Annotated in this window: 41 protein-coding genes, 5 tRNA genes and 3 pseudogenes (1 of these 49 running past the window's edge); 33 read left to right on the plus strand and 16 right to left on the minus strand. The window is 36.0% G+C overall.

The window, feature by feature from the left end:
* The 8 genes from MT390_RS04380 to dnaQ form a co-directional block, all read right to left on the minus strand.
* The coding region (locus MT390_RS04380) for a helix-turn-helix domain-containing protein (RefSeq protein WP_499439812.1) at window positions 1-443 on the minus strand (443 nt) is incomplete at its 3' end.
* A 412-nt stretch (window positions 444-855) separates the two neighbouring features.
* A tRNA-Asp gene (locus tag MT390_RS04385) sits at window positions 856-932 on the minus strand.
* A 162-nt stretch (window positions 933-1,094) separates the two neighbouring features.
* Window positions 1,095-1,171: transfer RNA gene (locus MT390_RS04390), tRNA-Asp, on the minus strand.
* 74 nt (window positions 1,172-1,245) lie between these two features.
* A tRNA-Asp gene (locus MT390_RS04395) sits at window positions 1,246-1,322 on the minus strand.
* Window positions 1,323-1,382: 60 nt separating this feature from the next.
* Window positions 1,383-1,459: transfer RNA gene (locus tag MT390_RS04400), tRNA-Asp, on the minus strand.
* 86 nt (window positions 1,460-1,545) lie between these two features.
* A tRNA-Asp gene (locus MT390_RS04405) sits at window positions 1,546-1,622 on the minus strand.
* Between the two features lie 165 nt (window positions 1,623-1,787).
* Window positions 1,788-3,053, minus strand: coding sequence for a hypothetical protein (locus MT390_RS04410; protein WP_499439813.1), 1,266 nt, complete (start codon window positions 3,051-3,053; stop codon window positions 1,788-1,790).
* Window positions 3,044-3,760 (minus strand): DNA polymerase III subunit epsilon, encoded by a 717-nt coding sequence (gene dnaQ / locus MT390_RS04415; RefSeq protein WP_028867337.1) that lies wholly within the window; start codon window positions 3,758-3,760, stop codon window positions 3,044-3,046. Before dnaQ ends, MT390_RS04410 begins: the two co-directional genes overlap by 10 nt.
* Before the next feature lie 76 nt (window positions 3,761-3,836).
* Here dnaQ and rnhA point away from each other — a divergent pair, with 76 nt between their 5' ends.
* A complete protein-coding gene (gene rnhA, locus MT390_RS04420; protein ID WP_499440067.1) occupies window positions 3,837-4,301 on the plus strand; it encodes a ribonuclease HI in 465 nt (154 codons plus the stop codon).
* A 48-nt stretch (window positions 4,302-4,349) separates the two neighbouring features.
* Here the strand turns inward: rnhA and MT390_RS04425 are convergent, their stop codons facing one another.
* Window positions 4,350-5,081: a methyltransferase domain-containing protein gene (locus MT390_RS04425; RefSeq protein WP_499439815.1), complete on the minus strand. Its 732-nt coding sequence runs from the start codon at window positions 5,079-5,081 to the stop codon at window positions 4,350-4,352.
* A 37-nt stretch (window positions 5,082-5,118) separates the two neighbouring features.
* Here MT390_RS04425 and gloB point away from each other — a divergent pair, with 37 nt between their 5' ends.
* On the plus strand, window positions 5,119-5,886 hold the full coding sequence (gene gloB / locus MT390_RS04430) for a hydroxyacylglutathione hydrolase (protein WP_499439817.1): 768 nt from the start codon (window positions 5,119-5,121) through the stop codon (window positions 5,884-5,886).
* A 91-nt stretch (window positions 5,887-5,977) separates the two neighbouring features.
* Entirely contained in the window at window positions 5,978-7,582 is a 1,605-nt protein-coding gene (locus tag MT390_RS04435; RefSeq protein WP_499439819.1) for a LysM peptidoglycan-binding domain-containing protein, read from the plus strand.
* A 214-nt stretch (window positions 7,583-7,796) separates the two neighbouring features.
* Here the strand turns inward: MT390_RS04435 and MT390_RS04440 are convergent, their stop codons facing one another.
* Complete coding sequence (locus MT390_RS04440; RefSeq protein WP_499439820.1) at window positions 7,797-9,095, minus strand: methyl-accepting chemotaxis protein; 1,299 nt, start codon at window positions 9,093-9,095, stop codon at window positions 7,797-7,799.
* A 574-nt stretch (window positions 9,096-9,669) separates the two neighbouring features.
* Between MT390_RS04440 and prsK the strand changes: the two genes are divergently transcribed.
* The 7 genes from prsK to MT390_RS04475 all read left to right on the plus strand — a co-directional run bounded on the left by prsK (window position 9,670) and on the right by MT390_RS04475 (window position 20,056).
* Complete coding sequence (gene prsK / locus MT390_RS04445; protein WP_499439822.1) at window positions 9,670-11,709, plus strand: XrtA/PEP-CTERM system histidine kinase PrsK; 2,040 nt, start codon at window positions 9,670-9,672, stop codon at window positions 11,707-11,709.
* 118 nt (window positions 11,710-11,827) lie between these two features.
* Window positions 11,828-12,436 carry an XrtA/PEP-CTERM system exopolysaccharide export protein gene (locus MT390_RS04450; protein ID WP_028867344.1) on the plus strand — a complete coding sequence of 203 codons (609 nt, stop codon included), beginning with the start codon at window positions 11,828-11,830 and terminating at the stop codon, window positions 12,434-12,436.
* 2 nt (window positions 12,437-12,438) lie between these two features.
* The gene (locus tag MT390_RS04455; RefSeq protein ID WP_028867345.1) at window positions 12,439-13,983 is read left to right on the plus strand and encodes an XrtA system polysaccharide chain length determinant; all 1,545 of its coding nucleotides are present in this window, start codon (window positions 12,439-12,441) and stop codon (window positions 13,981-13,983) included.
* 1 nt (window position 13,984) lies between these two features.
* The gene (locus MT390_RS04460) at window positions 13,985-14,737 is read left to right on the plus strand and encodes an AAA family ATPase (RefSeq protein ID WP_028867346.1); all 753 of its coding nucleotides are present in this window, start codon (window positions 13,985-13,987) and stop codon (window positions 14,735-14,737) included.
* Between the two features lie 14 nt (window positions 14,738-14,751).
* On the plus strand, window positions 14,752-16,029 hold the full coding sequence (locus MT390_RS04465; RefSeq protein WP_499439824.1) for a hypothetical protein: 1,278 nt from the start codon (window positions 14,752-14,754) through the stop codon (window positions 16,027-16,029).
* 9 nt (window positions 16,030-16,038) lie between these two features.
* Window positions 16,039-17,391 carry a PEP-CTERM-box response regulator transcription factor gene (gene prsR / locus MT390_RS04470; RefSeq protein WP_499439826.1) on the plus strand — a complete coding sequence of 451 codons (1,353 nt, stop codon included), beginning with the start codon at window positions 16,039-16,041 and terminating at the stop codon, window positions 17,389-17,391.
* A gap of 40 nt (window positions 17,392-17,431) precedes the next feature.
* Complete coding sequence (locus tag MT390_RS04475; RefSeq protein ID WP_499439828.1) at window positions 17,432-20,056, plus strand: tetratricopeptide repeat protein; 2,625 nt, start codon at window positions 17,432-17,434, stop codon at window positions 20,054-20,056.
* 110 nt (window positions 20,057-20,166) lie between these two features.
* Here the strand turns inward: MT390_RS04475 and MT390_RS04480 are convergent, their stop codons facing one another.
* Window positions 20,167-21,177, minus strand: coding sequence for a hypothetical protein (locus MT390_RS04480; protein WP_499439830.1), 1,011 nt, complete (start codon window positions 21,175-21,177; stop codon window positions 20,167-20,169).
* Window positions 21,178-21,553: 376 nt separating this feature from the next.
* Between MT390_RS04480 and MT390_RS04485 the strand changes: the two genes are divergently transcribed.
* From MT390_RS04485 to tnpA, 10 genes and pseudogenes are all read left to right on the plus strand, one after another.
* Window positions 21,554-22,351 (plus strand): WecB/TagA/CpsF family glycosyltransferase, encoded by a 798-nt coding sequence (locus MT390_RS04485; protein ID WP_499439831.1) that lies wholly within the window; start codon window positions 21,554-21,556, stop codon window positions 22,349-22,351.
* A 12-nt stretch (window positions 22,352-22,363) separates the two neighbouring features.
* Window positions 22,364-23,347, plus strand: a complete 984-nt coding sequence (locus MT390_RS04490; RefSeq protein WP_499439833.1) for a sulfotransferase — start codon at window positions 22,364-22,366, stop codon at window positions 23,345-23,347.
* 6 nt (window positions 23,348-23,353) lie between these two features.
* A complete protein-coding gene (locus MT390_RS04495; protein WP_499439835.1) occupies window positions 23,354-24,907 on the plus strand; it encodes a lipopolysaccharide biosynthesis protein in 1,554 nt (517 codons plus the stop codon).
* A 40-nt stretch (window positions 24,908-24,947) separates the two neighbouring features.
* A complete protein-coding gene (locus MT390_RS04500; protein ID WP_499439837.1) occupies window positions 24,948-26,162 on the plus strand; it encodes a hypothetical protein in 1,215 nt (404 codons plus the stop codon).
* A gap of 9 nt (window positions 26,163-26,171) precedes the next feature.
* Window positions 26,172-27,416 (plus strand): glycosyltransferase family 4 protein, encoded by a 1,245-nt coding sequence (locus tag MT390_RS04505; RefSeq protein WP_499439838.1) that lies wholly within the window; start codon window positions 26,172-26,174, stop codon window positions 27,414-27,416.
* Between the two features lie 19 nt (window positions 27,417-27,435).
* Window positions 27,436-28,872 (plus strand): O-antigen ligase family protein, encoded by a 1,437-nt coding sequence (locus MT390_RS04510; protein WP_499439840.1) that lies wholly within the window; start codon window positions 27,436-27,438, stop codon window positions 28,870-28,872.
* A 46-nt stretch (window positions 28,873-28,918) separates the two neighbouring features.
* A complete protein-coding gene (locus MT390_RS04515; RefSeq protein ID WP_499439841.1) occupies window positions 28,919-30,178 on the plus strand; it encodes a glycosyltransferase family 4 protein in 1,260 nt (419 codons plus the stop codon).
* Window positions 30,179-30,195: 17 nt separating this feature from the next.
* Window positions 30,196-31,311: a CapA family protein gene (locus tag MT390_RS04520; protein WP_499439843.1), complete on the plus strand. Its 1,116-nt coding sequence runs from the start codon at window positions 30,196-30,198 to the stop codon at window positions 31,309-31,311.
* A 138-nt stretch (window positions 31,312-31,449) separates the two neighbouring features.
* Complete coding sequence (locus MT390_RS04525) at window positions 31,450-32,856, plus strand: phenylacetate--CoA ligase family protein (RefSeq protein ID WP_499439845.1); 1,407 nt, start codon at window positions 31,450-31,452, stop codon at window positions 32,854-32,856.
* A gap of 134 nt (window positions 32,857-32,990) precedes the next feature.
* Window positions 32,991-33,418 (plus strand): annotated as a pseudogene (tnpA, locus tag MT390_RS04530) (IS200/IS605 family transposase).
* Window positions 33,419-33,638: 220 nt separating this feature from the next.
* Here tnpA and MT390_RS04535 read toward each other — a convergent pair.
* From MT390_RS04535 to MT390_RS04545, 3 genes and pseudogenes are all read right to left on the minus strand, one after another.
* Window positions 33,639-35,390, minus strand: a complete 1,752-nt coding sequence (locus MT390_RS04535; RefSeq protein ID WP_499439847.1) for a glycoside hydrolase family protein — start codon at window positions 35,388-35,390, stop codon at window positions 33,639-33,641.
* Between the two features lie 698 nt (window positions 35,391-36,088).
* Window positions 36,089-36,511 (minus strand): annotated as a pseudogene (locus tag MT390_RS04540) (IS1595 family transposase); the annotation flags it as partial.
* 59 nt (window positions 36,512-36,570) lie between these two features.
* A pseudogene (locus tag MT390_RS04545) lies at window positions 36,571-37,566 on the minus strand (IS4 family transposase); the annotation flags it as partial.
* A 307-nt stretch (window positions 37,567-37,873) separates the two neighbouring features.
* Here MT390_RS04545 and MT390_RS04550 point away from each other — a divergent pair.
* From MT390_RS04550 to MT390_RS04580, 7 genes are all read left to right on the plus strand, one after another.
* On the plus strand, window positions 37,874-39,667 hold the full coding sequence (locus MT390_RS04550; RefSeq protein ID WP_499439849.1) for an acyltransferase family protein: 1,794 nt from the start codon (window positions 37,874-37,876) through the stop codon (window positions 39,665-39,667).
* A 180-nt stretch (window positions 39,668-39,847) separates the two neighbouring features.
* Complete coding sequence (locus MT390_RS04555; protein ID WP_499439851.1) at window positions 39,848-40,999, plus strand: glycosyltransferase family 4 protein; 1,152 nt, start codon at window positions 39,848-39,850, stop codon at window positions 40,997-40,999.
* A gap of 156 nt (window positions 41,000-41,155) precedes the next feature.
* Entirely contained in the window at window positions 41,156-42,082 is a 927-nt protein-coding gene (locus MT390_RS04560; protein WP_499439853.1) for a polysaccharide deacetylase family protein, read from the plus strand.
* Between the two features lie 61 nt (window positions 42,083-42,143).
* Window positions 42,144-43,265, plus strand: a complete 1,122-nt coding sequence (locus MT390_RS04565; protein ID WP_499439855.1) for a glycosyltransferase family 4 protein — start codon at window positions 42,144-42,146, stop codon at window positions 43,263-43,265.
* Window positions 43,266-43,273: 8 nt separating this feature from the next.
* The gene (locus tag MT390_RS04570) at window positions 43,274-44,416 is read left to right on the plus strand and encodes a glycosyltransferase family 4 protein (protein ID WP_499439857.1); all 1,143 of its coding nucleotides are present in this window, start codon (window positions 43,274-43,276) and stop codon (window positions 44,414-44,416) included.
* Window positions 44,417-44,445: 29 nt separating this feature from the next.
* Window positions 44,446-45,924 (plus strand): exosortase C-terminal domain/associated protein EpsI, encoded by a 1,479-nt coding sequence (locus MT390_RS04575; RefSeq protein WP_499439859.1) that lies wholly within the window; start codon window positions 44,446-44,448, stop codon window positions 45,922-45,924.
* 108 nt (window positions 45,925-46,032) lie between these two features.
* Complete coding sequence (locus MT390_RS04580) at window positions 46,033-48,003, plus strand: alginate lyase family protein (protein ID WP_499439861.1); 1,971 nt, start codon at window positions 46,033-46,035, stop codon at window positions 48,001-48,003.
* A 92-nt stretch (window positions 48,004-48,095) separates the two neighbouring features.
* Here MT390_RS04580 and MT390_RS04585 read toward each other — a convergent pair whose 3' ends face one another.
* Window positions 48,096-49,208: a GNAT family N-acetyltransferase gene (locus MT390_RS04585; protein WP_499439863.1), complete on the minus strand. Its 1,113-nt coding sequence runs from the start codon at window positions 49,206-49,208 to the stop codon at window positions 48,096-48,098.
* Between the two features lie 195 nt (window positions 49,209-49,403).
* Between MT390_RS04585 and MT390_RS04590 the strand changes: the two genes are divergently transcribed.
* Complete coding sequence (locus tag MT390_RS04590) at window positions 49,404-50,471, plus strand: 3-deoxy-7-phosphoheptulonate synthase (RefSeq protein ID WP_299659983.1); 1,068 nt, start codon at window positions 49,404-49,406, stop codon at window positions 50,469-50,471.
* Window positions 50,472-50,481: 10 nt separating this feature from the next.
* Window positions 50,482-51,612 (plus strand): bifunctional chorismate mutase/prephenate dehydrogenase, encoded by a 1,131-nt coding sequence (gene tyrA, locus MT390_RS04595; RefSeq protein WP_499439865.1) that lies wholly within the window; start codon window positions 50,482-50,484, stop codon window positions 51,610-51,612.
* A gap of 314 nt (window positions 51,613-51,926) precedes the next feature.
* On the opposite strand, the gene hpf is transcribed toward tyrA, so the two are convergent.
* Entirely contained in the window at window positions 51,927-52,337 is a 411-nt protein-coding gene (gene hpf, locus MT390_RS04600) for a ribosome hibernation-promoting factor, HPF/YfiA family (RefSeq protein WP_028867371.1), read from the minus strand.
* Between the two features lie 322 nt (window positions 52,338-52,659).
* Between hpf and MT390_RS04605 the strand changes: the two genes are divergently transcribed.
* The 4 genes in view from MT390_RS04605 to MT390_RS04620 are tightly spaced (each overlapping or abutting the next) and all read left to right on the plus strand, a layout consistent with a single transcriptional unit that may run on beyond the window.
* Complete coding sequence (locus MT390_RS04605) at window positions 52,660-54,474, plus strand: extracellular solute-binding protein (protein ID WP_499439866.1); 1,815 nt, start codon at window positions 52,660-52,662, stop codon at window positions 54,472-54,474.
* The gene (locus tag MT390_RS04610) at window positions 54,474-55,553 is read left to right on the plus strand and encodes a microcin C ABC transporter permease YejB (RefSeq protein WP_028867373.1); all 1,080 of its coding nucleotides are present in this window, start codon (window positions 54,474-54,476) and stop codon (window positions 55,551-55,553) included. Before MT390_RS04605 ends, MT390_RS04610 begins: the two co-directional genes overlap by 1 nt.
* Entirely contained in the window at window positions 55,553-56,602 is a 1,050-nt protein-coding gene (locus MT390_RS04615) for an ABC transporter permease (RefSeq protein ID WP_037070784.1), read from the plus strand. Before MT390_RS04610 ends, MT390_RS04615 begins: the two co-directional genes overlap by 1 nt.
* On the plus strand, window positions 56,599-57,671 hold the 5' portion of the coding sequence (locus tag MT390_RS04620) for an ABC transporter ATP-binding protein (RefSeq protein ID WP_499439868.1). It continues 520 nt past the right edge of the window; only the first 1,073 of its 1,593 coding nucleotides appear in the window; the start codon lies at window positions 56,599-56,601; its stop codon lies off the right edge, out of view. The genes MT390_RS04615 and MT390_RS04620 overlap by 4 nt, the downstream gene beginning before the upstream one ends.

Below are 57,671 nucleotides of genomic sequence, written 5' to 3' on the forward strand. Positions count from 1 at the left end.
GCTTCTTGGGCAGCCAAATCTTGCTTTGGGTGCTTCGAACGAGAAGTTATCCAAACGATACCTAGCTCTTTCATTAAACGGTAAATATTTCTTACACAGTAATTTACATTAAAGGTTTCTTGGATATATTTTTGAATGTCTTTACCCATTAAACGACCTCCCTGCGCTTTGACAGCATGACTTATTACGTATTCTTTTAATTGAGCTTTTTGCTCATTACTTAAACGAGAAGGCTGACCAGTAGCTTGCTTTAATGCTAACGCATCAAATCCACCCGATAGATATTTTGTTATCCATTCGTTAACTAATCGACGACTTACATTCAATATCTTAGCAATGGATGTTCTAGAGTGACCATCATGGAACTTTTGCACAGCCAAATAGCGCAGTTTAAGGCTAGCATTATTTGTGTATGGAATTTTTATTTTAGAAATATTATTCATATGATAATCGAGCAATTAATGGTGAATGAATAATACCACATTAGATCACCAATTAAATTCCTTTGGTATTATACACTGTTGGCGGAGTGGATGGAATTTGAATACGTGAACTCTGGCGAGACAGGTCGCGTGCTCTAATAAAGAGTTAACCAACTGAACTACTGCAGATGAGAGTATATGAATATTTTTAGTGAAATTTGATAGATTTTTTAGGAAGTAACTTTTATACACTGTTGGCGGAGTGGACGAGATTTGAATACGTGAACCCTGACGAGATAGGCCGCGTGCTCTAATAAAGAGTCAACCAACTGAGCTATTACTCATTAGAGTAATAATAGTTTAATTTTCTATGGGATTTTTTGTTTAAGAATTAATTATTAGAATTTATCTGGAAATAACTTTTATACACTGTTGGCGGAGTGGACGGGACTCGAACCCGCGACCCCCGGCGTGACAGGCCGGTATTCTAACCAACTGAACTACCACTCCTCCGAGTGTATAACAGTTTTGTCTCTTTACGGTGTTAACCGCCGGCGTGACAGGCCGCTTATATTAGACAAGAGTCTAACCAACTGAACTAGCACTCTTCCGAGTGTATAACAGTTTTACCACTTTATTTTAAATCGTTGTGATCTCGATTAAACACACTGTTGGCGGAGTGGACGGGACTCGAACCCGCGACCCCCGGCGTGACAGGCCGGTATTCTAACCAACTGAACTACCACTCCACGAGTGTGTTACAGTTATTTCTTTATAAATTAATACTGGTGAAATAAACCATTTAGCTTTCATATAATACTGTTGGCGGAGTGGACGGGACTCGAACCCGCGACCCCCGGCGTGACAGGCCGGTATTCTAACCAACTGAACTACCACTCCACTGGAGTATTACAGTTCAAGCTTTTGATAATTATCTATTACATTTGCAAGCAAATGAGTTGGCGGAGTGGACGGGACTCGAACCCGCGACCCCCGGCGTGACAGGCCGGTATTCTAACCAACTGAACTACCACTCCACGTGACAATCATCAGTTCAACTTTAGATTTTGCTAGATAGTATTGCCAACCTTAAATTTATAAAACTGAATTTATAAAAAAATGTTGGCGGAGTGGACGGGACTCGAACCCGCGACCCCCGGCGTGACAGGCCGGTATTCTAACCAACTGAACTACCACTCCAGCAAAATCAACGTTACATAATATGCAACTCCGTTGAGGCGCAGATAATACGGAGTTGCAGGTACTGAGTCAATAACGAAAAACAAAAAAAACATAATATTTACAAGGTAATTGGTCTAAGTGCTTATTTTATGTTCATAGCGTTTGTTTTTTAGCTTATTTATTTTATTTTTTAGTCGGTTTAGGTTCATCAATGATCAATTCATCTAATGATAATCCATTATCTGCAGCTAGCTTTTTTTGTTTTCTTTTGAGAAAAAACATCACTGCGAGCACTGCTATTACAATTAACAACGCAAATGAGGCTATTAATATCCATAGGTATTGGAATGGTTGCTCTGTTGCTTCACCCGTCGCTTCTGCTCCTGAAATAGTTGCAGTGGCCTCTGAAGTGATCGGTAATAGTGAACTTACCTCTGGGATTTCAGGTGCTGGCGCTATTAATTCAAAGCTTTGATCAGGCAGTTTAAAGTTAATTTCACGACCATCTACCGTGGTTGCAAATACTTTTCCAGCGTAAGTGTAATTACCGTAAGCGAGTGGCAAATCAACGACAAGTGTATTACTTGCTTCTTTTTGGTCTGAGAAGTTTACGATAGATTGTTGTGTTTGTGGATTATCAACACTACTGATCATGGCATCGATGGTAATTGAGCTAGGGACTATTTCAGATTCATCTGCAATTAACGTTAATTGTGCGCTACTCGCATTCTCTGCGGCTGGTTGTATTGTGTAGGTTAATGGTTGCGGAAAGACAACAATGTCTTTGTTCACGTTACGAATAAAAATATTATTTTTAGTCTTAATATTCAGCAAATACCGACCAGGATCTAAGTCCATGAAAAAATCAGTCGTTAGCTCTCCGTCAAAAGGGAATGAATCATAATATTGGCCATCGTCTCTATATAATGAGACTACTTTTTTCAGATCGCTAACAATAGAAACTGTTAACTTTGCATATTTCAAATAATCTTTGTTAGTCATTATCTGCCCATCTTTAATCAAAGATACATGGGATGTCAGATATTCACTATTGTAAATTTTAAGCGGTAATTTATTGATCTTCAATGTAATAGGATTTAATAGCTGAATTCTATTATTCCCATTTAGCATTGCAATAGCTTGCCATGGACCGGGCATCGGGTTTTGAATGGTTATAATATCTTGGCTGTTATTATGGAACCAGGCAACACTTTCTTCAGGGTGGCGGCGAGCAAATAATTTACTGCCATCGGGTTGTACCAACACTGTCTTTTGCGGGCGTTTAGGGTGATTTAAGATAATTGTTACTTGTTCAGTATTAGGGTCAATTCTAAAGCGGTTATCAAGTAGTGGAATGTCATTGGGCGCATAGATCGTATGTGCAAAAGAGCTGACAACAGCCAGCATTAATAATGTAAATACAATCCAACTTTTATTGATTACCGCCACAAGCAGCTCCCTGATTTTTCTACTAAATCCAAACGTGATTCATGCGCTTTTAACTCTTCTTGGTTCGCATGAATAATAGATAAAGGTGATAAATTTTGACGTAAACGTCGACCAGTATCATTTTTACCTGACTCATTATTGGCTAAATTTAAGTCTTTTTGACCACCTGACATTAGTAGATAAACATCTGCTAATATTTCCGCATCTAATAAAGCGCCATGTAATACTCGGTGCTTATTATCAATACCATAACGGTCACATAAAATATCAAGATTATTCCGTTTACCGGGAAACATCTTTTTAGCCATCTCTAATGTATCGGTAACTGTGGCTATTTCTTCAGTAGGTTGTGTCTTTTTATTTAAAAAACGGAATTCTTGATCCATAAAGCCAACATCAAAGGGCGCATTATGGATAACTAAGTCTGCACCTTTAATAAAATCAATGAACCCATCTGCGATTTCCGCAAAGCGAGGTTTATCATATAAAAACTCATCGGTAATTCCATGGACGGCCATCGCTTCCGGATCAATTAACATATCCGGTTGTATATAAACGTGGTAGTGGCGACCGGTTAAGCGACGATTAATAACCTCAACACAACCAATTTCAATAATACGATGCCCTACATAAATGAGACCATCTTTGTTCATACCTGTGGTTTCAGTATCCAGTACAACTTGGCGGGTGAGTTTACTTGTGTTCATAGACATCTCTATTTATAGTTGCTGCGTGTTTAAGCTGAATGTTAGCTTACTAGTCTAACAAATTTATGTGATGGTAATAATGAAAAAAATCCAACTTTATACAGATGGCTCATGTCTTGGTAACCCTGGTCCGGGTGGTTATGGTGCTATTTTAGTTTTTAATGAGCACCGCCGTGAACTCTCTGAAGGTTATGCGAGAACCACTAATAATCGAATGGAGATGCTGGCCTGTGTGAAAGGGTTAGAGAGTTTGACTGAAGTTTGTGAGGTGGATGTAACAACAGATAGCCAATATGTTCGTCAAGGCATTACACAATGGATACATAATTGGAAAAAACGTGGTTGGAAAACAGCAGCTAAAGCGCCAGTAAAAAATGTAGATTTATGGAAAGCGTTAGATGCTGCTCAAGAGAAACACACGGTAAGGTGGCATTGGGTTAAAGGGCATTCAGGACATCCTGAAAATGAACGTTGTGACGATTTAGCGCGAGAAGCCGCAGAGGCTAAACCAACTCAAAAAGATGAAGGTTATGTAGAATAGTATTCACTGCAACTGCGAATAATATTGTTAATCGCGCAAAAGAACTGTTTAGGTGTTTTTTGAGTGAGATTGTTTAGTAGTAACTGGTTGATTATTAATAATTCGTCGTTTAAATTCAAACCCTAATTTGATCGGCGTCATTGGTGTGGTTTGTTTTTTCGCAACCATGAAATAAACGCTACAGAAAAAAGGTAAATAACGACGTCCAAAGTTTCCTAAATGAGTCATGATAGGACCTTTGGGCTGTGCTAATAAACAATCAAAGTACTGTTTTTCTTTTATTTCAAACCCTAAAACATGTAACCAATCGATAACTCGATTAGGTGAAAAGAGGCGCGCGGTATGTTGATCATTAGGTGTTAATAATGTTCGACACCCAAAAAAGCTGTAGGGGTTATAACCACTGATTATCAAGGTACCATCGAGTGTTAAGATGCGATCGATTTCTCTTAATAATTGATGCGGATCGCTAGAAAAATCTAATTCGTGCACTAAAATGCACAGGTCGATGGTGGCGTTTTGAAAAGGTAAATGTTGTAAATCGCTTTGTAAACCAATATCTTCTCCATCCTCTGCGCAATTTATTTGATGGCGAATAGGGCAATTATCGGTTTTTAATTGCGTACTTAGATGCCCTAGTTTTAATAAGTGATAACCAAAGCAATGTGAGATGGCATCCTTAACAAGGTCTTGAGTTTGTGCCTGCAGACGTTGCCCGTTACTTAACTGTAACCAGTCCGTAATTGGAGTTAAGATACGTGATGTTTTTGCTGTTTTCATGTGCCTCCACTCCTAAACTTTAAAGTTGAGAAAAATTATGTTTAGCGTTTTAACTATTGCTGCATTTAATGATAACTATATTTGGCTTATTAAAGATAGTCAAAGCCAGCGCTGTGTTGTGGTCGATCCCGGAGATGCAGCGCCTGTTCTTGAAATTTTAGCTGCACAAGAGTTAGTCATTGAAGCAATTATTATTACTCATCATCACCATGACCATATTGGCGGTGTGAAAGATTTATTATCAGACAACCCTAATATTAAAGTGTTTGCTAAGCAACCTCTGTTTGATCAAGTTAATTTAGTAGGTGAAGATGCTGATGTGAGTTTTTTTGATGACAGGCTAACCTTTAAAGTATGGCAAGTGCCTGGACACACCTTGGATCATATTGTTTATTTTAATGATCAAATGTTATTTTGCGGTGATACTTTATTTTCAGCTGGCTGTGGGCGAGTATTTGAAGGCTCACATCAACAAATGTACAGCGCATTATCACGTTTAAGTACGTTGAATGATGAGACTAAAGTATATTGTGCTCATGAATATACGCAGAATAATCTTATTTTTGCTCTGCAGGTTGACCCAACCAACAATGATTTGCTCGCTTATATTAAACAAGTAAGTAAATTACGTCAGCAGGGACTGCCTTCTATTCCAACTACGATCAAGTGTGAGAAAGCGATTAATCCTTTTTTACGTACTTCCGATACTGCATTAGTTAATAATCTACAAAACTTACTTGCAAAACCTATTGAGGCTGGATTGCCATGCTTTGCAGCATTACGTATTTACAAAGATAACTTTTGATCGTTTATTAGATTCTAATATTGGCTCAATTTAAAAGTAGGTACGGCTGCATTTGTACCTATCTGGTTTACTTTTTATCAATGGCTCGACTATGAAACTATTTTTTCCTTTATTTTTTATTTTATTATTGAGCGCTTGTCAAAGTACTTCCTTTCAAACCGCCAATTTCCCAGAAGAAACCATCTTCAATCAAGAACGAAATGAATTGGAAGAGCAAGATGATGAAGAAGGATTAACTAATCTTGTTGAAATTGAAAGCAGCCAAGTAATAGAGGGGCTATCAAAAAAGCATTATGATAATTTGTGGCTTAAATTAGCGGAAGGTTTTGATTTTGAAGTGCCTGATAACTCTCGAATAGCAATACAGCGTGATTATTATCTTCGCCACCCTAAATATTTACAACAAGTTTCAAAGCGTGCTGAGCCATTTTTATGGTTGATCGTCGAACAAATTGAAGCCAATAATTTACCATTCGAATTGGCTTTGTTGCCGGTTGTTGAAAGTACTTTTGACCCCTATGCATACTCCTATGCTGGCGCTTCTGGTTTGTGGCAATTTATGCCAATTTCCGGGGCGCGTTTTGGTTTACGTCAGGATTGGTGGTATGACGGACGCCGTGATGTATATGCTTCGACGCGTGGTGCTTTGCGATATATGCAAATTTTACATCGTTATTTAGGTAATGATTGGTTGTATGCTTTTGCGGCTTATAATTCTGGTGAAGGCAGAGTGGAGCGTGCTATTTCCAAAAACAGAAAAGCAGGCATGCCGGTTGATTATTGGAATTTAGATTTACCTAAGGAAACAGAAAAATATGTGCCTAAATTTTTGGCCTTAGTAGATATTCTCAGAAACCATGAAAAATACGATATCGACCTACCTTTTATTCCTAATAAACAGGCATTAACTTATGTTGATATTGGATCACAAATCGACCTTTCCTATGCTGCTGAATTAGCCGAATTAAGTCTTGCAGAGGTTCAACTGTTAAATCCTGCATTCAATCACTGGGCGACCTCACCTGATGGGCCTCATAAATTACTATTGCCAAGTGTTGTGGCAAAAGAGTTTTCTAATAAACTGGCCAAAGTTGATAAAAATAAGCGTATTCGGTGGGATCGTTACCGCGTTAAATCCGGTGATAGCCTGAGTATGATTGCGCAAAGGAATAAAACAACAACGAGTGTATTAAAACAAATCAATGATTTAAACAGCTCTTTTATCAAAATTGGACAACCTCTTTTAATCCCTATCGCTAGTGCTTCGCAACAACAATATTTATCTTTACAGGCAAAACGTTTACAAGATCAAGAATCTAGTCAACAGCTCACTAAGAAAAAAGTGACTCATAAAGTCATTGAAGGAGATACGCTTTGGGATATCAGCCGTCGATATAAAGTAACCTCTCAGCAAATAGCTAAGTGGAATGGTTTAAAAGTGAAACAAACACTCCGTTTGGGGCAAACGTTAAAGATTTGGAAAGCATCTTCTGTTAATACTTTTGCTAATACTAAAAAAATTACGCGCCATGTTACCTATCATGTACGGACAGGTGATTCTCTAGGCGGGATTGCTAATAAATTCAATGTTAAAACTGCTGATTTGGTACGTTGGAATAATATTAAAAATAGCAGAATGATTAAGCCTGGGCAGAAAATAAAAGTGTATGTTGATGTGAAAAAGTCGGATACCTAATTATTTACAGGGTAATTATCAAGTCTACAATCGCTTGTCATCTTCAGTGCTCGTATTACATTTTAATCGTTGCTGTTTGATATCTTATGGGTAACTACATAGCTACTTAAGTAATTAGTACCTAACATTTAACAAATAAGAACCTGCAAGCCATAAGACGAGCAGGATTTAGGTATGAGTAGAAGATTAAAAGGGGTGGTTGTAAAACAAACAATTAAACTTTGCTCAACCCGTCAACCGCTTTAGATACCTTTTGCGCTCCGGATTGAACATCATGCATTATTGCTTCCATTGCACTTATTTGAGCTCGATTTTTTTCAACAAACTCTGAAACCGAATGAATACCATCTTGGACATTTTTAGTGACGTCTTGATTATTCGCCACAACATCTGATATTTCTTTCGTTGACTCTGTTGTTCTAGACGCAAGCTGCCTGACCTCATCGGCAACCACTGCAAAACCACGGCCTTGTTCTCCTGCTCGTGCTGCTTCTATAGCCGCATTTAATGCTAATAAGTTAGTTTGATCTGCAATACTTTTGATTGTTGATACAATTGCTTGAATGTTATCCGATTGCTCACTTAGTAGGTTAATCTGCTGAGTGGCTTTATCGGTGAGTTCGGAAATATCTGCTGAGGTTTTGACTGACGATATTAGCATTGTTGATGCTTTCTCAATCATGTCCATAGTCGCTAACGAGGTGTCATGGGCGATGGTTGACGCTTCTCTTACTGATGCTTCACGCTCAATGTTATGTGTTATATCACTCGCGAATTTGATGACCTTAATTACGTGATTATTATCATCGAGAATAGGATTGTAAGTTGCTTCTAACCATAGGTCGTTACCGTAAGCGTCTTTTCTTAAAAACTGCCCACTTTTGAAGTTATTTTGTTGTAAATCTTCCCAAAAAGTAGGGTTTTCTTTGTAAAATGAGTCTTCACAAAATAGGCGGTGATGTTTGCCTTGAATACTTTTTAGATCATAACGAACTGCAGATAAAAAATTGTTATTAGCAGTAATAATATGCCCTTCAGGTGTAAATTCTATAATCGCTTGTGATTTATCAAGAGCATTAAATACCGCTTCTTTAGCTAATGAAGCTATTTTCTTTTCAGTAACATCTGCTGCAATTTTCATTACTTTAGTGACTTTTCCATCTTCTGTAATAGGAAAGTAAGTCGCTTCTAACCAGATTATATTGCCACTTTTATGCTTACGCATGAAAGTGCCTTTATTAGAGTGACCTTGTCGAAGTGACTGCCAAAATGAGGCATATTGTTCAGATTTGATATATTGAGAAAGGCACATAACAGAGTGATGCTCGCCAACAATTTCTTCTTTTTGGTATCCAGTTACATTTAAAAATAAAGGGTTAGCATCAATAATTTGGCCATCAGGAGTGAATTCGATGGTTGCTACGCTGTGCTTTATTGAATCTACAATAGAGTTAGCTGTTTTAAGCATCAATTTATGATCGCTTAACTCATTTTTTATATGCTTATTAAACATTTATTTCCATCCTATGGCTTTATCTGAGTATGATTAAACTATTGATGCACTATTGATGCACTATTGATGCACTATTGATGCACTATTGATATTAGAGACATTATTGATTATTAAGTGTTATCTGAAGAACTGTAAAAGTAGTCTAAAAAATGAATTAAACAAGATGTTATGTTTAGTATTAGATATGTTTGATATTTTAAAAAATTATATTTGTATTTCAATAGCATGAGAAACTTTGTATTAGTGAATAGCTAGCATTCTTAACGAAGAAGTAAGCAAAAGTCTGCTATGTTCCATTTATTTTAAAACTAGCTTGAGTATATTTAAAAAATAATTAGGTGATTGATAATTAGAGTTACTTCAGGTTGTAATAGGATCTTAATCGCCTGAAATGCTCGTTAGGATATTATATCTTTAGACAGTAGATTATGGATGTCTTTGATATACGTATAAGCAAGGTTTGCTTTCCATTTACCATAAAAGCTATAATTGATTTATTTCAACAATTTAAGACCTATTTTTGATTTAATAGATTTTATTTTACGCATATTTATCAGGGCCAGAGAAGATATAGATGGAACTAAATCTTGTTGTAAGCGATATACATTGGTTGAATAGTAGCGTTGAAATTGCGCTGGCAGTCATTATTTTATTTAAAGTCAAATTGTTAAGAGTGAAACTCAGTCTCTTCGCTTGCGCTGTTGTTTCTGTGATTTGGCATGGCGCAGTTCCTGATACTATTTCTGCAGGTTCCCTATCTTGGGGGTTTTTCTTAATTGAGTCTTTACGATACCTTGCTTGGGTGATTGTATTACTTTATTTATTGATGTTAGCGAGGGGAACAAAACTCCCTAATATATGGGCATATGGCTTGTATGGCACATTGTTAATCACCTTAACGCTGTTCATTTATAACATTAATAATACTGCGCTCTTTCCTTCACCTATTTTAGCGCTTTACTTTAAAATAATGCTGAGTTTATTCGGCTTTGTGGTTTGTGAGCAATTGATTAGAAGCGATCATTCTAGTCGAATGACAAAATTAGTTGCGTTAGTTGCATTTATTATTTTTTCCTACGATATAGTAGTGTTTTCACTGCTGTTACTCGATAGCGACCTTGATCAGTCTTTATGGCAAGCAAGGGCTGTGATTAGCTCTGTCACTTCTTTATTATTAGCCCTCAGTATTATATTTTATGCGGATCAATTAAAGGAAAGTAGTCGTTTCCAGTTGTCAAATAGTGTCATTCTTTTTAATACGAGTTTGACCTTGGTAGGTGTATTTTTAATCTCGATTGCTTTATTTTCTTCGGCACTAGACTACTTTAATATTAGTTGGTTAAGCGCCTCTAAAGTCATGTTATACGTTTTATCTGTCTTTTCTATTGCTGCACTTTCACTTTCAGAGAAAATACGTGAGGGATTTGTTGTTTGGACAAGTAAACATTTCTTTGCCCATAAATATGATTATAAAAAACAATGGATAAAACTAGATCTTCTGCTTTCTCAGCAACATAAAAGTCAGAATTGTTACGATGTATCATTACACGCATTAAATCAGTTATTTAATTGTGATGCAGGTGGAATTTGGGTTAAAGGTCAACAATTTTATACGTGTGTTGCTACTGCTAAATTACAATTTAGTGGACGTTTGCCGATAGAGTCTATATATAGCAATTTTATTCAAAAATTAGAGCAAGAAGAATGGGTTTACCAGGCTAACAAATTTGCTAATAAGTACGATGCACAATACAACAATGATTTACCTGACTGGATAGCAACGGTACAAAATACTTGGATCGTGCTACCACTCAATGCAGCATCGGGTTTAGTTGGTTTTGCGGTGCTTTGCAAAACAAAATTAAATGAAAATGAGAAACTAACCTGGGAAGATCTAGATTTATTAAAGCTAACGGGGCGACAAGTTGCCACCTATATTAATCAAGAGCAAGCGGCAGAAAAGTTAGTTCAAAACCAACAATTTGACATGTTTAATAAAGTCTCGGCCTTTGCCATTCATGACATTAAAAACTTAATCGCGCAGCAAGGTCTGGTGGTTAAAAATGCAGAAAAATATAAACATCACCCTGAATTTGTGGATGATGTTATTGCTACAATTGCTAATTCTGTGAAAAAAATGGATCAGTTATTAAAGAAATTAAAAGGCAGTGACGAGTTAAAAACGATTAATTTACATGAGTTATTAGCTCAAGCTGTAGCAATGAATATGAATGACTTCCCACAACCTAAACTAACCAAAACTTGCTTAGATGCAGAGGTTAAAGGGGATAGAGACAAGTTATTGATGGCTATTAACCACCTTATCAAAAATGCTCAGGATGCAACTGAAAATGAGGGGAGTGTAGAATTATTGTTAAATTGTAAAGATGATCAAATCTGGTTAGATATTATCGATACTGGTACAGGTATGGACCAAAATTTTATTAAGAATGATTTATTTCAACCTTTTAATAGTACCAAGCAGGATCAAGGGATGGGCATAGGCGCTTATCAAATACGTGAAATCATACATTCATTAAAAGGAGAGTTAATTGTCGAAAGTACACCACAGGTCGGTAGCAAGTTTTCTATCTATTTGCCTATGGCAAGTTAACGGCATTAACATTTTTATAAGATAAATATGATTTGTTTTAAGTAATTAGGGTAATCTCCTAATAACGTAATTGGGTTTAAACTAGCATTTACACTTAAATTAAAAAAGAGAGAAAAATATGAATAAATATCTACTAGCGCTTCTCTGTACTGTGATGATAAGCGGATGTGCAAAAACAGTTGTTTTACATGAAGAACCTTATTCGGATAAAGTGAAATTTTCAGAATATAAAATAGGTAATAACGACCAGTTGTTAATCAGTGTTTGGAAGAACCAAGATCTTTCTGTCACTGTTCCTGTTCGCCCTGATGGCAAAATTTCAATGCCTTTAGTGGGTGATGCTCAAGCACAAGGGTTAACACCTGAAGTGTTAGCGTCAGAGCTTGCTGATAAATTAAGTAAATTTATCCGTGCCCCTAACGTAACTGTTATTGTACTCGGTGCTAATAGTGCTTCTTATTCAAGTCGTGTACGTATTACAGGTGCAGTTAACGGCCCATTATCGATCCCTTATTACACGGATTTAAATGTTTTAGATTTAGTGTTGGAAGCTGGCGGTTTAACAGAGTTTGCAAATGCAGATGAAGCAATTTTGTACAGAAATACACCTGATGGCATCAAACCTTACCATGTTAATGTTGATGATATTTTAAACAGAGGCATTTTAGATACTAATTATCTACTTCGTCCATCTGACATTTTAATAATTCCTGAGAGTGTATTTTAAAGATGGATATTACGGAAATTTTTAAATATGTCGCCGTAACATGGCGAGAGATATGTCAGCGTAAGTTTAAAGTGGCATTTTTAATGACCATTATTAGCTTTGCTATCATGTTTGTAGGCATGTTACGACCGCCGAGTTATTCTAGTTCGATTACTATCTATGCTGATAGCCAAAATATTATCAAACCTTTATTAGGCTCGAAAGCCTCTGTCACAGAGTTAAAACAAAACAGAAGCAATCAAGTCCGAGATACTATTTATTCACCGCGTATCTTATCGGAAGTGATCGATAGCGTTTATGGTGAAGATGCGTTCCCAGCTGGCTTAGCAAAAGATATTAAAATAAGTCAAATTAGGGGTAATTTGACTGTAGCAGGTAAGTCAGGTAACTACATTCAAGTTTCTTATAAAGACGATACAGCAAGTAGAACTTTTGAAGTGCTGAACAAAGTGGTATCCGTTTTTATTGAAGATAGCGCAGATACCAAGCGTCAAGAAAGTCGAAGCGCTTATAACTTTATTGACCAACAAACCGCGTCTTATAAGGCTTTACTGTTAAAAGCAGAGGAAAAACTAAAAAGTTTCCAATCATCTAACTTTGATGGCACAGAGGAAGAAGTCAATTCTCGTATTGCTTCATTGCGCGCTTCAATTGAAGAGATGAACATACAAGTTCAAGAGAGCAACACACGAGTCTGGAACTTGCAAAAACAACTTTCTAGAGAGAATAAGTTAGTTGGTAATAACTATGAGTCTTCAGTCTATCAATCTCAATTAAGAGAGTTGAAAAAAGAAAAAGCAGCTTTGCTGATCAATTATGAAGATAGTTATCCTGCAATTGTTGATATTAATTATAAAATCAATGATTTAGAGAATACTCTCGCTGACTTGGCGAATGGCGGTCAAGCTAACAAGCCTATTAATTCTGATCTTAACCCATTATATGGCGAGTTACGGAGTTTATTATCTGCTGCAAGAATTGAGCATCAAACCCTGTTAAATCGACTTAAGGCATTTAATGAATTATTAGATGAATCCTATGAGCGACGTAAGCGCATTGCAAATAACAAAGCTGAATTGTCTGAATTAACGCGTGATTACAGTGTATTTCAACAGCAGTATGAAGAAATGCTGACTAAAAAAGAAAAAGCACGTATTTCCATGGTGTTAGATATTCAAGGTCAAGGGGTGAACTATAAACTACAAGAAGCGGCGACTTACCCAAATACGCCTATTGGCGCTCGCTTTATACACTTTTTTGCTGCGGGGCCTATTGTTGCTTTACTTATTATGATTGCTATTTTTGTTATTAAAATCATGCTTGATTCAAAAATTCGATTTACCTCTGAAATAAAAGATTTTGAAGGTGTTAGTTTATTAGCAGGTATTCCACACGCCCTTTGTAATACTGAGAAAAGACGTAATCGAGTTCATAATACTTTTCTCTTACTTTATTATATTGCTTGTTTATCTTGTTATGTCGCTATAGCTGTTGCCTACAAGTACGGTGCATCATTAACAAATATCATTGATTTTGGAGCATTTTAATATGTCTGATTCTTCTTCAAATAATTCTTCAGCTCTGCAAAGCCGTGATACCTTCACGCCTGAGTCGCTGCAACTGAGTAAGATAACGGAGATGGCTGAAACAGCCTTGCTTTCGTCAAAGGAATTGGATGAACGTAAAATTATTTATCCTGGTCTTGATGATTATAAAACGCTAAATGCTTACCGCGAATTGCGTACTAATCTATTAAATAAAATGGACAACAATAACTTTGTGTGCATGGTAACCGGGATCTCTCAAGAATCAGGTACTAGTCATGTAAGCATGAATTTAGCGACGAGTATTGCATTGGATCAAGGTAAAACCGCCTTAGTGATTGATTGTAATATTTATAAACCTCGAATTGCTTCCTATTTGAAAAACGAGCCAACGCTCGGGTTAACTAATTTGTTAGCAAGAGACACTGATGCTATTACAGATATTATTTATCCATCTGGTATTCCTAGAGTTAGGGTGATACCTGTTGGTACGAATATTATTCATGCTGCAGAGCTCTTTTCTTCACTTAATATGCAAAATTTTATTAACTCAGTTAAAAACCGCTATCCAGATCGTTTTATCATTATTGATACACCCCCCATTGGCTTATACGCGGAAACTCAGATATTAGCTTCAATTTGTGATACCGCCATTTTAGTTGTTGGGTATGGTCAATCGAACTCTTCGCAAGTGGAAGCAGGCGTCGATGCAATCGGTAAAGATAAGCTAGCTGGATTGGTTCTTAATAATCAATAGTCGATAGTGTGAATATGAAATTAAAAAAATGTAGTTTTAAATTTATAGAAACGAGCTTAATGGCATTATTGTCAAGCACCGCTATTGCAAGTGATTTGCCTGCCTCTGTGAGTGATCGTTATATCTCATTGGGTATTGAGCATGCACAGAGTGATAACATTAATAAATCGAGTGTTAATAAAGAGTCAGGATATGAGCAAACGATTGATCTTGGCTTGGGTTATTTTAATCAAACAGCAACCAACTTAACCGCACTCGATTACACTATTTATTATTCAACTTATAGCGACGATGAAACGGATGATGAAAGTGATATCTCGGGTAGCTTGAATTTATCGCAGGAGATTTTTAGTAAGAATCTGATGCTTAATTTAAGCCATTTTAGGCGTTCATATTTACTCGACCAATCAAGCAGTGATGTACCTGAAAATAGTGGAGACAGGGATGTATTCACTGTCAATCCTGTCTGGATCATTCCTTATTCAAAACGCGCCGGATTTCAACTTAGTTATAATTATATAGCAACACGTCTTAGCGATAATGATGACGATGATACAGATCGTAATATTTTTGGATTGGCTTGGTACCATAAATTAAATACTAAAACTCGCTTTGAACTTTCTAGTGATATGAGTGATGTTGAATATCGCAATACAGGGGGCGACTATCAAGAGATTAGTGTTAATGCCTCTATCGAAGGGCAATTGGTTGCCGGTACTTATTTAGTACAATTGGGTTATAGTAAATTAAGCGATGATAACAGTGATGAAACTGGTGCTATTTTCAAATTAGCTTACCAATATCAATTCGCTAAACATAACCTTTCATTGAGCGCAGAAAGAGAGTTAAGCGACTCATCTTTAGGGTTAGGTCTTGATGTGGCAGATAATGAAAGTGAAGACTTTTCCGATAGCCAATTATTATGGATAGACAGGCTCCAATTAGATCATAAATTTATTATTACAAGCCGCTTAAACAACAATAACAATATTTTTTATCAACAAGAAAAAGATATAAATACCGATGAAAAAGATCCTCGCTGGGGTTTAAGTACAGGCTTCGACTTCAAAAACACTGAAACATTAAATTCTTTTGTGTCGTTACAATATAGTGAGTCAACACTGGTTTCAGATTTCGATAAACAAATCACTAATGCCATCATAGGTGCAAAATACTTATTCCGTCCAAGGTTAAGTTTCTCATTGCAAGCTGAGTATGAAAAACAGTCTACAGCTAGTATCTCAAGTTATGATGAAATGCGTTACACAGCTAGAATTGAATTTAGGAATTAAGGAAAGATATTGAAAAATAAAAAAGCTGATACGTTACTGATAGTAGAAGATGATCTTGGCTTACAGACCCAATTGAAATGGCATTTTTCTGATTATAATGTTGTCATTGCCGCCAATCAAAAAGAAGCTATCTCTGCTATTCGTTTGCATGAGCCTAAAGTCATGATCCAAGATTTGGGGCTGCCTCCCGATGAGGATGGTGTGACCGAAGGGTTTGAATTATTGCAGCAGGCGCTTCATTTACATCCTTATATGAAAATTATTGTGATGACAGGTAATGAGGGTAATGAACATGCAATGCAGGCTGTTAAATTAGGCTCCTATGACTTTTATGCCAAACCAGTAGATGCAGATACCTTAGATCTTATCGTGCAACGTGCTTTTCATATCTATCATCTAGAAGAGAAGAATCGTCAGCTTAGCAGTCGCAGTCAAAAAGAATCAATGTTAAATGGGTTGATTGCTAGCGATACTAAGATGTTAAAAATATGCTCGATGATAGAAAAAATTGCTCCCACTGATGCGTCTTGTTTATTGATTGGTGAAAGTGGAACGGGTAAAGAAGTTATCGCTAATTCTCTGCATCAACTTAGTTTGCGAAAAGATCATAAGATGATAGCGATAAATTGTGCAGCTATCCCTGAAAACTTGATTGAAAGTGAACTCTTTGGTTATGAAAAAGGTGCATTTACCGGTGCAGTTAAAAGTACTGTCGGTAAAATTGAAATGGCGCATAAAGGGACCTTATTTCTTGATGAAATTGGTGATATGCCATTACACCTGCAAGCTAAATTATTGCGTTTTTTACAAGAGCGAGTAATAGAGCGAGTAGGTGGTCGAACGCAAATTAATATCGATACTCGTATTATATGTGCAACCCATAAAGATTTAGAAAAATTGGTCGCTACAGGTGAGTTTCGTGAAGATCTCTTTTATCGTATTGCAGAAATTCAAATAGATATACCGCCCTTAAGAGATCGTGGTTCAGATAAAATTTTATTGGCTAAATATTTACTTAATAAGTATGTAAAAAAACAGAAATTACAAATTATCGGTTTCTCGGAAGATGCGATAAATGGCATAGAAAATCATACTTGGCCTGGTAATGTGCGAGAGATGGAAAACAAAATAAAACGTGCAGCTATCATGTGTGATTTAAAATACATAAGTGCTTTAGATTTAGGATTAGTGAATGCCGATACGGCTCCGCTTAACCTAAAAGAAATTAGACGAAATGCAGAAGTAAGTGCGTTGAAGCAAGCGTTAATTGCATCTGATCATAATGTGAGTGCGGCAGCAAAATCTTTAGGTATCACGCGACCCACGCTTTATGACCTAATGAAAAAATACGATATGCAATAATTAAAATGAATTTCAACTACCTTTTATAAAAGGGAATACCATGAAAAAACATACGACAGGCATTTTGAGTTCATTTGTATTAGCAAGCTCTTTGCTTATGGTTGGCTGTGATGGAGATACTGAATCACCTAATGTTGCGGATTTGACTCAATATACTCAGCAAGGCAAAACTTATCTGGATCAGAGCCAATTTAAAGCCGCGATCAACTCTGCCAATAACGCAATTGCAGCGTATCCCAATCATATTGATGGTTATGTTATTTTAGCAAAAACCTATAATAAACTAGGGCAATCTAATCAATCAATTGAGGTTTTAAACGCTTACAAAGGCGATAAAAATGCAGACTATTACTTACTACTGTTAGAGTCTTATCAACGTAGTGGCAAGGTTATTTCTGCAAACAAGTTAATTGAACAGCATGCCGATTTGTTATCTCAAAATCCTAGTCAATTTAAGTTGTTGAAAGCAAAAATACTGTTACTTGAAGATAATGGTAAACAAGCATTGTCATTATTCAAAGAATTGCAGACGACCTCTGACTTTAAAAGCGAAGGTTTAATTGGTGAAGCACGCATTGCTGCAGCACAGAGTAATAAGCAGAATGCTCTTTCATTACTTGATAGTGCATTACAAATTGATGAAAAAAATATCGAAGGCTTAATGCTTAAAGGCTTTCTATTAATGGGTAAAGGAGATATAGAAAACGCTGAGAAGACATTGTCTTATGCACTTACTGTGATCCCGTCATCTGATATTTTCACGCCTGAACGTATTGGTATTCTAAGAGCACTAACAAGTATTCTAACTTCACAAGGGCGTAGCTCTGAAGCTTTATTATACTCACGTATATTAAGTGATGAATTTCCAACAGCAACCACTATCAACGAGCACTATGCTTCAGCACAGGAATATTACAAAAGAAAAGAGATAGCGAAAGCAAAAAAAGAGCTTTATGAAATCTTAAAAATTGATGCAAAAAATAATAAAGCGTCGACTATGTTAGGTGTTATTTTATACACAGAGGGCGATATCAACGGTGCTGAAAAATACCTGTCAGGTATGATCGACCCTGAAGTGAATACGCCACAATTAACTCAAATCTATGCAATGACGCAGCTTAAGCTAAATCAGAGTAACGATGTATTAGCGATATTAGATGATGTGATTGACTATGAAAATCGACTTGATACGTTAACACTTTATACCATTGCTGCTATTTCAGAAGGTGAGTTTGATAAAGCTGATATTGCGCTTGCTCGAATCGCAAAACTATTTCCAGATTCTTCTCAACTACCTTTATTAACAAGTAGTTATATTACTGCTAAAACACCAGAACAATCACAACAAGTGCTTGATGTATTAGCAAAAGGTCTGCAAAAAAATGCTTCGGATTTCCCTTTGCAAACGGCTTATTTAAAAAAATTAATTGAATTAAAAGAGTTAGACAAAGCAGATCAATTTATTACTGAGCTGGCTAAGAGTGAAGGTAGTTCTACACAAACACGCTTATTAGTTGCAAATTATTATCTATACCGTAATCAATTCTCGCTTGCTGAGGATCATTTTAATCGTATTATTGAAGAATCTGATAATGATGTGCAGGCTTATTACGGCTTAGCACAAAGCAAGCAAATTCAACAAGATTGGAAAGCGGCTTTTGAGCAATACGATAAAATAATTACGCTATATCCAGACCAATTAAGAGCTTATTATGGTGCGGTTGTTAGCCTTAAGCAGCAGCAAAAAGATCCTCTAACGGTTGGTACCTACTTATCCAATAAACATAAGGCTAATATTTTAGCGTTAGTATTAGCTGATTATCAGTATCAAAGTAATAATTTAACCGAAGCAGATCAGTTGGTTAAAACTGCATCGAATTTACCCGTTGAGTTAAAAGATAAAGCCGATCAACTACAACAACAAATAAGTAATGTAAGAATTATTATGGCAATGCAAGAGGGGAATTACCCTGTTGCGAGGGAGTTAACATTAGCGCAATTGCAATTAACGCCTGAACAACCATTGTTCTTAATTAGGCTGGCTACAATTGAGACGCGTTCAGGGCAATATACGGAAGCTGATAAAGTATTGAAGCAGATAGAATCTATGTTGCCGGACAATCCTCAAGTTGTACTTTTACAGGCTCAATTAGCATTAGCACAGAAAGATAAAGTCAAAGCTGAGCAGTTATTAAAAGCTGAATGGAATAAAAGTGCAACAGAGGAAATTGCTCTTGAGTTATATAACTTTTATAAAGTTGAAGATAATGTAAAAGCGCGTGATTTATTAGCTAAATGGAAAGAAAAATCACCTAACAGTGTTTATGCAAATTTAAATGATGGCATGGTATTGCAAGGTGAAGGTAATAATACAGCAGCGATAGCGGCTTATGAGAAAGTTCTATCGGTTGCTCCTAATCAAGTAGCTAGCTTGAATAATGCAGCTTGGTTATATTCATTAAGTGGTGATCCTAAAGCCGAGGTAATGGCTGAAAGGGCTTATAAAGTCGCACCGAATAATGGTGCTGTTTTAGATACTTACGGTTGGATCTTATATCAGGCGGGTAAATATGAACAAGCAAAACCAATACTCAAAAAAGCGTTAGAATTAATGCCAAATGATGCTGAAATTAAAAAGCATTGGTCTTTAGTTTCTGAAAAATAATAAATTAGTTTAAAAAGTAATATTGTAAAAAGCCCCTCAATCGTTATAAACAATGATTGAGGGGCTTTCTTTTTACATGAACATGAACATGAATATTTACTTCGTTTGCTTTATTTTTTTAAATGAACCAAGTCTTGAAAGGTCTTGCAGTGCAATTGTTTATTCTTACTCAAAAACAGATCTAGTTTATGTAAAGAGTAAGGAGCAAGGCTTTTGGGATGCCCCATGATATTAAATATCCCCTTAGCATCCCCTTGCTTAAGGTGCCTATGAAATGCACTTTGTAGTTGTCCAGCTTTCGCGCCATCGATCATAACGGGGCCATAAGTACTCTGTGTTAGCCTTTGAAAGTAATAGTGATTATTCGCTACCATTGCTTGGCCATCACCAAAGGGTTTGAATTGCTTACTTGAGAATTTTTTGTGAAAAGCAAGTTTCCAGAAAAATAAAGGAGAAGTTTTAAAGGCACTGATCGGTAATTCAACAAACTCTCCAGATTGCTCTGGTAGCAATGGATCGTTAGAGAAAGTCCAAGAGGGTTGTTGTGGCATACCTTTAAAGTCAAAGTGTCTGGTTGGATCCGATGAATAACCCTGATTAAAGACCGTACTATCTAACCAAATTCCATTATTTAGCAAAGCCTGTTTAATTTTGATAAATGGCTGTAAGCACCAACCCCCAGCTCGATAAGCAAAAATAGGACGATGGCTACACAGTTGTAATTCAGCTTTGTAAGTGCTTACTATCTCTTCTATTTCTTGTTCAGAAAAGTCATGTAAACGATAGCGACTTGTATCAATCTGCCAACCGGTTTGATCATAAACACTATCAAACCAATGCGGGTGAATATGCAGTTGTATATCGTGGCCTGCTTCGGATAGTGATAATAATTGTTTTTGAATCTCGTTATATTGTTCTTTAAGTTCAGGGAACTGATTGGAATACTCTTTTAATTTAACAAGAAAACCCGCATCGACAAATAAGCAAACTTTACTATTGTGTTTATCTAAAATAGTGATTAATTGCTTCGTAGGTTTCAGCATACAATTTTCAACTGAGCCTGGATTTTTACCAAAAAATAATTCGTAATCTAAGCTTATTAAATAGTCTACTGTCTGCATTGTTAGATTCCCTGTTATTTGTAGTGACTTAACGTAATAAAATGAGTATTTTATCTTTATATGCGGAAAAGGTGGTATTAAATTGTGTTAATATTTACATCTTAATTTTGACTCCGTGCGATGGAAGCGAAAGATGTCATTATATCAATAAGTTAAGTTTAAAATGTTACCGTGTAGTTAATTTGTGCAGTTCAATAATAACTATTGAACTTATTACTGAATTCAAGAACCAATAACGGGTTATGAAAGGTCGTTTAAAGCAGATAACTATAGAAGTAGCTATGCTAATTTGCTTATTCAGAGTTGAAGTAACATAAACAATCATTATATTAAAATAATAGTAAAATAATAAAATATAACTGCTAAGGACAGGCAAATGACGGATGATAATTGCGTATTAAATGAACCTTTAAAACGATATAAGGTACAAGCGCCCACTATTAAAATGTTTGGTATCGATATCCATCCATTAGGCATGTCCCAATCCCTAGATATTATTAACGAATGTATCACTTCTAAACAATCTCTGCATATCGGTATGTTAAATGCGGCTAAAGTTGTCAATATGAAGCGTAACCCTGCTCTTGGGGAGGATGTTACTTCATCAAATTTGATTCTTGCTGATGGAAGTGCAGTAGTATTAGCCAGTAAAATTCTCAATAAAAAATTACCTGAGCGAGTCGCTGGTATCGATCTTATGCATGGCATATTAGAACGTGGTAATAAATTAGGTTATCGTGTTTTTTGTTTAGGTGCCACGGAAGAGATATCAGAAGAAATTGAACGTCAAATTCATAAACATTATCCTAGTGTGGTCATTGCTGGTCGCCAAAATGGTTACTTCTCTGAAGATCAACAAAGCGAGGTCGCTGATAATATTGCAGCCGCAAAAGCAGATGTATTATTTGTTGCTATTACCTCGCCTAAAAAAGAGCAATTTATGGCTAAATGGGGGGACGTAATGCAAGTGCCAGTAGTGCATGGTGTAGGCGGATCATTTGATGTATTTGCAGGTAAAGTTAAACGCGCACCATTAATTTGGCAGAAACTGGGCATGGAATGGTTATATCGAGTACTTCAAGAGCCTGGTCGGTTATGGAAACGCTACTTGGTGACGAATACTTTATTTATAGGTATGTTGTTAAAAGAAATAATCACACCTCAAAAATCCTAATGAAGAAAACACATGACGCATAAAAAACAAAAATTAGTTTATCTAGCAGCAGCAAGCCATTCAGGGTCAACCATGACCGCCATGTTATTAGGTGCTCATCCAGATCTTTGTAGTGTTGGAGAACTAAAAGCCATTAATCTCGGTGATGAAAGTAGTTATTTGTGTTCTTGCAAAACACTTGCTAAAGATTGTAGTTTTTGGCAAGGCGTAACCGATAAAATGGCAACTAAAGGCCATGATTTTTGTATATCGAATGCAGGTACTGATATTCGAACAGGCGCAACGCCTTATATGCAGAGGTTGCTTAGACCTTTAGTGCGTAACCCATTTATGGAGTTTGTACGTGATTCATTGTTAATACTATCTCCTGTGTGGCGAAAGCAACTTCCTTTTCTTCAAAAACGTAATGCTGATTATGCTCGTTCAATAGCTGAGCAAGCTGGTGTAGAGACGGTTATTGACTCTTCAAAAATTGGCATCCGCTTAAAATTCTTACTTAAAAACCCTGAATTAGACGTTAAAGTTATTTGGATGGTGCGTGATGGTCGTGGTGTCTCATTAGCATACAAAAGTCCTTCAGAGTTTGCTGATGCTAAAGACCCAAAATTCCGTGGTGGTGGCACAGGTAAAACACCAGAACATAGCCGTGGCATTGAACTTGGTGCTGAAGAGTGGGTGCGTTGCAATCAAGAAACAGAAGCTGTATTAGCAACCATGCCTAAAGAAAGTTGGATGCAAGTGCATTATGAAGATATATGCAATGATACGGAAAAGACATTAGATAAATTGTTTGAATTTATAGGGGTTGACCCTTCTCTGAAACGGTTAGATTTTAAAACTGTCGAGCATCATGTCGTTGGTAATGGCATGCGTTTAGATGACTCTGAAGTGATTAAGTTAGATGATCGCTGGAAAGCACTACTCAGTGAAAGTGAGCTTGCAACATACCATCAAGTTACCGGTGATTATCATCAAGCACTTGGTTATACGGAATAAATAATAATGACTCAAGATGTCGATAAAAACAAAAAAGTTGATTTAACCGGACAAGATCGTTTTACATGGAATTTAATGGTGAGCTGGGCCAGTCAGCTTGTTCTTGTTTTTTCAGGTTTTATAATGCCTCGTTTAGTTGATGAAAAAGTAGGCCAAGTAGCATTGGGTATTTGGGATTTCGGTTGGTCCTTTGTTAGTTATTTGGCAATACTTGGATTTGGTATGGGGGCTTGTTTTAACCGTTATATTGCAAAATATCGCTCAGCGGGTGATTTTGTCAAATTGAATGAGGTAGCAAATTCTGCAGTCTTTGTGCAGTTAGTTGTGTCTTCAGCAGTTACACTATGTACTATTTTATTTTACTTTTTACTGCCGGTTTTTTTTAGTGAGTCATTAAAAGAAAATACTGAAATGGCACAATGGGTTGTGCTTTTTTTAGGGTTCAGTTTGTCAGTTGGAATGGCAGCAGGCTCTGCCAAGGGATTATTGACAGGTTATCATCGTTGGGATATTCATAATTCATTGCATGCTGGTGATAGTCTTTTCTCATTGGCTCTTATGGTTACGCTACTTTTTTTTACCGATCTTGGCGTGATAGGAATGGCGATAGGTTACTTAATTTCAACAATCGTTTTTGAAACAATTCGGTTTGTTTTTGTGGCTAGACTCTGCAAAGAGTTTCAATTTAATCTAAAAATGGCAAACTTGGCAACCTGCAAAGAAATGTTGATTTTTAGTATAAAAAGCATGTTATCAAACCTTCCTCCGATTCTTTTATTGCAAAGCATTAATATCATTTTGGTCAGTGCGATTGGGCCTGCTGCTTTAGCTGTCTTTGCAAGGCCGATGGCACTGACTCGGCAAATAAAAACGTTTATGACTAAATTCACATTAATGTTAACCCCGACAACAGGTTCCATGCAGGGGGCGGGTGATGATAAAGCTATTCAGGCTCTTTTTGTTAATACCACCAAACTTAGCTTTGCATTTGCCTTACCGAGTTTAGGTTTCTTATTTATCTATGGTGATGTAGTTTTACGATATTGGATGGGTAATGACTATGCACTATGGCCTTTAATGATGATACTTGCACTAGGGCAATTATTACCAATGGCGCAAGACACTTCTATCCGCATATTAATGGGTCTGAATCAACATGGAAAAATCTCTATATTTGCTTTCATTGCTGTATTCGTTATTTTTGTAATAAGTATTTTGTTTTTAGGTGTTGATAATTGGGAGCTAACCACGGCTGCTTTATTATTTGTCGTCCCTATGAATATTGTTTATGGGTTTATTGTCCCTATTTATACCTGCCGGCAACTGAAGCTGTCATGGCTTGGTTATGTTCAAAGTAGTTTTATTAAGCCATTACTCTATATCATGCCATTTTTAGGCCTACTTGCGTGGTCTCGTCATGCCTATGAGTTAAATGATTCCGTTACTGCAATAGCTACTTTGGTTAGTGCTGGCATCGTCACTATTATTATCTATTTTGTCTATTTAGTACCCGTAAAAACACAACAAAAATTGTTTTGTCGATTGAAAATTTCTTCATGATATTTTTTAAATATATTCACTTGCCGAGGGGCTATTGAGCATGAGCGTTAGTTTACGAAAATACCCTTACCCTTATAGTGCAATGCTGGCTATTTGTAGCGATTTAGATGAAACACCTAATAAAGAAATTTATTTTGAAACCGCACGTTACCTAAATACCACTGAAGAAACGTCTTTAGGGAAAGGTGTGGGCTTAGAAGTCGGTAATACTATCTATTTTGATATGCCTGAACATAATTTTTCATATATCAATACGGATGATGACGGACGACAAAAAATTCATCAATTGATTGAGTCAGGTCATATTGATTGCCTGCATTCTTTTGGTGACTTTGTTAAAGATAGAGTGTTAATTGAAAAACACTGGAATGCTATTCAAGCAGGTAAAAAAAAGATACAAGTCTGGGTGGATCATGCTCAAGCGCCAACTAATCTAGACAATGGTATTATGCAAGGGCAAGGTGCGGAGGTCGGTAAACCAGCTTACCATAGTGACTTAACGGTACAATCTGGCATGTTAGTTTTTATTTGGAAAGGACGTGTAACAAGCATCGTTGCGCAAAATGCTAAAAGAAGTTATCAAGCGCTGTTTAATAAAAAGCAAATTAAAGCTTCTCTTAAAACGATTGCGTTAGAGTTCGCTAAAGGTTGGTTTGCAAGGTTAGGTAATAAAAAGTATGCAATGCATAAAGAGAATAAAGTCTTACGCAAATCTAAGCTAGTTGACGGCACTACAATTAATGAGTTTATGCGTTGCAACCCCTCTTGGGGAGGAGTTTCGTGCTTTGATCAAGCGCGTGGTGTGCATCATGTAATTACTAAGAAAGTGTTAGATACACTGGTTAAAAAGCGTGGGTGCAGTATTCTTTATAGTCATTTGGGTAAGGTGCATTCAGTAGCAGAGCCGTTTACTAATGAAACACGTCAAGCTTTTGAATTGTTATCAAGCTACCAAAAGAGTAAACAGATATTAACATCAACGACGAGACGTTTATTAGGTTATTGTCGCACAGTCGATGAGCTCGATTTTTCAGTTAAAGTGGTTGGAGATGAAACACATATATATCTTTCTACAGAATATAGCGGAGAAGATCTTCACGGATTAACTTGGTACGTTGATAAGCCAGAAAAAGTCAAACTTTATATAAATGAACTATTGTTTGAAGGAATAGTAATTAATCCATCGGATGATTCAGACTGTTCAAGTATTTCAATTCCTTGGGCCATTCTACAATTTCCTTCTGTGAGTGAATAAATATCTAATATGTATAAAAATTTACCAAGCAAAAAAATGAGTGCTGGGAAGCATGTATATCGTTGGTTTTTAAGGGCTACGTTAATTTCATATCACGGTTTAATATTACTCGTCAAAATATTACCAAAACGGAAATATAATAAAAAGAAAGGTCTTAGGGTGTTGGCTACTGGTACCTTTTATTCAGATCATTGGTTAATAACACATTTACGACCTATGGGAAATGCTGAAAACTGTATACATTTAAAGATGGTCGCATCTGCAACTGTACCTCAAATGGATAAAGTTTTTGGAGCTTATGCGCCCAAATGGTTAGAAAAAATAATAGGGACAGTTGGAGCAAGGTTATTATATTTTTGTTGGTTGGCAATTAAAGAGCGTCCGGATGTATTAGTTGGGTTTCATTTACTGTTAAATGGTCTGGTTGTTGTATTGTTGGCTAAATTGATAGGTGCAAAATCAGTCTATATTTGTGGTGGCGGGCCGAGAGAAGTCGTTGGAGGAGGATTCTCAACGGAAAATAGAATATTTAGCCGAATAGGTCAGGCTGATTATTTTATTGAGGCACTGCTATTGAAAGTAGTTAATGAAATGGACTTAGTGATATCAATGGGAACCAGTGCAATAGAATTTTTTAAAAATAAAGGTGTCAAAACACAATTTGAAATTGTACCGGGTGGTTTTGACGATAATTTATTTTATCCAAATACAAAACAAAAGAAATTGTATGATTTAATTCTTATTGGTCGCCTCTCAGAAATCAAACGAGTTGACAGGTTTTTAGGTGCTATTAAACTCGCTAAAGAAAAACTACCCAGTCTAAATGCTGTTATTATTGGTGATGGACCAGATAAAGAAAGTCTTGAATATTTTGCATTGAAATTAGGTATTGCCGATGATGTTGATTTTGTTGGTTGGCAAAATAATATCCATATTTGGTTACAACAATCTAAATGTTTTGTACTTACCTCTGATTCTGAGGGCTTATCTCAGGCATTAATTCAAGCTATGATGACTGGTTTGCCATCAATTACTTCTGATGTTGGCGATCTTGATAATTTGTTAAAAAATAATGAAAATGGTTATTTAGTGTCACCATTATCAGAAATCAACTTCGCAACTGCTTATATACAATTATTCAGCTCTCAAAATAAAAAAAATGAATTCTCTAGAAAGTCCTATTCAGATAGTAGGCGGTTTTCTTTGACGCAGGTTTCATTACAATGGAACGAAATATTTTTAGGTTTCAGATAAACTAGCCATGGACTAAATTATGATTAGAATTACATTATTAACACTTTTAATCGCTTATTTAAGTGTCTATGCGTGGAAGGATTGGTTTCGAGCTGCTTGTTGGTTGGTTCTTCTGATGGCTATTTTCCAACATCCTGATATGCCAAAAGCAATCGGAGGGGTCCCAGGTTTAAATCACTGGAATTTTTTGTTCGTAAATACTGTTTTATCTTGGTTATCGAATAGAAAAAAAGAAAAATTAATTTGGGAAATGCCAAAATTTATCAATACTTTGTTGTTCATATATGGGTTTTTTATCACTATTAGTGTTACTAGGTATTTATATGATCACAGTGGTTTACTCGAATTGTTTGAAGTCATTGGAGCGCCAGCACCTCGTATGGTGAGCGATATTAATGAATATTTAATAAATTGCTTTAAATGGGTATTGCCAAGTCTGATTATATTTGATGGCTGTCGTACCCGTAAGCAATATAATTTTGCTTTAGGATCATTGGCTTTAATGTTTATTTTATTAGCTCTACAAGTAGTAAAAGCAATGAAGTTGGGTTCATTAACATTAGGCGGGGATGCGTTACAACATAAAGCGCTTAAAATAATATCAAAAAGTGTTGGTTTTCACCGTGTGAATGTATCGATGATGATGAGTGGTGCTTTCTGGTTAGTTTTTTGTTTAAAAGAGTTAGTGAGTACCAAGCATTACTGGTACTTTATTCTACCTAGTTGCTTTGTTATTTTTCTGGCAATGGCGTTAACGGGGGGACGAACTGGGTATGGCACCTGGGCTGCTCTCGGGGGGATTTATTGTTTATTTAAGTGGCGAAAATATATTCTATTAATACCGCTTGTTTATATCACTGTAATTGCTTTCGCACCTTCTGCAGTCGAGCGCCTAAGCTTTGGTTTTTCATCCGAAGAATCAGCTGAGTCACAGCCGATGAACGGAGATCAAGGAATTGATTTTGAAGGAGAAGAGGTTGATCTTTATGAAGTAACTTCTGGCCGAAATTTAGCATGGCCATTGGTTTGGGAGTCAATTACAGAGGCTCCTTTTTTTGGGTATGGGCGAGAGGCGATGGCTAATATAGGGATAACATTAAAAATGAGGGAAATGTATGGAGAATTTGATAGCTTTCCTCATCCTCATAATGCTTATTTACAGTGGATTCAAGACAATGGATTCGTAGGTGCGATCCCTGTCTTTTTATTGTATTTTATTTTTTTAAAGTATTCTTGGAGCCTTTTTCGTGATAATTCAGATAAAATTTATATTGTGACAGGAGGGGTTTCATTCGCGTTATTAATGTCATTCTTTATTGCCTCTGTTGGTAGTCAAACCTTTTATCCTAGAGAGGGGGCTGTTGGAATGTGGGTTGCAATAGGTTTGTTATTAAGAGTCTATGTTGAACGGGAAAAAAACTGTAATGGTGGTAAAAGTAGCTTATTAAGCGAATAAATTTATTCTATTGCATTTGGATAAAATATAACTAAAAGGAGCATTTGTGGAAAGTCAAGAATATACGGTTCAAAAGTCACGCCTAATTGAGTCCCAAAAGAAAACATTCTTTAGACAACTGTTATCAAATTTTTTAGTCTATTTGATTATAAGAATGTCAAGTTTTATTGCTATTAAATTTTCATGTAAGAACATGAAAAAAAATGATTATGCGAATAAGAAAAAATTTGTTTTTATGGGGCGTTTTGAGTCTAACAATTGGATTGCCGCACATATTAAACCTTTAGCCGAATCGAATGTTTGCGACCATATTTGGATTGTCGCAGATGAAAAAATGTTAGAAATAGAAAATGTAACTTATGTTATGCCTTCTCCTATCATTCAAAAAATATTCGGTAGTATTTCTGCGAGAACCTATACGGCTTATAAGGTTGCAAGGAGTAACAATGTTGATTATGTTGGTGGTTTTCATTTGTTGTTAAACGGCATCTTTGCAAACGTTATTGCTAGGATGAATGCAGCTAAATCTATCTACTTCTGTGTTGGTGGTTGGTCTGAAATTATTGGTGGTGGAGTATATAGTGGTACTCCTATTTTCAAAGATATCGGTAAGCATGATTACATTTTAGAAAAGCGGTTAATTAATTATATTAAAACAATAGATCTTGTTGTGACAATGGGCAACAAAGCCAAGTCATATTTAGAAAATTTTGAGGTTGAAAATGTAGTTGTAAATCCAGGGGGGATAGATAAGTCAGTGTTCGAAAATTTGTCAGGGGATAAAAATAATGATTTGATTCTTGTTGCTAGATTAGACCCTGTAAAAAGAGTTGACCGTTTTTTGAAAATAGTGACGCAATTAAAACTAAAATTGCCCGATATTTCAGTCCTCATTGTTGGCGGTGGTAATAGACTTAAAGAATATGAGTTATTGTCTCAGCAATTGGGACTTAATAAAAATGTCACATTTATCGGGGCAACAGTCGATGTTACATCACATTTAGTAGATTCACAGGTTTTTGTGCTTACATCAGACTCTGAAGGTTTACCATTATCATGTATGGAGGCCGCAACACTAGGTTTACCAATTGTTGCATCAGACATAGGTGATTTATCTGATCTTGTTGAACCAGGAAAAACAGGCTATTTAATCAATAAAGAAGATACCTCAGAATTTGTTGATAAACTATATTTGTTGTTAACAAATAAAAAACTAGCGGAACGAGTTTCATTAGCTGCATTACATAAGTCAGAGAAGTTTACACTTCAGGCCTCCTCAATGATTTGGGAAAAAGTCATAAACTAATCAAGGTTAAATTCATAATGAGTATCCTAAGTAGTAATTGGACGATAAAGTTAGCGGACTATGCTTCAAAATCACCTAAATCGAGCATGTTATTTTTAGGGGATATCGCTCTAGCGAGGGGAGTAGCAAGAACAATAGAGCAGCATGGAAACGATTATAATTTTATGCATGTAAATGAGATTTTTGAAGAAAAATCAACAGTCATTTTTAATTTGGAATGTTGCTTAACAGAAAGAGGCGAGCCTTGGGAACCCAAACCTGTTCTTATGAATGGAGTCGAGAGGTATTTGAATGTTTTTCCTCAGAATGTCAATTATGTAGCAAATGTAGCAAATAATCACTTCTTAGACTTAGGCGTTGTCGGAGCTCAAGATACTGTTGATGCTGTATACAAAAAAGGAATGGGTTGTTTTGGGGCTACGGGCAGCTATTCTGAAAGTTTTGAACACAAAGTTAATTTGCCAAGCGAAAATGTTTCATTAATTGCTTACTCACCTGCCGCGCATCCATTTCCAACTAATACAGAGATAAATGTTTCTTACAAATCTTTGAGCGAAATGGTAACTGATGTTAAAAAATTGAAAATGACTGCAGATTTACTACTTGTGTCTTTGCATCAAGGAGTTGAGTTTTGTCGTTATACTGATAAGGTTTCAAGAAAAAGAGCACAGGCATTAATTGATGCAGGAGCCGATTGTGTTATTTGTCACCATACTCATGTTATACAAGGTATTGAAAAATATAAAGGCAAGATTATATTTTATGGGATTGGTAATTTTTTAATTGATATTGATACTAAAGCAATGCCGAGTACCAAATATAGCTTAAGTCTTGAATTTGTTATTCAGGACAAGGAAATAAAAGAAATTAAAGTTGTACCTTTTTTTATCAATAGCGGGCTACAAGTAGAGTATTTACAAGGTGAGGATAAGTATAGACTCAAACAGGAAATTAATTGGTTGTCTTCATTTTTTTCCAGTGTGTTTTTTGCTCAAATAAATTATGTGTTAGCACGTGCCTTGTGGGTAAAGTTGCACCTAAAATCAGTAGCTAATATGTGCCAAAGAGAAGGAGTAGCAGCAGCGAGCCGCTATTATTTTTCTCGAGTTTTTATTAAATTGTCTAATAAATGATTATAGTTTTGAATTTGTTATCGACATATCCACCACTTGAAAAGTATTCGTTTAATTCTAGTTCATCATCTCAACCTTTTGATCTTGAGTGTCTACAAAAACAATGGGATAACGTTTTTATTTCGGAAAATAATTAATATGAAAAAAGCATTTTCAAAGAAAAATATATGGGAGGCAATGCCTCCTATTTTTAAAAAATTGACTGGCCTTGCACTTTCAGTTGTTCCTTTAGAGTACCTAATTGGTAAAAAATTTAGAGAAACAACAAAGCTTATTTTATCTGCTGATAAATGGACAAAAGCTGAAATTGACGCTTACCACCTTAAACAATTAAAACAGCAAGTTAATATTGCTTATGAAAAATGCCCTGCTTATAGGAAATTATATGATGAAGCTAATATCGATGTTTCTGCTTTTAATGCGCTAAATGACTTTAAGAAGCTTCCCTTAATCGATAAAGCTTTTATTAATAATAATACTGAGGATCTACTTTTAGTCGATAAAAATAACTCCGATGTTGATTATGTAACAACAGGTGGAACAAGTGGTATTCCCCTTGCTTTTTACATTAATGCAAGTCGTTCACAGGTTGAATATGCTTATTTAGTTGATGGCTGGCGCAAAGCAGGTTTTAAACTTGGAGATATAAAAGCCGTGTTAAGAGGGCGTGTTACGGGGGAAAAAGAGGGGGAGCACCGAAGTTACGATCCTATGTTTAAGGAACATTATTATAGTAATTTTCACATGAACGACAAAGATATGAGTCATTATATTTCTCATATTAAAACATTGAAAGATTGCTTTCTTCATGTTTATCCTTCATCAATATATCAATTAGCCAGATTCGCTAAAAAAGAGAATATAACATTTAATAATATTAAAGCTGTTTTAGCTGAATCAGAAAATGTTTATCCAGAGCAACGTACTTTTGTTGAATCAGTATTTAACTGCCGATATTACTCTTCTTATGGGCACAGTGAAAAGCTTGTTGCAGCCGGTGAATGTGAACATACAGCCGATTACCATGTGTGGCCGACTTATGGTTATTTGGAGTTGTTAGACGAAAATGGCAATGTAATTACAGAAAAAGGTCAAGTTGGTGAAATAGTTGGAACTGGCTTCATCAATACAGTAATGCCATTTGTACGTTATAAAACCGGTGACTTTGCTGAGTATGTTGGTAATTATTGTGATGCCTGTCAGCGCCATCATTTAATCATTAAAAATATCAGGGGGCACCGTATTCAAGAAAATTTAGTTGCACGAGATAATAGCTTAATTTCATGGACTGCAGTTAATATGCATGATGATACATTTGATGATGTATTACAGTATCAATTTTATCAAGATACTCCTGGTGTAGCAGTAATTAAAATCAGAGCGAGTAAGGTCTTTTCGGAGGAGAGCAAACAACGAATTATTAATAATATTAGTAATAAATTGCAGCACCGGATAGAAGTTTCTGTGGCACAAGTGGTTGATATCCCATTAACGGAACGTGGTAAGTCAGTCTTTGTTGAACAGAAAATCAATGTATCAAGTTAGTTGAAAAATATATTTAATGACTTAAAAACCAATGAAATTGTTGTCATTTTTATTAGTCACCTAAAAGGTTAAAACCATCGGCTTTAGCCAGTCAGCTTTAGCTATAATCTCTCTATTAGTGTAAGGAGGTAGTTATGGATTATAGATACGGCAGCTATACAGTTTTTTAAAATTCAATATCACTTTTTTTGTGACTAAATATAGATATCAAGTATTACAAGGTGATGTTGGTTTAAAAGTCAGGGAATTAGTTCGGCAAACATGTAATGCCTTTGAAATTGAGGTTTTAAAAGACGTTGTAAGTAAGGATCATGTTCATCTTTTAGTTTCAGCGCCACCGAATATGGCGCCCAGTGAAATAATGAGAGGAATTAAAGGGTGAACATCTGCTAAATTATTTGAAAGTTGACCAGATCTTAAAAAGAGATATTGTGGGCGCCATTTCTAGGCTGGGGGAAATTTCTGTGTAACATCAGGAGATGTTACCGAAGAAATGATTAAAGAATATCTAGAGCAACACTTTGAAGTTAAAGGTGACGATAATTTTAGAACGGAAGGTTAATTCAACGGGTCTTTGACCCGTATCCGGACTTTAGTCCGTAAAACTAAGCCACCTACTTTAGTGGTTTTATGTTTTTCAAAATATTTTAGGTAATGGTAATAATATAAAAAAGCTAATCAATTAAATTCATTTACTTGGTTAGCTTTTAGTAGGGTACATTACTTTATTAATAAAGCATTGTCTTGTTAGTTAATATATTAATGCTAATTTTAGCACTGCCTTATGGCAGTTGAAATAATGTTAACTCTCCTGGTTTTGTCGGAATAGTTGGGACTTGCTTAACCCCATATTGTTCAAATGGCCCTATATCAATCGAGTTCCCAAGGTTGCGTTGTTTCTCAAAAATATCTGAATTTATTCCGCTAGTGCTAGGAAATAGAGATTTAAACCGAGTTATTAAAATATCATTGACATTAGTACCTGCATCTTTAAATTTTGTAAAACCCATGCCGTCAATACTCAATGCATCCATTATTGAACCAATATTATTTTGTGTTATAATATTTGCCCCCTGAATATTACCACTAGCCCCACTTTTAGAATTTAAAGATGATACTGTTTCATGTAAAGCCTTCCTCACTCCTTCCCTAATTAGGACGTTCATACCATCACCAAAGTAGTTGTTCTCTACAAATGATTGGTCGTTAAGCTCCGCAAGTTCAAGCATGATATGATAACCAGTAGGTTCATCAATATGACCACTTGTAACATCTAAAATAACGTTATTTTTTATTGTTATAAGGTTAGGGCTTGAAGAGTCTATCCCATTTGGAGCATCAAAAATTAAGTTATTGTATATGTAAAACTCCTGAGCCCCTGCTACATGAATAGCCGCACTCTGCCAAGATGAAGTATTTTCGATGGGGCCGACAGTTGCACCTTCTTGTTTAGGTAGAACATCATGGATAACGTTGCCGATCATGTATATTTTTTGAGTCCAATCTGATAAATTAGTCGATGCAATACGAATACCATACTCAACACCATGTATATGGTTATTAATCATCCACAGTTCATCAGGTAAGTACTGACCTCCGAGCCCTTTAGAGGGAGACCAAGGAGTGCTTACCAAGTCGTGAATATGGTTACTTGAGAATATTACATTCGAGCCTGATTTAACCCAAAGCCCTGCTTGTCTAGTGTTGTAAACTTCATTATTACCTGCATATATGTTGCGTGTTGAGCCTCGGCTATGTAAATCACCAAGTATTTGAAGGCCTCCACCAGACGCAGTGTGCAATACATTATCTAGTATCCATAAGTCAGACACATACTTTCCAACTGATATTATGTGATTATCATCATCAGTTAAAGAGTTTACATCGCCTAAATCGTGAACAGTACTGTTATAGATTACGACATTTGAAACAGGTGCAGTAACGTCTGCTGACACAGATATACCACCGCCATTCAAATCTAAATTTCTTGCGACTATATTTGTTGCTTGTCTCCCTGTACTAGGTGAGCCTATTTGTAGATTTGCTGAGTTAATAAAGTCTAAGTCAGAGATGAAAACGTTTGTGCCCATCACTAAAAAACCAAGCTTACTAATTACGCCATAAGCATCTTTTGCTTTTGTGACCCATACCGGACCTGATACACCAGCACTCCAAACAGCATCGGTCCCATTGAGGGAGTAAATTCTGCTACCATAATTTTTAAAGCCTTGATTATACTCTCCTGCAATTTCAATATATGAACCAGCTGATACTGGATTAGGGAACGACTTACGTGGTGCGTCAGGTGTTCCATAAGTTTGTTTATCACTACCTGTTTGATAATTTATGTAATAGTAACCTGGTTTTTCTATGCTCCAGTCACTGGGTCTTAGGGGCATTTCTTGTTGGAAATCTAAAGTGGTATTAGGTATACCAACAGGCATCTCATAACTTGATGATGCCTGTGTACCATAAGATATAAAAATTAAAAAAATAGTAAACACCAATTTTAGGTATTCTGTTAATAGATTCATTTTAAACTCCGTTGTCGATATTTTAATTACGATTAACTTTTAATTAAAAGCAAAAAGTTACTTTTCATCGCTGCCATTTTTAGGGGCAGTGTCACAATAACGTTTTCTAAATTCTTTCCAAAAAAACTTAAAAAACTGGTTGTTTTGTAAAAAATTAAGTCATTGTGAAGGCTCACCCTCAATGGCAAGTTATTCAAATTAAATTGCTTATATAATTCGTTACCAATCTAGTTGCAGTTATACGTCACTAGTTCAGATACCAAGACTCACTAACTAATCTGTCTCCTTAATACTCGTCTGCTAGTTTTTAGCTGATTTTTACTATTTCCAAGTATCGTATTTTTTTAAAAAACTATGTAGTGTATTTAAACTGCAATATATGGGATTATTATAGTAATCATGTCAATTATTTGAACTGTTTTTGCTAAAATTTAGTTATTTATTCGTTGTAATCTTCCTAAAAGTAATAAGAATTAAAGTCTTTGTGTTAATTCTCACGATAAAGGATTAAATAGTTAATACCTCTTAAGTGTTTGTTTTTCACTTGCGCTGCTTACACAAATTGTATTATCTTTTTGTTAATACAATTTGATACTAGTACATGATTAACACTCTAACAATGTAATAAGAGCAGAAAAATTCGTAATTAAAAAAATAAGAAATCAATAATAATTAGGCTCTGTTCCATTACACTGTTGTCACCTATAAGCGGCGAGTAAAATTTGTTGAAAATCATACTTTGCGCTACTTTCTCTAAACCAAGTTAGATAATGCGGTAAATACTTAGTCGCTACCCCTTTCATTCTGCCTACCACCCAACTCTTAAAGTGAGTGATTGCACCATTAACGGTTTGGATGTGGTAAATATTTTCTATTACTCTATTTTTTCCATTGATTAATCGTTTATGATCACAATTCTTGTGCTCTGCAATATTCACATAAGGCCATGCTCCATCACTACAAAGTACGGAGTTACTTATGATATGTTGTTCGAAATTCGCTTCTATTCCTGATAATTTATCTTGTGTTTTAGCTGTATTAGCCATTAAAAAACGATGTCGCCATAAGAAAGCAGTTTTTAGATTAATGTGACAAATAGAAGCTGCTTGACGAAGTGTTAAAGTTGCTGAACACTTAACCCTATACGTCGTTTAACCAACAATGAGAGTAAACTACTCTAGACCAATCCTTCCATCATTGTCGCTTTTCGAGTGTTAAACTTTTGTAAGTTACAATATGATTTCCACTCTTTAAAGAGGAGCTCAATTTGCCAACGTAACTGATAGAGTTTCATCACCTTTTCTGCACTAAACTGCTCTCTATCTAAATTAGTTGCCCAATAAGTCGGTTCATCTTTTCCTTCCGGCCAACTGGCAATTAATCGGTAATTTGTTTTCCCTTCTACGTCCATGTCCACAATACCGCTACGGCGAATATGCTTCTTAACCGCTTTCTGTTTTATTTTCTGAAATCGTTTTAATGGCTTACCCGCTTTATTGAATCCGGCAACAACCATCGGGTTAACTGTTGTTTTGGCACGAACAACATAAGCGCCTCCAGCTTGGTCTATCTCATCTAAATATGAAAGCTTGAAATAACCTCGGTCAGCCAGCAGTAACCTACCTGCTAATGCGTCCGCATCGGGTAGAAAGTCATACTCTGCTTGACTATCAGGATTTATAGATACTTGCTCAGGTTAGCCTTTCAATACGTCCCAACTAACATGAACCTCGGTGGCTGCAGGGCTGATTTTGGTAAAGCGACCTTTGAAAATATCTTTTAAGCTATCGTGAACAGCAAAAGAGCTACCATCTTGTAATACGATACCTTTAAATGCTGATAACTCAACTTCAGTATCAAGCACTTGTTGCTGCCAATCATTCACAGCAACCCCAATTAACTCTTTTATCAGTTAAACAAATTCCGGTTTACTCAGCTGATTATGAAAAGGCTTATACTGCACATCTGTTTCAGTTAATTTTACAGAATAGCGATGTAAATCTGTTACCGCATCGACTGATTTATCACCTAAAACAGTGATTAACGACATCACCAATTCAAAAGGTTTAATAATTCGTTTTCGGTTACAAAAGTTAACCTTTTTACCTATTTCATTAATTTTTAATTCATTAAGCACTTTAGTTATTTGCAGTAACTCAGTATTATCTTTATTCATGCTCTGATTTGCTCATTGATAGTGGTTTGGCGATTACTATCAGATCAAATTCAGAGCATGTTTTCAACTGATTTTTTTAAGATCCAACGTATGAATCCCCATAAATCACTATCACAAAGATGAAATTAAAAAATCAAATTAATGGTGTGGCTTCATAGTCTTGCCCTTATTATCTAACCTAGTTATACATTTAGGTAGATTGTGATTTTTATGGGAGTCCGTCGACAATAAAACAGTAAAATTCAAAAAATCATTATCAATGAATATACATATCTTATAAACTAATGATTTTTATTAGGATAGTATTTTGAAATTCAGATATGACATAAATGGACTGCGAGGAATAGCAGTGATTACTGTTAGCCTTTTTCACTTTGATGTATGGTTCTTATCTGGTGGTTTTGTAGGTGTCGATATTTTTTTTGTCATCTCTGGTTTTTTAATGACTGGAATTATATTTAAGGGTTTTGAAAAAAATACATTTAATATAGGTGGTTTTATTAAAGCCAGAGGAAAAAGAATTGTACCGCCATTGTTAATAGTTTGTTTATTTTCTTTGATTTTTTCTTATTTCTTTTTATATGACCCAGAGCTATATAACAGCTTAAATCAAATTTCAACAGCTATGTTTTTTGTTTCAAATATTTTCTTTTGGAAAACTACCAGTTATTTTGCTCCCGGATCAGAAACTAATATTCTCCTCCATACATGGTCTTTGTCTGTTGAATGGCAGTTTTATATTATTTACCCTCTAGTCCTTGTTACAATTAAAAAATTCTTTAATCTTAAAGTGACAAAAATATCTATATTTATTGCTTGTTTTTTTAGTTTTTTGTTGAGTATTTATGCAACGCCTTTGTGGGCAACTTCATCATACTTCTTACTACCAACTAGAGGTTGGGAAATGCTACTCGGTGGTGTGGCATTTCTAGTTAACTTTAATGTTAATAATAAACTTAGAAAGTTAACTCAGCTGGTAGGTTTTCTATTTATTTTTATTTCATGTGTATTTTTTACAAAAGAAACATTATGGCCCAGTTATTTTGCAATTGTACCGACTTTGGGAGCGTTTTTAATACTGGTATCGAACTGTGATTCAATTCTATTAAAAAATAAAATCATGCAAGCAATAGGTCTCTGGTCTTATTCTATTTATTTGTGGCATTGGATTGTGGTTTACCTAATAAATAGGTATTTGGACATAGAGAACCCAATAACCATTATTGCGGGTCTTTTAATTTCTATCTTTTTAGGGTACTTGTCTTTTAAGTTTATAGAAAAAGGCGGTTTCAACAATCCCATTAAAACAATATCATTCATGGTCATAGCTTCATGCTCAATTTTATTATTAAATAAAGAGCTGATATCTAATAGAAGTATATCCGACACTCCAGAGAACGATTTAGTAACCTATTATGAAAACTATAAAGATAATACCCCATGGATAGATAATACTTGTAGCAATGATTTTTGTGAAAATGGTGGGTTGTTTTTATGGGGTGATTCACATGCCCGCGCCTTATACTCAGGATTAAAAGAAAGTCTCTCCAATATTACAGAGGTAACAACAACATCATGTTCGCCTAGTTTGAAATATCCTGATTATGTATTAAAGTCTCGTATTCAATGCAATATTAATAACAAAGAAGCCCTAAGGCAAATTATTTTGAAGAAGCCATCAGTAGTCATCCTAGCACAAAAAAATAGGCATGATGAAAATGATTGGATAAGTATTACTAATGAATTAAAGATATATGGAGTTGAACATGTTGTTGTTATTGGCCCTGTACCTCAATTTAAAGGTGACCTTCCATTATTAGTCGCAAAAAAGTACTTAGATAGTGATTTAATTAACAAAAAAGATATGGATTATAGAATATTTGGTAGTGATAATTTAATGCTTAAAGAAGATAGAAAAATATATACTTACATTAGTATTTTAAATACATTATGCGCAAATGATAAATGTAAATTTAAAGTAAATAATAATGATTTGCACTCCTTAATAGCATCTGATTACGGTCATCTAAATAATGAGGGCTCAAAATTTATTGCCGATATCATATTAAATAAAATATCAACTCTCGTAATAAAAGATTAGTGCTCTAAATATATAAAATTTTATAGGACCTGCAAGCTATTTTGATACTTTAGTCTAACAATATTAACAACAAGTGATTTACTTCTTTGGTAACTCGGACTATAAATAAGAAGTTATTTTATAGTGATATTTTAGAATATAATATTTAAATGTTGCATGATTAATTTAAGGTGATTGAAGTTGCAGAATGAAATAAATATTGTTCATTATTGGGGAGGATTCCCAATAATTGCAACATCAAAATGGCTTAGCGCTTTAAATTTGGTTAAGAAATGCCAAGCTGAAGGGTGGAATAATTGGTTAGTGTTGTCTAAAGAGCCAGATAATCTCGAATTAGTAACTCCTTTTTTAGAAGCAGGCTGTAAAGTCATATATCACCCAAGATCTAGAAGGAATTTTGATTTTTTCAGTATTTATAGAAACATTAAGTTTCTTCATAAAATAAAGTGTGATGTATTTCATTGTTATAATGATCACACAAGCCCTATTATTGCCGCTATGTTTGCAAGAGTACCGATTAGAGTATGGTCAAAGTTATCTATGTCTTCTTATTATGAAGAAGGTATTTCGCCTACAGGTTTAAAAAGGCTAATGCCAAGTACCCGAATTACTTGTTGGTTTGCAAACAGAATTTTAGCTATCAGTGATGCCGCAAAACAAGAAATATGTTCTCAAGTTGGTTTTGAGAATAAAATTTCTATTGTTGATGTCCCCGTTCACCTAGAGTTATTCAATATTCCACATCAGAATTCAGAGATCAGGGATGAGTTCAATATCCTAAAATCAGACTACCTAATTACTGCTGTTGGTCACTTTATAGAAGTTAAAGGTTGGGATATTGCTGTTCCAGCATTTGCTAAAGTTTGTGAGGTTTTTCCTGATGTTAAGTTGTTGTTTGTAGGAAAAAAAACCTCCGAATCCTATTATCAAAAAATTTGTTCTCAAATTAAATATTTTAACTTAGATGATAAAGTTATTTTTGCAGGTAACCGTAGTGATATCCCTGATATTCTAACTGCAAGTGAGCTGTTTATTTTTCCATCTCGATCTGAAGGTGCAGGGGCTTCTCTTGTTGAAGCTATGGCAGCTGGAGTTCCCTGTATCGCAACTGACGCAGGAGGGATTTCAGAAATAATAAAGGATGGTGAAAATGGGCTTCTTTTTGAAAGAGGAAACTCAGATGAACTGGCGAAACAGATAATTCGAGTAATATCAGATATCGATTTACAAACACAACTAGTAGAAACTGCCAAACAAGGTTTACAAAAATTTAGCATAGAAGTTTATGTTGATAGTGTGTTGAACCATTATAAAAATCTGATCAACAAATAAAACACTTCATACAGTAATGATATTTTAATAAGTTTAATGAAGTATATATTTATGGAAATAAAAAGTTTTTTAAAGAAAATAGTTCTAAATATATTATTGAAAATTGGTTTTTTAAAAGCTTTGCATTTTAAAAATCGCAAAAAAATATGTGTCTTAATGCTGCATGGTGTTATGGCTCCTCATCCTCAAACGAGTTGGTTGCCATTAAGAGAACAACTTAGTCCTAATGGGCTAAAACGTACACTAAATATTCTTTCCCAATATTATCAATTTATAACGATAGAACAATGTGTCGATATGTTAGAAGGTAAAGTACCGAACATCAAAAATGCGTTGCTGATTACTTTTGATGATGGATATCGAAATAATATTGATTATGCGCTACCTATTTGTAACGAGTTTGGTATTAAGCCGGTTTTATTTGTAGCAACGGGGCACCTTGATTCCACACTACCATTTTGGTTTGACCGGTTAGATTATGCGTTGCAGCAGAATATGGGAGAATTGATTTCGTTTGAATACCAAGGGAATAAATATTGTTTTGACGCAACTTCTTTGCCTGCCTTAAAAGCCAGCTATCAAAAATTTAGAGATGATTGTAAGTACGCTTTTACTGACGATATTGATATGAATCAGTTGTTTAATGCGCTTTCTGAAATGCTTGAATCACGTTCAGGTAAAGCATTACGTGATATTTGTGTTGAAGATGACTGGTCTGGCATCGTTTCATGGGAACAATTAAAAGATGCCGTTAAGCTTAACCTACTTGATGTTGGCAGTCATACGGTTGACCATTGGCGCCTCGATAGCTTATCTGAAGCGCAGATTATCGTACAACTACAACAATCTAAAGTGCGTATCGAAGATGAGTTATCAACTCAATGTCATTATTTTTGCTACCCTAACGGTAACTATAATAAACAAGCAATATCGTTAGTGAAAAATAGTGGCTACAAGGCTGCTTTCTCCACGGATGTTGGTTTATGTCAATCAAAGGATGATTTAATGACGTTAAAGCGTTTTAATTTTTCTTCAAATAAGACAAAATCTGAATTGCTGTATCTACTTAATTCTAAAATGTAGGTAATATCTCTATTACATCTATTCTTTAAAAATATTCTAATTGTTGAGGTAATACATAATCATGTTAAATATATGTCTTGTTGCTCATTTTTCATATGGTGCTGTTACTGGCGGCAACCAAGGTTCAATAGGTGGGGTCGAAAGACAAACGAGTTTAATGGCTAAATGGTTGGTGGCAAAAGGTCATAAAGTCTCGCTATTAACTTGGTCAGAAGGTTCCTGCGAAGATGAAGTGATTGATGGTATTCATGTGATTAAAATCTGCCGTCAAGATTCAGGTCTACCTGGTATTCGTTTTTTTCACCCTCGTTGGACGGGGTTAATTTCTGCAATGAAAAGGGCTGATGCAGACGTTTATTACCAAAACTGCGGAGAGTACATTACTGGGCAAGTGGCAATGTGGTGTAAAAGCAATAACAAGAAATTTTTATATTCATTAGCGAACGATGCAGATGCTGAGGTAGGCTTTCCTATTATGCATACTATACGTGAGCGCATGTTATACAAATACGGCTTGTTTAATGCACATGAGATTATTTCGCAAACAAATAAGCAGAAGAATTCGCTTAAAAATGGCTTTAACTTAGACTCTTCTGTTATGCCAATGCCATGTCCAGGTCCAAGTAATGAAGAATATCAACCATTGCAATGGAATGAAGATAAACCAACAATATTGTGGGCTGCACGTATCCATGAAAGTAAGCGGTTAGAGTTGTTACTAGAGATCGCTTCGAAGTTGCCTGAGTATAATTTTGTTGTGGGGGGAAGTCCTGGCCATGAAGATCAATATTTCTTTGAGTTGCGAGAAACAATGGATCGATTAAGTAACGTTTCTTATCTCGGTATGGTCGCTAGAGCTGACATGCCTAATTTATATCGATCAAGCACTGTTTTTTGCTGTTCGTCTATTTATGAAGGTTTTCCTAACACGTTTTTAGAAGCATGGAGCGAAGGTTTACCTATTGTTTCTACCTTTGACCCTGATAATCTAATCCGTGATAAAGCGTTAGGTTTTCCTGCGGAAAATAAGGAAGACCTTATCAATGGCATTAAAAAGCTTTGTAGTAATAAAGCCTTGTGGTTAGAATATTCTGCTAATGCACGACATTATTATCAAAGTAATCACTCTGTCGATCAAGTGATGGAACGTTTTGAAGGCATCTTCGCTAATTTAACTAAATAAGAATCATAATGATGAATGTGATTAAACTCGCTTTTGTTACACAATTTCCTGTTGACTCTAATCGTCCATTAGGTGGTGTTGAAGCCGTTAGTGTTAATTTAGTTCGATCACTATCTGCCTATTCAAATCTAAATATTGATGTGCTGACGTTATGTAGCAGTGTCACTGCGGTGGTAATTGAAAATTGGGGGAAGGTAAAAATTCACCGTTTACCTAAACCTACTGGTAGTGAGCTTATTACTGCTATAGGAAAAAGTAAAAGATTGGTTGAGAGTTATATTCAACAATTAAAACCTGACCTTATTCATGCACATGATACCTACGGTATAATGGTTCAAGATATTAATATCCCTAAGGCATTTACTGTTCATGGCTTTATTTATGGTGATACCTTATTTTCACAGGGAAAATTTAAATGGCTACGTTCTAAAATATGGGAAAAAATAGAAAAAAGTAGTTGGGCGAAACAGCCGAATATCATTTCTATTAGCCCCTATGTACGAGAACGTGTTTCCCTTGTCTCTGATGCTATTATTTATGATATTGACAATCCAATTTCTGATGATTTTTTTAAGTTAGTGCGCGATGAGAAACCAAGGATAATTTTTACCTCCGCTGTAATCTGTCCGCGAAAGAATACATTGCAATTAGTGAAAGCGGTAAAGCTACTTGTTGATAAAGGGACTGAAGTTGAACTTCGTATCGCAGGCAGTGTTGGTGATGAGCAATATATGCAAGAGATGTTAGATTTTATTCGTAAGAATAATCTTGATAAGCATGTACAGTTATTGGGCCGAATTTCTACATCTGAAGTGATGCAAGAGCTTATTCACGCTTCTATATATGCATTAGCCTCTTTAGAAGAAAACTCTCCAATGGGCATTGAAGAAGCTATGGCGGTGGGAGTACCAGTGGTAACATCAAATCGCTGTGGTATGCCGTATATGGTTAAAAATGGGGAAACAGGCTTTTTAATTAATCCCTTTGATGAGAAGGATATTGCGGCTAAATGTGAGCGTATTCTGAGCAATCCTGAATTAGCGAAAAAAATGCAGGAGAAATCACGACAATTAGCATTAGATTTGTATCATTCAGACCAAGTCGCAGCGAGAACTGTTGCTGTTTATCATGAAGTATTAATGCATGAATAAAATTTTAAGTCCCTTTGGAGCAACTTCTTTTGTTTAAAAAAAACTCGATTCATACTTTCTTTGTTGTTCCTTTAGCTATTCTTTTATTAGTTAATCTTCCTGCCTTGTCTGCTATCTTTGATGAGTGGAATAGTGATGGCCCATATAGTCACGGTTTTTTGGGGATATTTGTTGTCATATATGCTTTTTGGACCAAGCGTAAATCGATTAGATTAAGTAAAAACACAACTACCTCCTTTATTATTTGTACTGTTGGGTTGCTAGGTAGTTTATTAGTCAATCTTGTTGCTATGCTCGCTAGTATTCAGCAATTACAATTACTGGCTTTATTTTTTATTATTCTATTTCTATTTAGTGCTTTATATGGCCTTAAGACACTTCAAGCCTGTGCATTACCTTTTATCATGTTGTTTCTTATATTTCCTGTCTGGAATATTTTACAATTTCCACTGCGTGAATTATCTACTGCTGCAGGCCAATGGGGGCCAGAGTTAATTGGTATTCCGGTCGGTCGAGACGGTTACCGCTTATCAACAGCTGGTGGTTTGTTTGATGTTGAGCCTGCTTGTTCTGGTTTGGGCTTTTTCATGGTATCGGCATTATTAGCATTTTTTGTTAGTTTTATTAATAAATTATCGCAGAAAAAAACACTTACTTTTTTAATTATTTGCTTGGTTATCGCCGTGTTAGCCAATTGGTTACGTATCATTATTATTATCGTTGTTGGTACTTACACTGAGATGAATCACTTTATAGTGCATGACCACTTAACCTTTGGTTGGATTGTGTTTGCGCTTTGTTTATTGCCACTTATTTACATTGCACGTACTTACTTTGATGATAGTGCCGTTGTTAATAACAAGGCAGTGGACTCGTTTCCTGTAAAACAAGTAGATGTTATTAACAAAACATATGCCCTCACTGCCATTACTTTACTTATTGTGTTTATTGCGGCGACTTACTGGATCCCTTCTCGATTTAATGAAAATTATGCGTTCACTGTGCCTACTTTAAATCAATATGAAATGGCCGGTGAAAGTAAAAGCTATAGCCCGAATTGGAAGCCTTATTCGCAGGGCGCAAGTAAAGAGCGATTTTTCTATTACGTTAAAGCCGATGTGGGCTTTCAGGTCTATCTGGCTGATTATGTTAAGCAAGAACAAGCTAGTGAGATGATCTTTGTGGAGAATTATCTTTATGATGATCAATTTTGGTATGATGTTGAAGATAAAAAATTACCTTTACTCGATAATCAATATTTGCAACAGGCAAACTTAGTTGTGGTTCAGCGTTCACAGGCGCGATACCGTATGATTGCATCTTGGTATGTTATTAACGGTGTGATCACCAGTGACAAAAAGGTAGCCAAACTCGCTGAAGTACAAGCGGCTTTGGTGGGGGAGCCTGGCGCAACACTGGTTGCCGTTGCCTTAGACTTCGATGGTCAGGACAGTGCGTTAGCAGAACAAACATTGAGTGAGTTTATTCATTCATATCTTAATCCTTAGTATTCATACTTTAACCCTTAGTATTCATAACTTAATCCTTAGTATTAATAATTAAAGAGTTTAACCATATAAATGCAGCCTATTACTTGGTATATCAAACGAATTAAAATGATGTCAGTTGACGAAGTCACTTGGCGAATAACTTCTTTAAGTGATGCGTGGATTGAGCGATTACGCGTTCAGTTTAACTGGGTACCTAAAGTTCAATATACCGAGCAATATGATCAACAGGCCACCTTTAAGCCTGGCTTTAGTGTGTTTGAAGGGCAAGTCGCTGAATATGACGATGCTTGGAAAGCACCTTTATTAGCTAAAGCTGAATCAATCATCGCGCATAAATTAAGTTACTTTGATTTACAAGATCATCACCTTGAATCACCTATTAATTGGCATAAAGACCATAGTGCAGGTATTTACTCAAACCTTGGCCATATTCTTTCCGTTAACTACCGTGATTTTAAAAATAATGGCGATTGTAAGTTAGTTTGGGAGCCTAATCGTCATCATCAAATGGTAGTGTTAGCGCGTGCTTATAAAGTCACCGGTGAACTTAAATATGCGCAGGCTGCTGTGCAGCAAATTACTCACTGGTTAGATCAAAATCCTTACGGTAAAGGGATGAACTGGCGTAGTCCGTTAGAGCTATCTATTCGTTTGATTAGTTGGGTATGGACAATTGATTTAATTAAAGACTCTGGATTGTTTGTTGGTGATTTTAAGGAACGATTATTAGAAAGTGTTTTTTTACATTGTCGAGATGTAAGTGGTAAGTTTTCTCAAGGTACTTCTGCCAATAATCATTTAGTTGGCGAAGCGGCGGGTGTTTATATTGCTGCACGCTATTTCACTATGTTAAAAGATGCACCGCAATGGCAACAAAAAAGCAAAGCGGTATTAGAAAATGAAATTCAGGCACAAACCTTCAATGACGGCTGTACCAAAGAGCATGCCTTTAGTTATCAATTCTTTGTGTTTCAATTTTATCTGTTTACGGCATTAGCCGGTAAATGGAGTACAGATGATTTTTCACCTGCGTATTGGCAAACGCTTAAGAAATTAAGCCAGTTCATCGCAATTATTGCAGAAGGTGGTGAGCATTATCCAATGTTGGGCGATCAAGATGATGGTTATGTTATTGATTTAGGAGATCATGTTCATAATATTAATGCATTATCGGATATTGTTAGCCATTTTTATGATGATGAAATCTTTGCTCAAGGTAAAAAACAACCGAGTGAATCTGCATTCTGGCTATTGAATAATAGACAACAGCCAACGACTCAAGCATCGACTAAAGAACACGAACTTAACTCATTTGCGTTTACTGACTCTGGTTATTATTTACTGCAAGCTGGTAAAGTGAGTGAAGGTAATCAAGCAAGTATATTAGTGGATGCTGCTGAGTTAGGTTATACGGCAATTGCTGCTCATGGCCATGCCGATGCACTGAGCTGTGTGGTGCGTATTAATCGAAATGATTTGTTTGTTGATACAGGAACCTATGATTATTTTAGCTTTCCACAATGGCGTAATCATTTCCGTAAAACCCAGGCGCATAATACTGTCGAAATTGACGGCTTAGATCAGTCTGTTATGACGGGGCCTTTTATGTGGGAGTCTCATGCCCAAGCTTCTTGTTGTAAGTGGTTACCTAGTGAGCTGGGTGGCGAACTGGTCGCTGAGCATAATGGTTATCAACGTTTAGGCTCTCCGGTAACGCATCAACGTAGTATTAAACTGAATGTGTTAGAAAAGCAGATTGATATTACGGACGAACTTAAAACACAAGGCCAACACGATATTGTTATTTATTTTCATTTTTCTGAAAATTGTCAGAATATTGAGATTAGTAATGGCGTTTGTCATTTGTTGTTGGGTAATGATCAAATCACCATTAAACTGCCAGAAAGAAGCTCTGCTGAGCTAATCACTGGCGTGGAGAGTGAAGATAAACAGACGCCATCATTGGGCTGGTTAAGTCGTGGTTATCATCAGAAAGTGGCGATTACTACGTTAGCTATATCTGCTCACATTAGTGAGGATAGAGCGTTTACAACAAGTATCTCATGGGGTGCTTAACCGTTTTTTACTAATTGTTTAATGATTAAATTTATAAATAAAACATTTAGTTAATTACTTAAAACAGGCATTTAACCCTTATTAATCGCTATTTATAAGGGTTTTAGATATCTTCCTGTTGGCCAGATAGTCATGACATTAAATATGATGTTTTTGATTGTATTTGGCCAAATCATCAAGTTATGCCCATTGCGTTTTTCAGCGAGCCAGCGTCTTTTATGATCTGTATATTGACCTAGAAAGTCGTAATCTGTAAGCCCTTCTTTTAAACACTGCTGAAAAACATGATAGCGTAAAACTTGCCCTACTCCATTTTGAAACTCAGCGTTAAAACCTTCTTGTAATGCAAAAAATTGTTCTTGATATACATAACCAATCTGCATTGCTTGGGTAATACCTTCACACTCTAATTTAGCTAAACGTAGCCAGCCCTGTTGTAATGCTCTAGGCACAAAATGAGAATAAAAGGCTGCCATTTCAGGCCTTCTTGCAAAGGAACCTTGTAAACCCGCTTTTTGCCAACGTAAATTGTGTAATGTAAATAACTGTTGCAACTCTTCTTCGAGTTGCGTTGGGTTATCGCAGAAACTCACTTGCCATTGACCTTGTCGGCTTAAATAACCTTGGGTTTGTTTGATATTAGTGCGCAAACTTTTAGACAGGGAAGGGAGGACTTGCTCTGAGATTTTTTCTAGGTCGGTATTGGCAAATTCGACTTCACGTGATTGTTGCTTTAGCTTTTTTGTTTTATTCAACGCTGCAATTAATGTTTCTCCACCTCTCGTCCAACTCGCAACGTTGCTATACCAAATAATATCCCAATGTGATTTTTTATGGCTTGCCACTAATGCTGACCATAGCTGTTCTTTTAAGGCGATACTATGTTCTTGTTTAACGATAAAATTGGAATACTCCGAGCCTATACCTTGGTCACCGGCGAAACGTAGTACGTTATAATTAATACATTTGAATAGTCGATATGGTTGAATATAGAAAGGGGCGATAGCGACAATTTGCTCTGCTTGTTTTAATATCACAAAAAATGGCTTGGTATTGGCCGAGCAGGTTTTTTTCCAGCTATCAATCCACTGCCAGGTTAAGAAAATATTATCAGCATCAGATTGATGCAATAAAGTATTCCAACTTTTTTTAAGTTGATCGACTTCTGACCATGAGGTAATAATGTGGGAAGTTATTATTTGCATATCCGTATCAGCACCTTAAATCTCATGAGATCAATTAAAAAACAAAATCCTGTCCTACAGTGTAAAACAAAGCCTGATAATTTATGTATTATTTTTGACTAAATCTGCATTTATCTGGCCTCTATCGCTTAATCACATGATCTATTATTTCGCTATGCTATGATGCTTTCATTATTAATAATGAATGAGAGCAAAATGACTACGCGACAAAATGAAAATATCCACATCCAATCAGAAACAGTTTTAATTACACCAGCAGAGCTTAAAGCCTCTTTACCGGCTTCTGATAGTGTTTATCAATTCATTCATGAATCTCGTCAAACTATTTCTAATATTGTGCATAAAAAAGATCCACGTTTCTTAGTGATTTGTGGTCCTTGTTCTATTCACGATGTTGAAGCTGCAAAAGACTATGCAACCCGTTTGAAAGAGTTACATGAACAATATAAAGATACTTTATATATTGTTATGCGTGTTTATTTTGAAAAACCACGTACTACAGTGGGTTGGAAAGGGTTAATTAACGACCCTCATATGGATGATTCATTTGATATTGAAGCCGGCCTGAAAAAAGCGCGTGAATTATTGTTATGGATTTCAGAGTTAGGTTTACCTATCGCGACTGAAGCATTGGATCCAATTAGCCCACAATACATTGGCGATCTGTTTAGCTGGTCTGCTATCGGCGCACGTACCACTGAATCACAAACTCACCGTGAAATGGCGAGTGGCTTATCAATGCCTGTTGGTTTTAAAAACGGTACTGACGGTAGTCTTTCTACTGCTGTTAATGCAATGCAATCAGCCTCTTCTCCGCACCGTTTCATGGGTATCAATCAATTAGGCCAAAGTGCTTTATTACAAACTGCTGGTAATCAAGATGGACATGTTATTTTACGTGGTGGCGGTGGCAAACCAAACTACGATTCAATTAATGTTGCATTAGCAGAACAAGCATTATCAAAAGCTAAGATGGAAGATATCTTAATTGTTGATTGTAGCCATGAAAACTCAAGTAAAAATCATGAATTACAGCCTTTAGTTGCAAAAAATGTTTTCAATCAAGTTGTTGAAGGTAATAAATCTATCATAGGTATTATGTTAGAAAGTAATATTAATGCAGGTAACCAACCCGCATCATTACCAGCTGAGCAATTACAATACGGTGTATCAGTAACTGATGCTTGTATCGATTGGCAAACAACGTGTGAATTATTGAGTGAAGCGACTGCATTGTTAAAAGATGCTATCAAAAACAGATAAGAAGTAAATTATGCCTTTAACTAAATTAAGAGATCAGATTGATGCTGTTGATCAGCAAATCATTGATTTATTAGCAGAGCGTTTACGCCTAGTAGGAGAAGTTGGCGAAGTTAAAACTAAGCATGGCTTGCCTATTTATGTGCCAGAGCGTGAAGCCGCGATGTTAGCTAAACGTCGTGAAGAAGCTGAGCAAAAAGGTGTGCCAGCGAATCTTATTGAAGATATTTTACGCCGTACCATGCGTGAGTCTTATGCTAGTGAAAATGATACTGGCTTTAAAACTGTTAATCCTGATATGAAGCGTATTGTGATCATTGGTGGTAATGGTTTACTAGGACAGCGTTTTGTCGAGATGTTTAAACTATCTGGCTATGACGTTGATATTCTGGGCCGTAGTAACTGGGATCAAGCTGAAGCTATTTGTAGCAAAGCGGGACTCGTTATTGTGGGTTCGCCAATTGATGTCACTGTTGATGTGATCAAGCAACTTACTTTCTTACCTGAAGATTGTATTTTAACCGATATTACCAGTATTAAGGACTCCCCTTTAACTGAGATGTTAGCGGTTCATAAAGGTCCTGTGGTTGGTTTACACCCAATGTTCGGTCCAGATATATCAAGCTTTGCAAAACAAGTGATTGTGTACTGTGATGGTCGTGACCCAGAGAAGTATCAATGGTTGATTGACCAAATGAAAATTTGGGGCGCGCACTTGTATCCTGTTGCGGCACCAACACATGATCAGTCAATGACCTTGATCCAAGCATTACGTCATTTTACGAGTTTTGTGTACGGTGTGCATTTGCAAGAAGTTGATGCTGATTTAGAGCAACTGTTAGATTTAAGCTCTCCTATTTATCGCTTAGAGCTAGCGATGGTAGGGCGTTTATTTGCACAAGAGCCTGCTTTATATGCAGATATTATTTTGTCGCAAAAAAGCAATTTAACCATGATCAAGCAATACCATAAACATTTCGCGGATGCGATTGAGTTATTGGAAGCAAATAATCGTGAGGAGTTTATTGACCGTTTTAAATCTGTGACTAATTGGATGGGTGACTATTCTACGTTGTTTTTGGATGAAAGCAGGGTAATGCTTCAGCAAGTACATGATAATCGTCATTACGAAACTAAGGCATAGCATCAATTAATGTACTAGCTTATTAGGCTTATTTATTAAGCTTGGTTGTTGAGGATAGGCTTTATACTTAGTCATTAGACCTAGCTTCTTGCTTTAGATGCTAGGTTTAACTTGATGATTAGGGGTCGTGTTTAGATTTACGATGAGGCTGGTTATTAGCTCTAGCAGTTAGGTTTAGGACTTAAGTTAGTTTATTAATTGCCAAGATCGAAAAAGGAGGTGTTTAACCTCCTTTTATTTGCTTTTTTAATTATTTTTTAAACTGTTTAAGATTGTTTAAAGCTAAGAGCTTTAATTCATCTTGTTGATAACAATTATGCAGCAAACTCTTTATTTAATTTGATTTCAGCATCTGATTCAATTTCAACTTCTGGCTCTTCAATAGGCTCTCCTGAAATTTCTCCGTTACGACATAAGTCTTTACCATTATTCTTGGCACGGTTTGCTTCATCTTTATGGTTATGTTTATTTAGTTGACGTTCAATTTTTTGGAATAGTTGATTGATGGCAACATATAAATCATCATGCTCTGCATGAGCAAAAACTTTACCGTTTGGTACACCAATAGTACCTTCAATTTTCATGCCTTTAGGCTCTTTAGTGATAATAAAATGGGGATTGATAAGAGAAGTTTGTAGTTTTTCTAATTTTTCAAAACGTTCCTCTACTTTTGCGCGCATTGTGTCTGTGATAGTCATTTGTTTGCTAGTAATTTCAATTCTCATATAGGACACCTTTTTGTTGTAACACTTGTTGTGTTCATAAATAGATTAGGCTTTTCACTGTAAATTAAAAGCGACTTAGATCACACTTTATAGCCCTTTTAGATAAACAAAGTAATTCTTTGACCTAACCATATTTTCTTAAAAAAACTTCAACTTTTACTTGTTGAAACCTAAAAGTTAGTCCACTTTGGAGTGAATAAGTTCCGCGATTTACTTCACTGTTTTTTATATCTTGTTTTTTCATTTAAAAACCTTTTATTAAACTAAGCATTTGTTATCTTTACTACTCCTATATTTTTCAACCAGTGTTGGTTTTTCTATTATGATTAATAAGCTTATACGTATCTGCCTATTTTATATGCTATTTAGTGTGAGCATTGGCGCTCAAAGTGCATCATGGAATAATGCGATTAGCATGTATGGCGATCTTAAGTATGACGCTGATTTTGAACACTTTGATTATGCCAACCCGAATGCACCAAAAGGTGGAGTATTCAAGCAAGCTAGCATTGGCAGTTTTGACTCACTAAACCCTTTTATTGTTAAAGGAAATGCTGCCAGCGGCATAACTCGTATTTATGATACGTTACTGCAACAATCAACCGATGAACCCTTTAGCTTATACGCTCTAATTGCTTCACAAGTGAAAGTCGCAGATGACTTTAGTTCTGTTAGTTTTTTAATTAACCCTAAAGCTACTTTTCAAGATGGTGAGGCTATCACCGCCAGCGATGTGAAGTTTAGTTTTGACTTATTAGTGAATGAAGGTGCACCACATTTTAGTTCCTACTATGCAGGTGTTGAAAAAGTAACCGTTGATGCTTTATTGCAGGTAACCTTTCACTTTAAAGAGGTGGGTAACCGAGAATTACCGTTAATTATTGGGCAGATCCCAATTCTTCCAGAGCATTTCTGGAAAGATATCGACTTTTCTAAGAGTGGACTGATTGTGCCTGTCGGTTCGGGGCCTTATCAAATAGAAAGTTTTGATGCGGGTAAGCAAGTTGTTTTTCAACGTGTTAAAAATTATTGGGGAAAAGACCTCGCCGTTAATAAAGGGCGTCATAACTTTGACCATATTATCGTTGATTATTATCGTGACGATTCAGTTGCTTTTGAAGCCTTTAAATCTGGCGCCTTTGATTATCGCTTAGAAACCTCTTCAAAACGTTGGTCTACAGGTTATGTGGGCGAGCAATTTAATAAACAGCACATTTTATTAGAAACGATTGCAGATAAAACGCCACAGGGTATGCAAGGTTTTTGGTTTAACTTACGAAAAGAGAAGTTTAAAGACCCAAAGGTAAGAGAAGCTATTTCGCTATTATTTGATTTTGAATGGGCGAATAAAACATTATTTTATGATGCGTACACACGTATTGATAGCTTCTATTCTGGTTCAGAGTTAGCAACACAAAGTGAGATTTCACCTGCAGAGCAAGCTATTTTATTACCTTATAAAGAACATCTTCCAGCGTCTGTATTTGAGCCAATAAAAGCCAATAAAACATCGGGTAATGGCAATGTTCGACAGCAAATGCGTGAAGCGGTAGCATTATTGGCCGAGGCAGGTTACCAGTTAAAAGATAGCAAAATGCAAAATCAACAAGGCGAACAATTAAGCTTTGAGTTTTTACTATATAGCAAAGACTTTGAACGCATTATTCATCCTTTTCGTCGTAATTTGCAACGTATTGGCATCAAAGCAGATATTCGTTTAGTTGATGTTTCTCAGTTTATTAATCGTTTAAATAGTTTTGAGTTTGATATGTTGTCTTTACGTAAAGGACAATCTATTTCACCTGGCAATGAACAAGCTAGCTTTTGGGGGTGTAATACCGCAAATGATGCTGGGACTTCTAATTGGGCGGGTATTTGTTCTCCCGTGATTGATGCATTAACACAGCAGCTTATTATGGCCACCACACGCGAACAATTGGTGAATACAACTAAAGCTCTAGACCGTGTTTTGTTATCGCAACATATGGTTATTCCGCAATGGTATTTACCGGCTTACAGAATCGCTTATTGGGATAAATTCTCTCGTCCTAAGGTTTCACCCTATTATGACCTCGGACTGGATACGTGGTGGCTAAAAGCTTCCTCTGGCGTGACTACTAGCGAAGGAAGCCAATAATGCATCAATATATATTAAAAAGATTACTACTGATTATTCCAACTTTGATTGGCATTATGACTTTAAACTTTTTTATTGTACAAGTCGCTCCAGGTGGTCCCGTTGAACAAGCAATTGCTAAATATCAAGGTATTGATTCCGACGCAACTTCTCGAGTGACTTCCGGTATTAATAGTGAAATAAAACAAGGTTCAAGTGACAGTAAATATCGTGGCGCACAGGGGGTTGATCCTGAATATATTGAAGCGTTAGAAAAGTTATATGGATTTGATAAACCATTGCATGAACGTTATTTTTCAATGCTTTGGCGTTACATTAACTTTGATTTTGGTGATAGTTTTTATCGAGATAAAAGCGTAATTGACTTAATTTATGAGAAAATGCCTGTATCCATCTCTTTAGGTTTATGGACGACATTGCTCGCTTATCTTATTTCAATTCCATTGGGCATTAAAAAAGCCACTGCACATGGCAGTCGTTTTGATGTGTGGACAAGTACGATAGTAACTGTTGGTTATGCCATTCCAGCATTTATATTTGCGATTATGCTGGTGGTTTTATTTGCGGGTGGTTCTTATTATAGCTGGTTCCCTTTACGTGGATTAACGTCCGATAACTTTGAGCAGCTTTCATGGTTTGGGCAAATAAAAGATTATTTCTGGCATTTAACTTTACCTATTTTTGCCAGCGTATTAGCCAGTTTTGCTACGTTAACGATGCTTACCAAAAACTCCTTCCTTGATGAAATTAATAAACAATACGTGATCACAGCGCGCGCTAAAGGTTGTTCTAAAAATCGTGTTCTGTATGGGCACATTTTTCGTAATGCGATGCTGTTAGTATTAGCGGGATTACCGGCTGCTTTAATCGGTATTTTCTTTACCGGCTCGATGCTAATTGAAGTTATTTTCTCTTTAGACGGGTTAGGGTTATTAAGTTTTGAAGCGGTCATTTCACGTGATTACCCAGTTATATTTGGCTCTCTGTATATTTTCACTTTAGTAGGATTAGTGCTTAAGTTAGTCAGCGACGTGACTTATACCTTAATTGATCCACGTATTACATTTGAGGGGCAATAATGTCTTTATTACTCGCTTGGCAACGTATTAAAAAGAATCCGAGTAACCATCAAAGGTGGGCACAATTCAAAGCTAATAAACGCGGTTATTACTCACTGTGGATTTTTAGTTTTTTATTTTTATTAAGTTTAGTCGCAGAAGTGTGGGTCAATGATAAGCCGATCATGGTGTCCTATCAGTCCAATTGGTATTTCCCAATCGTCCAAGATATTCCAGAGCAAGATTTAGGTGGTGATTTTGATATCACTACTGATTATCGCGATCCTTATATGGTGCAACAAATTAATAAAGAAGGGTGGATGATCTGGCCGTTAATTCCTTTCTACTATGATTCAATTAATTATGAGCTAACGAGTGCCGCACCCTCTAAGCCGGATGCTTTAAATTGGCTGGGCACTGATGACCAAGGTAGAGATGTCGTTGCGCGATTGGTTTATGGTTTTCGTATTTCGGTGATCTTTGCTTTATCTTTAACGCTGGTAAGTTCAGTGATCGGCGTTATCGTTGGCGCTATTCAAGGTTATTATGGCGGTAAAATTGATTTAATAGGGCAGCGTTTATTAGAAATTTGGGAAGGCTTGCCAATGTTATTTATGCTGATTATTTTAGCCAGTTTTGTTGAGCCAACCTTTACTTGGTTATTAGGCTTGATGATTTTATTTAGTTGGCCAAGTCTTGTCAGTGTAGTGCGTGCTGAATTTCTACGTGGACGCCATTTAGATTACGTTAAAGCGGCCAAAGCCCTAGGTGTAAAAGACAGTAAAATCATGTTTAAGCATATTCTGCCGAATGCCATGATAGCGACGTTAACGTTTATGCCCTATTTATTTACTGGTGCATTAACCACATTAACATCCTTGGACTTTTTAGGCTTTGGTCTGCCTTTAGGCTCAGCTTCATTGGGTGAGATGATATCTCAAGGTAAAGAAAACTTACACGCTCCTTGGTTGGCCATTACTGCTTTTATCTCATTATCAAGCATTTTGGTGTTATTAGTCTTTATTGGTGAAGCTGCTCGAGATGCTTTTGATCCGAGGAAAACACTATGAGTAAAGTCGATTATTTATTACAAGTTAATGACTTGTCGGTGAGTTTTGCACAGGAGCAGATAGTATCTGGTGTCAGTTTTTGTCTTGAACAAGGTAAAACATTAGCGATTGTGGGTGAAAGTGGTTCCGGCAAGTCGTTAACGGCTTTATCGGTTTTACAATTGTTACCTTACCCACATGCCCATCATCCAACGGGCGATATTATCTTTCAAGGTCAGTCATTGATGGGTAAATCAGAAAAAGTGCTAGAGGCGGTGCGCGGTAATAAAATTAGCATGATTTTTCAAGAGCCGATGACTTCCTTGAATCCTTTGCACAATATCGAAAAGCAGATTGCAGAAACTTTATTGCTTCATAAGGGACTAACGGGCAAAGCGGCACAATTACGTATTATTGAATTGTTAGAATTGGTAGGGATAAAAAATCCGCAATCACGTTTAAATGCTTATCCTCATGAGTTATCGGGAGGACAGCGACAACGTGTGATGATTGCAATGGCATTAGCTAATGAACCAGACTTATTAATTGCCGATGAGCCTACTACTGCATTAGATGCAACGATTCAAAAACAAATTTTAAAGCTGTTAAAATCGCTACAGCAACGTTTAAATATGGGGATTTTATTAATTACGCATGATTTGAATATAGTGCGTCAATTCTCTGACCATGTGTTAGTTATGTGTAAAGGCAAGCAAGTAGAATATCAGCAAACAGACAGGTTATTTAAATCTCCCGCTGATGACTATACTAAAAAGCTGTTAAATGCGGTACCGACAGGCCAAATGCAAGAATTAATCGATGCAAAAGTGATTCTTGAAGCGCATGATATTAATGTTAGTTTCGCAATGAAAAAAAATTTTTGGGGCAAAACGATACAGTCGTTACAAGTGGTTAAAAATGTATCCTTAAAAATACACGAGGGTGAAACACTCGCTTTAGTCGGTGAAAGTGGTTCGGGGAAAAGCACCTTGGCACAGGCGCTATTGCAGTTGAATAAAAGTACAGGGCAAGTTGTTTACTTGGGCAAAGATGTTCAGTCATTACCTAAAAACGATTTACAGGCCTTACG

The sequence above is a fragment of the Vibrio sp. 2-Bac 85 genome (genome assembly GCF_037546705.1).
Lineage (GTDB): Bacteria > Pseudomonadota > Gammaproteobacteria > Enterobacterales > Psychromonadaceae > Psychromonas.

What these genes read in the sequence shown, in the direction of transcription:
- MT390_RS04525 (WP_499439845.1), top strand. Translation starts at nt 31,450, where the DNA reads ATGAAAAAAGCATTTTCAAAGAAAAATATATGGGAGGCAATGCCTCCT.
- MT390_RS04500 (WP_499439837.1), top strand. Translation starts at nt 24,948, where the DNA reads ATGAGCGTTAGTTTACGAAAATACCCTTACCCTTATAGTGCAATGCTG.
- gloB (WP_499439817.1), top strand. Translation starts at nt 5,119, where the DNA reads ATGTTTAGCGTTTTAACTATTGCTGCATTTAATGATAACTATATTTGG.
- MT390_RS04590 (WP_299659983.1), top strand. Translation starts at nt 49,404, where the DNA reads ATGACTACGCGACAAAATGAAAATATCCACATCCAATCAGAAACAGTT.
- MT390_RS04490 (WP_499439833.1), top strand. Translation starts at nt 22,364, where the DNA reads ATGACGCATAAAAAACAAAAATTAGTTTATCTAGCAGCAGCAAGCCAT.
- MT390_RS04455 (WP_028867345.1), top strand. Translation starts at nt 12,439, where the DNA reads ATGGATATTACGGAAATTTTTAAATATGTCGCCGTAACATGGCGAGAG.
- MT390_RS04465 (WP_499439824.1), top strand. Translation starts at nt 14,752, where the DNA reads ATGAAATTAAAAAAATGTAGTTTTAAATTTATAGAAACGAGCTTAATG.
- MT390_RS04435 (WP_499439819.1), top strand. Translation starts at nt 5,978, where the DNA reads ATGAAACTATTTTTTCCTTTATTTTTTATTTTATTATTGAGCGCTTGT.
- MT390_RS04440 (WP_499439820.1), bottom strand. Translation starts at nt 9,095, where the DNA reads ATGTTTAATAAGCATATAAAAAATGAGTTAAGCGATCATAAATTGATG.
- MT390_RS04570 (WP_499439857.1), top strand. Translation starts at nt 43,274, where the DNA reads ATGATGAATGTGATTAAACTCGCTTTTGTTACACAATTTCCTGTTGAC.
- MT390_RS04460 (WP_028867346.1), top strand. Translation starts at nt 13,985, where the DNA reads ATGTCTGATTCTTCTTCAAATAATTCTTCAGCTCTGCAAAGCCGTGAT.
- MT390_RS04535 (WP_499439847.1), bottom strand. Translation starts at nt 35,390, where the DNA reads ATGAATCTATTAACAGAATACCTAAAATTGGTGTTTACTATTTTTTTA.
- dnaQ (WP_028867337.1), bottom strand. Translation starts at nt 3,760, where the DNA reads ATGAACACAAGTAAACTCACCCGCCAAGTTGTACTGGATACTGAAACC.
- MT390_RS04610 (WP_028867373.1), top strand. Translation starts at nt 54,474, where the DNA reads ATGCATCAATATATATTAAAAAGATTACTACTGATTATTCCAACTTTG.
- hpf (WP_028867371.1), bottom strand. Translation starts at nt 52,337, where the DNA reads ATGAGAATTGAAATTACTAGCAAACAAATGACTATCACAGACACAATG.
- prsK (WP_499439822.1), top strand. Translation starts at nt 9,670, where the DNA reads ATGGAACTAAATCTTGTTGTAAGCGATATACATTGGTTGAATAGTAGC.
- MT390_RS04565 (WP_499439855.1), top strand. Translation starts at nt 42,144, where the DNA reads ATGTTAAATATATGTCTTGTTGCTCATTTTTCATATGGTGCTGTTACT.
- MT390_RS04505 (WP_499439838.1), top strand. Translation starts at nt 26,172, where the DNA reads ATGTATAAAAATTTACCAAGCAAAAAAATGAGTGCTGGGAAGCATGTA.
- MT390_RS04510 (WP_499439840.1), top strand. Translation starts at nt 27,436, where the DNA reads ATGATTAGAATTACATTATTAACACTTTTAATCGCTTATTTAAGTGTC.
- MT390_RS04560 (WP_499439853.1), top strand. Translation starts at nt 41,156, where the DNA reads ATGCTGCATGGTGTTATGGCTCCTCATCCTCAAACGAGTTGGTTGCCA.
- MT390_RS04480 (WP_499439830.1), bottom strand. Translation starts at nt 21,177, where the DNA reads ATGCAGACAGTAGACTATTTAATAAGCTTAGATTACGAATTATTTTTT.
- tyrA (WP_499439865.1), top strand. Translation starts at nt 50,482, where the DNA reads ATGCCTTTAACTAAATTAAGAGATCAGATTGATGCTGTTGATCAGCAA.
- MT390_RS04450 (WP_028867344.1), top strand. Translation starts at nt 11,828, where the DNA reads ATGAATAAATATCTACTAGCGCTTCTCTGTACTGTGATGATAAGCGGA.
- MT390_RS04605 (WP_499439866.1), top strand. Translation starts at nt 52,660, where the DNA reads ATGATTAATAAGCTTATACGTATCTGCCTATTTTATATGCTATTTAGT.
- MT390_RS04585 (WP_499439863.1), bottom strand. Translation starts at nt 49,208, where the DNA reads ATGCAAATAATAACTTCCCACATTATTACCTCATGGTCAGAAGTCGAT.
- MT390_RS04425 (WP_499439815.1), bottom strand. Translation starts at nt 5,081, where the DNA reads ATGAAAACAGCAAAAACATCACGTATCTTAACTCCAATTACGGACTGG.
- MT390_RS04475 (WP_499439828.1), top strand. Translation starts at nt 17,432, where the DNA reads ATGAAAAAACATACGACAGGCATTTTGAGTTCATTTGTATTAGCAAGC.
- MT390_RS04615 (WP_037070784.1), top strand. Translation starts at nt 55,553, where the DNA reads ATGTCTTTATTACTCGCTTGGCAACGTATTAAAAAGAATCCGAGTAAC.
- MT390_RS04580 (WP_499439861.1), top strand. Translation starts at nt 46,033, where the DNA reads ATGATGTCAGTTGACGAAGTCACTTGGCGAATAACTTCTTTAAGTGAT.
- MT390_RS04485 (WP_499439831.1), top strand. Translation starts at nt 21,554, where the DNA reads ATGACGGATGATAATTGCGTATTAAATGAACCTTTAAAACGATATAAG.
- MT390_RS04495 (WP_499439835.1), top strand. Translation starts at nt 23,354, where the DNA reads ATGACTCAAGATGTCGATAAAAACAAAAAAGTTGATTTAACCGGACAA.
- MT390_RS04520 (WP_499439843.1), top strand. Translation starts at nt 30,196, where the DNA reads ATGAGTATCCTAAGTAGTAATTGGACGATAAAGTTAGCGGACTATGCT.